At 43.6% G+C, this 57,671-nt stretch carries 50 protein-coding genes and 1 riboswitch (2 of these 51 cut by a window edge); of the genes, 19 read left to right on the forward strand and 31 right to left on the reverse strand.

From position 1 onward, the window contains the following. Both DU508_RS20620 and DU508_RS20625 read right to left on the reverse strand, forming a co-directional pair. On the reverse strand, nt 1–2,741 hold the 5' portion of the coding sequence (locus DU508_RS20620; protein ID WP_056095192.1) for a type ISP restriction/modification enzyme. The gene continues 238 nt to the left of window position 1, outside the view; the window shows 2,741 of its 2,979 coding nt (coding positions 1–2,741); its start codon is at nt 2,739–2,741; the stop codon falls past the left edge of the window. A 438-nt stretch (nt 2,742–3,179) separates the two neighbouring features. Next, nucleotides 3,180–3,590 carry a response regulator gene (locus DU508_RS20625; RefSeq protein ID WP_056095195.1) on the reverse strand — a complete coding sequence of 137 codons (411 nt, stop codon included), beginning with the start codon at nt 3,588–3,590 and terminating at the stop codon, nt 3,180–3,182. Nucleotides 3,591–4,626: 1,036 nt separating this feature from the next. On the opposite strand from DU508_RS20625, the gene DU508_RS20630 reads away from it, so the two are divergent. From DU508_RS20630 to DU508_RS20640, 3 genes are read left to right on the forward strand one after another with little or no spacing between them, the layout of a single operon-like run. Further along, nucleotides 4,627–5,829 carry a di-heme oxidoredictase family protein gene (locus tag DU508_RS20630; protein WP_056095197.1) on the forward strand — a complete coding sequence of 401 codons (1,203 nt, stop codon included), beginning with the start codon at nt 4,627–4,629 and terminating at the stop codon, nt 5,827–5,829. A 2-nt stretch (nt 5,830–5,831) separates the two neighbouring features. Then, the gene (locus tag DU508_RS20635; RefSeq protein WP_056095200.1) at nt 5,832–6,278 is read left to right on the forward strand and encodes a QcrA and Rieske domain-containing protein; all 447 of its coding nucleotides are present in this window, start codon (nt 5,832–5,834) and stop codon (nt 6,276–6,278) included. Continuing rightward, nucleotides 6,275–7,501, forward strand: coding sequence for a hypothetical protein (locus DU508_RS20640; RefSeq protein WP_056095202.1), 1,227 nt, complete (start codon nt 6,275–6,277; stop codon nt 7,499–7,501). Before DU508_RS20635 ends, DU508_RS20640 begins: the two co-directional genes overlap by 4 nt. 66 nt (nt 7,502–7,567) lie before the next feature. Here DU508_RS20640 and DU508_RS20645 read toward each other — a convergent pair whose 3' ends face one another. The 21 genes from DU508_RS20645 to DU508_RS20745 all read right to left on the reverse strand — a co-directional run bounded on the left by DU508_RS20645 (nt 7,568) and on the right by DU508_RS20745 (nt 34,784). Next, nucleotides 7,568–8,269: an HD domain-containing protein gene (locus DU508_RS20645; RefSeq protein WP_115404618.1), complete on the reverse strand. Its 702-nt coding sequence runs from the start codon at nt 8,267–8,269 to the stop codon at nt 7,568–7,570. A gap of 7 nt (nt 8,270–8,276) precedes the next feature. Continuing rightward, nucleotides 8,277–10,226, reverse strand: coding sequence for an LTA synthase family protein (locus DU508_RS20650; RefSeq protein ID WP_056095210.1), 1,950 nt, complete (start codon nt 10,224–10,226; stop codon nt 8,277–8,279). 3 nt (nt 10,227–10,229) lie between these two features. Then, nucleotides 10,230–10,478: a hypothetical protein gene (locus tag DU508_RS20655; RefSeq protein WP_147273669.1), complete on the reverse strand. Its 249-nt coding sequence runs from the start codon at nt 10,476–10,478 to the stop codon at nt 10,230–10,232. 98 nt (nt 10,479–10,576) lie between these two features. Beyond that, nucleotides 10,577–10,753, reverse strand: a complete 177-nt coding sequence (locus DU508_RS24005; RefSeq protein ID WP_167398035.1) for a DUF2188 domain-containing protein — start codon at nt 10,751–10,753, stop codon at nt 10,577–10,579. Nucleotides 10,754–10,775: 22 nt separating this feature from the next. Further along, complete coding sequence (locus DU508_RS20660; RefSeq protein ID WP_056095215.1) at nt 10,776–11,462, reverse strand: DUF1345 domain-containing protein; 687 nt, start codon at nt 11,460–11,462, stop codon at nt 10,776–10,778. Nucleotides 11,463–11,471: 9 nt separating this feature from the next. Next, nucleotides 11,472–12,215, reverse strand: a complete 744-nt coding sequence (locus DU508_RS20665) for a ZIP family metal transporter (RefSeq protein WP_056095217.1) — start codon at nt 12,213–12,215, stop codon at nt 11,472–11,474. Continuing rightward, a complete protein-coding gene (locus DU508_RS20670; RefSeq protein ID WP_197413309.1) occupies nt 12,205–12,738 on the reverse strand; it encodes a divalent metal cation transporter in 534 nt (177 codons plus the stop codon). Before DU508_RS20670 ends, DU508_RS20665 begins: the two co-directional genes overlap by 11 nt. Before the next feature lie 3 nt (nt 12,739–12,741). After that, complete coding sequence (locus DU508_RS20675) at nt 12,742–14,934, reverse strand: heavy metal translocating P-type ATPase (RefSeq protein ID WP_056095221.1); 2,193 nt, start codon at nt 14,932–14,934, stop codon at nt 12,742–12,744. Between the two features lie 148 nt (nt 14,935–15,082). Then, on the reverse strand, nt 15,083–16,315 hold the full coding sequence (locus tag DU508_RS20680; RefSeq protein ID WP_056095224.1) for an efflux RND transporter periplasmic adaptor subunit: 1,233 nt from the start codon (nt 16,313–16,315) through the stop codon (nt 15,083–15,085). Between the two features lie 10 nt (nt 16,316–16,325). Next, a complete protein-coding gene (locus tag DU508_RS20685; RefSeq protein WP_109932806.1) occupies nt 16,326–20,708 on the reverse strand; it encodes a CusA/CzcA family heavy metal efflux RND transporter in 4,383 nt (1,460 codons plus the stop codon). Nucleotides 20,709–20,812: 104 nt separating this feature from the next. After that, complete coding sequence (locus DU508_RS24385) at nt 20,813–21,133, reverse strand: DUF6660 family protein (RefSeq protein WP_146202963.1); 321 nt, start codon at nt 21,131–21,133, stop codon at nt 20,813–20,815. A gap of 419 nt (nt 21,134–21,552) precedes the next feature. Continuing rightward, entirely contained in the window at nt 21,553–23,733 is a 2,181-nt protein-coding gene (locus tag DU508_RS20695; protein ID WP_056095233.1) for a TonB-dependent receptor, read from the reverse strand. Nucleotides 23,734–24,449: 716 nt separating this feature from the next. Further along, entirely contained in the window at nt 24,450–24,773 is a 324-nt protein-coding gene (locus tag DU508_RS20705) for a hypothetical protein (RefSeq protein ID WP_056095240.1), read from the reverse strand. Next, nucleotides 24,757–27,294 (reverse strand): heavy metal translocating P-type ATPase, encoded by a 2,538-nt coding sequence (locus tag DU508_RS20710; protein ID WP_090985884.1) that lies wholly within the window; start codon nt 27,292–27,294, stop codon nt 24,757–24,759. Before DU508_RS20710 ends, DU508_RS20705 begins: the two co-directional genes overlap by 17 nt. 12 nt (nt 27,295–27,306) lie before the next feature. Next, nucleotides 27,307–30,090 (reverse strand): multicopper oxidase domain-containing protein, encoded by a 2,784-nt coding sequence (locus DU508_RS20715; RefSeq protein ID WP_082489585.1) that lies wholly within the window; start codon nt 30,088–30,090, stop codon nt 27,307–27,309. 12 nt (nt 30,091–30,102) lie between these two features. Further along, nucleotides 30,103–30,579: a heme-binding domain-containing protein gene (locus DU508_RS20720; protein ID WP_056095245.1), complete on the reverse strand. Its 477-nt coding sequence runs from the start codon at nt 30,577–30,579 to the stop codon at nt 30,103–30,105. 7 nt (nt 30,580–30,586) lie between these two features. Continuing rightward, the gene (locus DU508_RS20725; RefSeq protein ID WP_056095249.1) at nt 30,587–31,159 is read right to left on the reverse strand and encodes a DUF3347 domain-containing protein; all 573 of its coding nucleotides are present in this window, start codon (nt 31,157–31,159) and stop codon (nt 30,587–30,589) included. Between the two features lie 117 nt (nt 31,160–31,276). Beyond that, complete coding sequence (locus DU508_RS20730; protein WP_056095252.1) at nt 31,277–31,765, reverse strand: DUF3347 domain-containing protein; 489 nt, start codon at nt 31,763–31,765, stop codon at nt 31,277–31,279. A 108-nt stretch (nt 31,766–31,873) separates the two neighbouring features. Then, the gene (locus tag DU508_RS20735; RefSeq protein WP_056095255.1) at nt 31,874–32,311 is read right to left on the reverse strand and encodes a hypothetical protein; all 438 of its coding nucleotides are present in this window, start codon (nt 32,309–32,311) and stop codon (nt 31,874–31,876) included. Between the two features lie 285 nt (nt 32,312–32,596). Beyond that, nucleotides 32,597–33,811 (reverse strand): efflux RND transporter periplasmic adaptor subunit, encoded by a 1,215-nt coding sequence (locus DU508_RS20740; protein ID WP_056095258.1) that lies wholly within the window; start codon nt 33,809–33,811, stop codon nt 32,597–32,599. Beyond that, the gene (locus DU508_RS20745; protein WP_056095261.1) at nt 33,804–34,784 is read right to left on the reverse strand and encodes an efflux RND transporter periplasmic adaptor subunit; all 981 of its coding nucleotides are present in this window, start codon (nt 34,782–34,784) and stop codon (nt 33,804–33,806) included. Before DU508_RS20745 ends, DU508_RS20740 begins: the two co-directional genes overlap by 8 nt. A gap of 505 nt (nt 34,785–35,289) precedes the next feature. On the opposite strand from DU508_RS20745, the gene DU508_RS20750 reads away from it, so the two are divergent. The 12 genes from DU508_RS20750 (at nt 35,290) to DU508_RS20805 (ending at nt 44,623) form a co-directional block, all read left to right on the forward strand. Beyond that, a complete protein-coding gene (locus tag DU508_RS20750) occupies nt 35,290–35,931 on the forward strand; it encodes a Crp/Fnr family transcriptional regulator (RefSeq protein ID WP_090985886.1) in 642 nt (213 codons plus the stop codon). A gap of 124 nt (nt 35,932–36,055) precedes the next feature. Beyond that, complete coding sequence (locus tag DU508_RS20755; protein WP_056095265.1) at nt 36,056–36,853, forward strand: sulfite exporter TauE/SafE family protein; 798 nt, start codon at nt 36,056–36,058, stop codon at nt 36,851–36,853. A gap of 85 nt (nt 36,854–36,938) precedes the next feature. Continuing rightward, nucleotides 36,939–38,357 carry an MBL fold metallo-hydrolase gene (locus tag DU508_RS20760; protein WP_056095268.1) on the forward strand — a complete coding sequence of 473 codons (1,419 nt, stop codon included), beginning with the start codon at nt 36,939–36,941 and terminating at the stop codon, nt 38,355–38,357. Nucleotides 38,358–38,364: 7 nt separating this feature from the next. Next, nucleotides 38,365–38,985, forward strand: a complete 621-nt coding sequence (locus DU508_RS20765) for a class I SAM-dependent methyltransferase (RefSeq protein WP_056095270.1) — start codon at nt 38,365–38,367, stop codon at nt 38,983–38,985. Nucleotides 38,986–39,001: 16 nt separating this feature from the next. Beyond that, nucleotides 39,002–39,340, forward strand: coding sequence for a rhodanese-like domain-containing protein (locus DU508_RS20770; protein WP_199562756.1), 339 nt, complete (start codon nt 39,002–39,004; stop codon nt 39,338–39,340). A gap of 163 nt (nt 39,341–39,503) precedes the next feature. Beyond that, nucleotides 39,504–40,061, forward strand: coding sequence for a YeeE/YedE family protein (locus tag DU508_RS20775; RefSeq protein WP_056095272.1), 558 nt, complete (start codon nt 39,504–39,506; stop codon nt 40,059–40,061). A gap of 11 nt (nt 40,062–40,072) precedes the next feature. Then, nucleotides 40,073–40,486, forward strand: coding sequence for a DUF6691 family protein (locus DU508_RS20780; RefSeq protein WP_056095276.1), 414 nt, complete (start codon nt 40,073–40,075; stop codon nt 40,484–40,486). A gap of 110 nt (nt 40,487–40,596) precedes the next feature. Next, complete coding sequence (locus DU508_RS20785; RefSeq protein WP_146202964.1) at nt 40,597–40,878, forward strand: hypothetical protein; 282 nt, start codon at nt 40,597–40,599, stop codon at nt 40,876–40,878. 122 nt (nt 40,879–41,000) lie between these two features. Continuing rightward, nucleotides 41,001–42,341 (forward strand): MBL fold metallo-hydrolase, encoded by a 1,341-nt coding sequence (locus DU508_RS20790; RefSeq protein WP_056095282.1) that lies wholly within the window; start codon nt 41,001–41,003, stop codon nt 42,339–42,341. Nucleotides 42,342–42,353: 12 nt separating this feature from the next. Continuing rightward, nucleotides 42,354–43,433 carry a c-type cytochrome gene (locus tag DU508_RS20795; RefSeq protein ID WP_199562757.1) on the forward strand — a complete coding sequence of 360 codons (1,080 nt, stop codon included), beginning with the start codon at nt 42,354–42,356 and terminating at the stop codon, nt 43,431–43,433. A 4-nt stretch (nt 43,434–43,437) separates the two neighbouring features. Next, a complete protein-coding gene (locus DU508_RS20800; protein WP_056095285.1) occupies nt 43,438–43,893 on the forward strand; it encodes a DsrE family protein in 456 nt (151 codons plus the stop codon). A gap of 340 nt (nt 43,894–44,233) precedes the next feature. Beyond that, entirely contained in the window at nt 44,234–44,623 is a 390-nt protein-coding gene (locus DU508_RS20805; protein WP_056095288.1) for a YidH family protein, read from the forward strand. A gap of 73 nt (nt 44,624–44,696) precedes the next feature. Here DU508_RS20805 and DU508_RS20810 read toward each other — a convergent pair whose 3' ends face one another. The 8 genes from DU508_RS20810 to DU508_RS20850 all read right to left on the reverse strand — a co-directional run bounded on the left by DU508_RS20810 (nt 44,697) and on the right by DU508_RS20850 (nt 53,710). Next, the gene (locus tag DU508_RS20810; protein WP_056095291.1) at nt 44,697–45,053 is read right to left on the reverse strand and encodes a response regulator; all 357 of its coding nucleotides are present in this window, start codon (nt 45,051–45,053) and stop codon (nt 44,697–44,699) included. Between the two features lie 87 nt (nt 45,054–45,140). Beyond that, nucleotides 45,141–45,323 (reverse strand): hypothetical protein, encoded by a 183-nt coding sequence (locus DU508_RS20815; protein ID WP_056095295.1) that lies wholly within the window; start codon nt 45,321–45,323, stop codon nt 45,141–45,143. Between the two features lie 31 nt (nt 45,324–45,354). Further along, nucleotides 45,355–45,921 (reverse strand): hypothetical protein, encoded by a 567-nt coding sequence (locus DU508_RS20820; protein WP_056095298.1) that lies wholly within the window; start codon nt 45,919–45,921, stop codon nt 45,355–45,357. Then, nucleotides 45,918–46,148 (reverse strand): hypothetical protein, encoded by a 231-nt coding sequence (locus DU508_RS20825; RefSeq protein ID WP_056095301.1) that lies wholly within the window; start codon nt 46,146–46,148, stop codon nt 45,918–45,920. The genes DU508_RS20820 and DU508_RS20825 overlap by 4 nt, the downstream gene beginning before the upstream one ends. Before the next feature lie 68 nt (nt 46,149–46,216). Continuing rightward, nucleotides 46,217–47,296 (reverse strand): efflux RND transporter periplasmic adaptor subunit, encoded by a 1,080-nt coding sequence (locus DU508_RS20830; RefSeq protein ID WP_056095304.1) that lies wholly within the window; start codon nt 47,294–47,296, stop codon nt 46,217–46,219. Between the two features lie 12 nt (nt 47,297–47,308). After that, the gene (locus DU508_RS20835; RefSeq protein ID WP_056095306.1) at nt 47,309–50,530 is read right to left on the reverse strand and encodes an efflux RND transporter permease subunit; all 3,222 of its coding nucleotides are present in this window, start codon (nt 50,528–50,530) and stop codon (nt 47,309–47,311) included. A 7-nt stretch (nt 50,531–50,537) separates the two neighbouring features. Next, nucleotides 50,538–51,929 (reverse strand): TolC family protein, encoded by a 1,392-nt coding sequence (locus tag DU508_RS20840; RefSeq protein ID WP_056095310.1) that lies wholly within the window; start codon nt 51,927–51,929, stop codon nt 50,538–50,540. A gap of 1,544 nt (nt 51,930–53,473) precedes the next feature. Then, the gene (locus DU508_RS20850; protein WP_231459955.1) at nt 53,474–53,710 is read right to left on the reverse strand and encodes a four-helix bundle copper-binding protein; all 237 of its coding nucleotides are present in this window, start codon (nt 53,708–53,710) and stop codon (nt 53,474–53,476) included. Nucleotides 53,711–54,039: 329 nt separating this feature from the next. Then, nucleotides 54,040–54,108, forward strand: a riboswitch (Fluoride riboswitch). A 42-nt stretch (nt 54,109–54,150) separates the two neighbouring features. On the opposite strand from DU508_RS20850, the gene DU508_RS20855 reads away from it, so the two are divergent. The 4 genes in view from DU508_RS20855 to DU508_RS20870 are tightly spaced (at most 58 nt apart) and all read left to right on the forward strand, a layout consistent with a single transcriptional unit that may run on beyond the window. Next, complete coding sequence (locus DU508_RS20855) at nt 54,151–54,705, forward strand: phosphatase PAP2 family protein (protein WP_124910972.1); 555 nt, start codon at nt 54,151–54,153, stop codon at nt 54,703–54,705. Between the two features lie 4 nt (nt 54,706–54,709). Further along, complete coding sequence (locus tag DU508_RS20860; RefSeq protein WP_008245453.1) at nt 54,710–55,123, forward strand: EamA family transporter; 414 nt, start codon at nt 54,710–54,712, stop codon at nt 55,121–55,123. Between the two features lie 58 nt (nt 55,124–55,181). Further along, nucleotides 55,182–56,462: a phosphopyruvate hydratase gene (eno, locus tag DU508_RS20865; protein WP_008245454.1), complete on the forward strand. Its 1,281-nt coding sequence runs from the start codon at nt 55,182–55,184 to the stop codon at nt 56,460–56,462. 18 nt (nt 56,463–56,480) lie between these two features. Next, on the forward strand, nt 56,481–57,671 hold the 5' portion of the coding sequence (locus DU508_RS20870; protein ID WP_008245455.1) for a voltage-gated chloride channel family protein. It continues 102 nt past the right edge of the window; only the first 1,191 of its 1,293 coding nucleotides appear in the window; its start codon is at nt 56,481–56,483; its stop codon lies beyond the right edge, outside the window.

The following is a 57,671-nucleotide window of genomic DNA, read 5'->3' on the forward strand; positions in this document are numbered from 1 at the left end:
TCATCGATTGTTATTATTCCCGATATCTTATCTGCCTTAAGTTTTGTTCTGGGATTAGTTTTATTACCAGTTTGAACCTCCGCTAGCGGATATAATTTGGCATTTTCATAATTTAATTGGATGGATATTAATGTTTTACCCCATGATTGCCACTTATAAAAATCCTCATATAATGGAATCTTAGGAAAGTCACGTTGAAGGTTTAGTTCATATTTAGAGAGATAAATAGGAAAGTGAAGTATCCCATAGATGTATTCAAAGATTTCTTCTTTTGAAATAGATTTCAACTTATAATGAGTAATAAATTTAGTTAATGCCCAATCTGAAATATTATCAATGCGGCCTTTTTCATCATAACGATAAAGCGGAAAACATTTTGTATCTCCAGTGTAGTGAAGATCGGGATAAGTATCAACTATAAGAAATCGAAAGTCAGATCCGTTCCCGTTAATACAAATTGCGATATTATTGTTACTACTAAAGAAATTTTGATTATGGCTTATCACATCATTCAAAACCGAATTTAAAGCCAATATTTTTTTGGTGTAAGGTCTATAGTTACATTTAACAAAAGAAACGGATTTCTCGACAGCAAATATTTTTCGCGTTAATTTATTTTTTAAATCACGACTCCACTTGATTTCTTTTGCATATTTTTCAAAATTGCCTGCGTTAACACAATTGTTATAGATCTTAATAAAATACTTGATTTTAGATTTTAGATTTTTCTCATTGAAATCATAAACCCACTCATCTCTATTAGTAGAAATTCCATTGGAAGCCAAATTAAAAATCGACTTACTACCACCTTTAATGTACATCGGAAGCAATTTATCAAAGTCATTATCTGTGTTGTTCAGCCAGTTGCTATTTTTATCTGGATGAATATGAGTGAATGAGGCCGAGGAAATGGAATTTTCTGTAAACCATTGAAGTTTTTGCTCTTTTTTCCAGTTATCATCGAGTGCGGTATAAAAAATACTGCATTGTGCACCCTTAACTCGGTTTTGTTTTTTGATCAAAAACATAACTGCAACACCAGTCTGAATTCCAAAAACGTTGTGAGTTGTACCAGCGATTTTAGGATTGGCTCTGACATCACTTATGGTATCTATAATATAAGCCTGGTCAAATTCTGTTTGAATAACTTTACGAAAACCATCAAAGGTTTTACTATCAATAAAACTCCGATTTGTAACAAATGCAATAATTCCCTTATCTTGAATTCTATCGAAAGCCCATCTATAAAAGCGGGAATACATATCATAAACTTTTGTTTTTTGAGCTTTACTATATTTTATGAAAGTATCTTTTATCCTTTTATCGATTTCTGGGTATTCCCTATTCTTATTGTTCTCATTCTCATTAACTTGATTTGCATTATATGGAGGATTACCAATTATCACCGAAATCTTTCTAGTATTTTGTTTGATGATACGAAGGCTATTTTCTTGGGAAAATGGAGCAAATAGATTTGTTTGCTTCCCCATAAAAGTAAATCCCAAATTATCAAGAGTATCTACAAAGCATAGATTAGTAAATTCTTCATATTTACCCATTTTTTGGTTATAGGTAAACTCAATATTTAAATTACTAATGTAATAAGGCAATATTGCGACTTCATTTGCGTGTAGCTCATTTTTATATTTAAACTCTAATTTATCTTTAGGAATATAATCTATTATATCGGTAATAAATGTTCCTGTTCCAGTAGCGGGGTCCAGAATTTCAACACCTTGGTCGGATAAAAATTTATTAAAATGCTGATGTAATAAAAAATCTGAACCCTTAATCATAAAATTAACGATTTCGTTTGGAGTATATACTACCCCTAAGCGATCAGCAGCTTTTGGATTATAGCTTTTATAAAAGGTTTCGTAAATTACCTTTAAAAATTTTTGCTTCTCATGATGATCAGCGATTCCAGCCGCGGCAGCATTAATCGCTTGATAATAATGTTGAACGCTTGATAGTGCCGTTTTTCTGACGGTACCGATAAAAAAGGTATGAATTACCTTTTCTAATTCACGGGCAATATTATTTTCTCGATGAAATTGATTCTCATCAAATATTGTATTAAAGACATCCTCAGTTAAAATATGCTGGATAATCATCTCTCGCACATCGTCGGACGTCACATTGGGATTTATACTATCGTGACATATTTTTAAGAATTTTTTGCTGTATTTTTTAAACTCTTTATTAGATTTTTCTGCTTTCTCAATAATTTCTCTAATTGTCGCGGTAACTTTAGGAATATCCAATTTAAAAAGTTCAATTGCTTGACGAAAATGCTTAACCTCTGGCCTTTCATAATTTATAAAATCAGTTAAAAGGTTGTGAAGAGCATTTGCATCTTTCATTGATACGCGACTTGTTTCTAGCCCGTTATGAAAAAGAATTGCCGTCTTGCTATCTTCGAAAAGTATATTTTGAGTAGGGTATCCTTTACTGAACTTTTTCTGTACTTCTTCGTTTATATCGTCACTTTCATCTTTACTTTCCCAATACCCCCAGTCTTGTCGCAACGAGTCTTTTAAAGTACCATCTGGCGTAACCTTTTTATTGCTATTATTCGCCTGAATACTCACTTCCGTTACTACCTTTAGACCCTTTCCTTGTGCGTATTCATTTAATAGATTATGGAAAGCACTCCTTATAGCAGTCTCTTTTTTTGTCCCACCAAAGTGAATGATATCTTCTACTTCTTTTTGATAATTGTGAATAGCGAACAGGCTCATTGAGATTATAAATATGAGTGAAAGATACTTGTTGTCGCTAGCATTTGCAATTTATGTATGTATATTAATTCATTTGCCAGCCCTAAGTTTCACTTTGTATTAAATTAAACTTAAATTGTAATGCGCTATTTTGTTATAGCTTCAAAGCTGATGATAGAATATTTCAATATCCCTATAACATCATCAACATAAACCGTTTTTAATAGACCCTTTCGTGAAAATAGGAATTTCTCTCGAACCCCTTGTAATTAAAACGCTTAAAACTAAGTAAAATTCGTGCAACGGTATCAAATATTAGTTGTGCACATTGGGAACCGAAAAACAACTTGTGCAATTTCTGTGCAAATGTCACCGCAAATTAACCGAATTAGAGTGCATAACTTATTTAGAAAGCCTTCATCCTTAAAACCCTCTGCTTACAGGAAATCGGGCCAGGTATTACAAATTCAGTTTCCCGAAGGTCGTCGCTCCAGTTTGGTGAACCTCCAAGAGGGCGTGTTTGATATTCTTGTAGTCGATAATTTTATGTAAAAAGCATACAGCGCCAGCTTTCTTTGCCTCCTCTATGTAAAAGTTTTCTATCTCTGAAGTTAGGACAATCACTTTCGCGTGGGGCCATTTCTTCAAAATTTCTTTTGTCAACTCAAGACCATTCAATTTGGGCATGCGCAGGTCCGTTAAAAACAAATCAGGCAAAGTCGAGCAATTTTCTGAGAAAGTAAGAAGCTCTCTGCCATCACTAAAAGCGCCAATGACATCAAAGCCACTTTCGACCAACATTTCTACCATTGGTTCCCGAAACCAGCGCTCATCTTCCGCATAGGCGAGAGTTATTTTATTTGCACTCATAACATTATTTTCCTACCACTATATTTCCTCGGAAAGCTTTTCTCAATATACAAAAATAAAATTATAGGGTTGAAAAGAAAGCTTTTATTGGCTCAAGAATATATTTTGGCTAGCGCAAAGCTTCTCTCAGAATATTTTCGTCAAAAGTATTGGTGTTCTCTGCAGTTAAGGAAATACAATTATCGCCTGCGGTCTCTGCGTCTAACCTTTTTACTAAAATCAGGATAAATTATTACCACTTCTGATAAAAATAGCTATTCCAATACCCCCACCTGCCAAGAAAATATTGATGTTACACGCCAATCTTCAACCAGAAGTCTTTAGTTAAGGAAACTTTTAAGAAGCCTGCTTCTAAAGTTTGTAAGTCTCACCTTTTTGATAAGGTTTCGAAGTCGACCAATTAAAAAGTGAGATAACATTGGTGATGAGGATTTTGATTCCATATAATGGAATGCTATCTTAGCCTTGAGAGCGTTAATTTAGATATCGGGGATATGGACACCGTTCAGTCCCCGTGTCTATTTCTAAACTCATTGCACATCTTGCCTTAGTGAACGCTAGTTTCATTTAGTTCAATTACTATTTTTCTGAAAAATGCTAATCCCACGGTATGGCGGCTATCGTGAATTGTTCACAAGAAAATGACTGGAACTTTTTTCCGTTTTGCACCAGTTACCTTTCTCCCAGATTAAATAAAAAGCCCTCGTTTTCGCTTTCAATTACAAATACTATTTTATCTTTTAGAAATGCCTTTCTCGTATAGCGCTTTCACCCAACACGGTCAGATGGAAATCGGTTTCTAATTTCCAAAACGAAACGATTCGAAGCATTCTGCACCAGGCGTAAAAGTACTGCGAAAATATAATGTTCTTTAATCCGGTTCGGTTGAAATGATCATCGCTTAAACACTTAAGCGTGGGACAGTTACAGAACGAAACAAAAAAAAACGGCAGCCCTAAAATATATTTTAGATAAACCTAAATTTATTTTTAGTCTTTTCTGTTTTTATTATTAGATTTACAAAAAATCAGATAACATGCAGAAAAGATTACCCATTGTCCTGCTTTCACTTATGAGCCTAGTTGCTATAATGGTGTCCTGTGAGAAGATAATCCCTTCTTCTCCAAAAGAGGATGAAATTCTTGATGGCCCGGTGGAAGGACTCAGCTATGACCAGCTCAGACGTTTCGCTTTGGGAGATGCGGCCTTTAACAATGAGATATTTACTCCTGCGAATGGCCTTGGTCCTGGCTTTGTTGCAACCAGCTGCGGAAGCTGCCATGCTGGAGACGGCAAAGGCCATCCCTTTACTACGCTGGTCCGTTTCGGGCAGACCGATGAGACAGGCAATAAATTTTTGGACCAGGGAGGCCCACAACTGCAGAACAGGGCTATTCCCGGGTACAAACCTGAGCAAATCCCAGCAGACGCCAGCTTTTCAAAATTTACACCGCCTGCCAATACCGGCCTTGGCTTTCTCGAACTGGTAGCTGATGCAGATATACTAGCTATGGCTGACCCCCAGGATCTGGATAATGACGGCATTTCTGGTGTCCCAAATTACGCAGTGCTTCCGTCATATGTTCAGGCCTTTAACAACGCTATTGCACTGAAGGGAAAATATATCCATCGTTTTGGAAAAAAGGCGGCAGCATATAACCTGCTCCACCAGACTGTTAATGCCTACAACCAGGATATCGGGATAACTTCAAGCTTTGATCCTGTGGATGCCTATACGCGGATGGTGATTGATCCTGAAATTTCCACACTTACAGTGAATAACGTGGTGTTTTATCTACAGACGCTAAAAGCGCCCATACAGCGCGATGCCGGAAATGCCGAAGTTGAAACCGGCAGGAAACTGTTCGAAAAGATCAACTGTTCAGGCTGTCACAAGCCTACCCTAAAAACAGTTTTTTCCCCAGTGGTTGCTCTATCCAACAAAGAATTCCATCCCTATACCGACCTGCTGCTTCACGATATGGGACCTGGGCTGGACGATGGTTATACGGAAGGATCGGCTAAGACCTTCGAATGGAGGACCCCGCCCCTATGGGGACTGGGACTTTCGATGAATTCACAGGGTGGATCTTATCATCTGCTGCATGACGGAAGGGCAAAAAGCATCGAAGAGGCGGTAACCCTTCATGGAGGAGAGGCATCTGCAAGCCGCAACAGGTTCAACCAGCTGTCTGGGGCAGAAAGAAATGCCATGCTGAGATTTTTAGAATCACTATAGAAATGAAAAGAAAAGATTTTATAAAAGGCTGTGGAATGGCCTGCCTTGGAGGCCTTGGGATCACCACGTTGATCAGTGGATGCAGCAGCCTGGTGCCGGCGACGGGCGAGATTGCAGGGGATAACCTGGTCGTAGAAATGAAGGACTTTGAAATCAGACAGGAAAAAAATGTCCAGTTCAAAAGATACATTGTAGTCAGCAATGACCTGCTCCGATATCCCATCTGTATCTACCGGCATGATGAACTGAATTATTCTGCACTATGGATGCAGTGCACCCACCAGGGAACCGAGCTCCAGGCTTTCGGAGACAGGCTTCAATGTCCGGCCCATGGAAGTGAATTTGACAATAAGGGCAGAATGACAAATGGTCCGGCAGAAGCAAACTTAAGAACTTTCCCCATTACCATAGAAAAAACCAGGATCAAAATTTCACTGAAGGCAGTATGAAAAAACTCTTTACGCTTATCATATCTATTGGTATCGGTCAGATGGCTTTTGCCCAGATCGACCCGAAACTTTTAAGGGCCAAACCCAGTGATACAGCAAAAAACTCACTCAACATGGATGCAGTTTATGAACGGCCTTTTATTGCCGTGGGAAAACTTCCGGTATCAGTGGGCGGGTATATGGAAGCCAACTGGCAGTATCAGGGTACAGACGGGATCTCTGAAGGACAGCAGTTCCAGTTCAGAAGGATGACGCTATTTGTAGCCTCAACCATTTCCAAGCGCATCAAGTTCCTTTCCGAGATCGAATTTGAACCTGCTGAAAAAGAAATAGCGGTTGAATTTGCTGCGCTGGATCTGGAACTGCACCCCTTGCTTAATTTAAGGGGTGGAATGATATTAAATCCCATTGGTGCATTCAACCAGAACCATGACGGTCCTAAATGGGAATTCACCGACCGTCCGATCGCCATGACACAGATGCTGCCTGCAACCTGGAGCAGTGCAGGATTCGGGATTTATGGCAAGAACTATAGCGGTGACTGGATGCTGGGCTACGAGTTATATGCCACAAGCAGCTTTGACGATTCCATTATTGCAAACCCTGAAAACAGAACCTCTCTGGCTGCCTCAAAAAGGAATCCGGAAAGGTTTGAAGAAATTGCAAGCGGGCAGCCGCTTCTAACGGGAAAGGTTGCGGTACGCAGGAACAATATAGGCGAACTCGGCGTATCCTATATGGGAGGTGTTTACAATAAATGGCAGTCGGACGGAATTGTTATCGATGACAAACGCAGGTTAAATGTTTTCGCCATAGACTTTAACACTACACTTCCCAAACTTAAGACCTTCATCACCGCTGAGTGGGCATGGATCAGGGTAGATGTTCCCGACACCTATTCCCAGCAGTTCGGGAGCCGTCAGATGGGCGGATATATAGATATTGTTCAACCTGTGATCAAAAAAACGATTCTGGGCTGGCAGCATTCTGTTGTAAGTTTAGCCTGCAGGGTAGAGTATGTGGACTGGAATGTAGGGAAGTTCAGGGAGACCGGCGGGAATATTGGTGATGAACTTTTCAGCGTAATGCCCGGCATCAGTTTCAGGCCAAGGCAACAAACCGTGCTGAGGTTTTCCTACCGAAAACAGTGGCAGAAGGATATCCTTGGAAACCCGCCTGCCAGAACCGGAGCGGTGCAGTTCGGGGTGTCAACCTATTTTTAATGATACCAGCCAGGATAAAAGCGACAAGAAGCCTAAGAGTATATCCCATTCATTGTCCAAATCCATTTAGGGTGTTTGGCCTGATTTATTTTTTATGCGTTCCCGCACCAAATGGATATTATTTTGCTTTCCCTGCGAGAGCATAGACTTGCAATAAGGCGTAAAAAAACGGTGGGCTGATAGAAATGCAAGTGTTTCTTTATCCCAATGGCTTAGGTCCACATCTGCCCTTTTCTGCATTTCGCGCGCAACCTTTGCATCGGTGATGAGAAATTCCTCATTGCCCAGGTTATAGGTATCCGCATCACAGATAATTTCTTCAAGGATATTGCTAGGGCTATGTGGAATGGAGGTGGAGAGTATGCAGCGGCCGATGGCGGAAATGATATCCGGTGCAATCCCTTTATCTGAAAGAAACTCTTCCATCAGCCGCACGCTTCGATGCTCATGGCCGGCAGGAGGCCCAGTTAGCTGCCCGGTGTCATGAAACCATGCGGCAGAGAAAAGTATGAATTCCTGAAGGTCATCCAGGCGAAAATTGGAAGCGATTTCCTGGGTCCTTTTGACCACAAGTCTGGTATGATCCAGATCGTGGTATGCCAGGTCAGCCTGCCAGTGCTCCTCAAAAAGATAGCTTACATAAGCTTGAACATCTCCTATAAGCATACTGAAGATGTTTCTGCGCCTGCGCTTAAAAAAGTATTTACCTGTTAGCAGGATCACAGACCCCGCTAGCACACAGATCAATAATAACTGATAATCATTCATAATATTCTTATTTTTTTAATCCGCCTGTCCTAAAGAGATAATAGGCACTCTGATAATAAGAAATGGCTTCCCTTCCAAGTGTTTCAGAAGATTTCGCCGAGGTCTGTGTATTGGTTTTGAAATCATAATGATAGCTCTGCGGAGGCTTCCTTGGACTGAGTACCACAAGGGTGTCGCTACGGAGATAACCGAGCTTTTGATAGGTTCCTAGCAAGATCCTTGGGCGGTACCCGGCTGATCTAACATCCATACCGAAGTTATTGCTCTCAAAGTCCCATTTCAACAGGCCGAACAAGGTTGGATAGAGATCTATCTGTGAGCAAAGGCTGGGAATTATTGAAGGGGGCTGTCCATTGAGGTTGTATATCATCGCCGGGATATGGTAACGGGAGATATCAATCTCGTTCTTTCCTGCGCTTTCCGCGCAGTGATCGGCAACGAATATAAACACGGTATTGCTGAACCATGGCTTTTTCCGGACCTGTCTTAAAAATTCCCCAATGGCATAATCGGTATATTTTACTGCGCCCTCTCTTCCCGTGCCTGGTGGGATATCTATCTTTCCTTTGGGATAGGTAAAGGGCCGATGGTTGGAAGTGGTCATGACAAAATCGTAGAAAGGTTTCTTTAACGAGTGCCTTTTATCCGCATCACGGATTACCGCAGCGAAAAGATCCCCGTCCGAAACGCCCCAGGCATTTTCAAAGCTCACTTCGCTATCGCTCAGGATGGTCCGCTTTCCCAGATAGGCATCACCCATTGTAAGCTTCCTCCCCCTATCTGTTATGTCATAGCCATTGCTTCCGAAGAACTGGTTCATATTGTCAAAGTAACCGTCCCCGCCATAAAAAAAGCCTGTGGAATACCCACGTTTGGAAAAAATACTGCCTATTGTGCTCAGGTTTGCATTATTGCTCCTCCTTACAATACTATTCCCCGGTGTTGGCGGAACGGCGAGGGAAAGCGCCTCCATCCCTCGCACGGTACGGGTGCCTGTTGCATACATGCGCTCAAATAGGATGCTCTCTTTGGCCAGCGAATCCAGAACAGGTGTCAGTTTTTGTGTATTGCCAAAAGTGCCCATATAATCAGCGCTGAAACTCTCCATGACCACCATGATGACATTGGGTTCCGTCTGGCCATTACCGGCCAGAACCGATCTACGTACCGAAGGACCTTTGAAAATAAACCTGCTAGAGGAAGAGGAGAGTTCTTTTCTTACCAAATTGAAGGCAAGCTGATTTGTGAGCATCGGATAAAACTGATCGTAGCTAAGTTCATTCGCCTTGAAGGCCGCTACGAAAGAATATATCCCTGCTTTGGAAATTTCTGCCGCATAACGGTTACCGCTTTTATCCCCCCAGGAGTTATCTATCTCGATCGTATAGAATATTGCTGTCAGAATGATCAGGGCTGTATTTACCGATCGACGGGCAAAAGGTGTAGCAGACTCGAAGCTCTTCCTGAACGCCCCCTTCATAAGATAGTTCCATAAAAAGGAGATTATGACAACAGCTGAAATCAAAAGCGGCAGCGGATAGGACTCGTTGATGTTGTGCACAACCTCATAAGTATAGACCAGATAATCTACTGCTATAAAGTTAAAACGGCTCTCAAATTCCCGCCAAAAAGTAAATTCTGCGAAAAAAGAAAATACCGAAATCAAGACCATCAGAAAAAGAAGGATATGGGTAAACACCTTGTTAAATCCAGTCCTGTTCCATTTTTGGGGAAGGATGAGCAGATAAAAGGCATAAATTACACTGAAATATGTGGCCACCCCAAGATCGAAGACGAATCCTTTAGCAAAGGCGGTGAGGATTTCTCCAAATCCCAGCCCCGCCTTTCCGAGCGAAATCGCAGTAAAACTGATCCTCAGCATGGTCGAGACACAGATGAAGAAAAAGATAAAGAAATATAGTACACTATATCGGCTTTTCATAAAAATCTGCTTCATGGTTTATTTTTTAGATCCGGGGGTGTTGATAACAGAATCGTTGTTTTTTTCGTTGGTATCCTTGTCCCAATGTGAATTATAGAAATGTTTGGCTTTAAAATAAATGGCGAGTGCCAGCAGCAGCGCCAGTATCCAATAAAATACCATCAGGAAAACCGATTTCTTTGGCCCCTTGGCCTTTTTCTTTTTTGGAGCTGTTCCCCCACCCCTGGCAGCAGCAGGCCTGGGCCTGTTGTTTCTTTTGATCTGCATTTTATTCAATGTTTTAAGATCGGTCAGGAGCCTTGTGGATACCTTTCCGCGGTTTGGATTATATTTTGTGTGATCAGGGGATAGTCTTTGCACTGCCATTATCCCTCCAGGCTGATAAACCATTGCTGGGCCCTGTTGATGGCGACCTCAACAATATTGAGCTCGCTTACCTCTTTGGTAATTCTAAGCTCGTTGGCGATCTCGATCGCTTTTTCCCTTACCCTTGGGTCAAGGTCCTTCATCTCAAGTGGAAAATTTTCTGGTGTCCAGTCCATAGGTTTTTAGTTTTAAATTAAATTATTTTTGGATCATGCCCGAGAGCACATTGATTGTCAGGGCAACTATTACTGTATTAAAGGCAAATGAAAGAACACCGTGCATCCATGCAAGCCTTCGGATCCGTTTGGAGGAGATTTCTACGTCAGATACCTGAAAAGTCATTCCAACCACGAAAGCGAAATAGACAAAATCCATATAATCGGGATCTTCTCCTCCCGGAAAGATCAGTCCTCCGGGTTTTTCTATTTTTCCTTTCTTCTCATGCTCGATGTCACAGTAATAGAAATGTGCATATCGCATGGTAAAGACCGTATGAACCAACCACCATGAGCTAACCACGCAGAGCAACGGAATAACGATAGTCATAAAAAGGCCCTGATCGGTCTTTTCCGAATTTTCACGCAAAAGGATAATAATGGAAAAAAGACTGGCGAATGCAGCAGCTATGGCAAAAAGAAAAATGAGCGTCCTGCTTGAATCCTGCGCATGGGCATCGTGTTTTATCTGACTGGGATGCGAGGAGCTAATGGTTGTCCATGCAAGCGCTATGCTGGTTGTTGCATAGCTTAGCCATACAACCATCAACCTGACAGAGGCTTCCAGTTCCGTAGCATAGCAAATACCAAGGACGGCAAGAGCAACACCCAGGGAGAGGTAAAGTTTATGGTGCGCATCGAACTGACTGATTTTAGCGATAATATTCATCGGTTTAGATTAAATAATGAGCCCCAGAACCATAAACAGAAGAAATCCTAAGAAAAAAGCCGCGGTAAAAAATGGAGAATCCTTTTCTTCATGGGCTTCGACAAGAAGTTCCTCGGTAACTAAAAACAGTAATGCTGCGCTACCAAATGAGAGCACAAGTTCCAGTACTTTTTCTCCTGTAAAATGCAGCATAAAAAAACCTCCCCCTGTTCCCAATAGAAAAACCAGGCCAAATAGCGAGAGCACCCTGATCAGCCTCCTTTTGGAACTTCCAAGCTTGGTCAGCCTGGTACCTACTGCAAGTCCCAGCGAAAGGCATTCCATCGCAAGTGCCAGTGCAAGCAGGGTTCCTTCTTTTGATCCCGCTGCAAATCCTATCCCTAAAAGAAGACCGTCCAAGAGCAGGTCAATGCCTACCGCGATAAGCATTCCCCAAGGCAACAGCTTGCTGTCGTTTGTTCCGCCCATTTTGAGCTCAAGCCTGGCGGTATACCATTTGATCAGAAGCATGGCCGAAATACCCAAGGTAAAACCTATAATTATCGCGGTTGTATCATGGATCCTGATCATATCTGGCAAAAGCTCGACTGCCACGACTGAAAAAACTACCCCTGCAGCAAAGTGGAGGATCGTACTCTGCACAGCAGCCGTGGGCTTTTTCCAGGTTACGATCATTCCACCGACTATAAGTAAGACGACCGGAAACGCTGCAAACAGCAGTATGTTTAATGAAATAAGTTGTTTAGCCTGCATAATTCTTTCTTAAATAAAATCTATAGGCACCAAAGGAAAGGTACCCTAGATTGAGGTCGAGGCATGTGCCGATAAGAATCTCCATGGGGGTCAGGAACAGATATTTCAGCACTGAGCCAAGTGTCGAGTAAGGCAGATAGATGATGAAGAATAGAGGTACTCCGGTAAAGAGCACACTAAAAACAATTGCATGAACGGCAGGAAATATGAGATGCTCCACAGCGTCCATATCAGCGATATCGGCACCAATGTTCAGGACGATTGCCGGCACGCTGAATATGATCAACAGGTACAATACCCATTTTGGATAGTGTTTCCTAAGCGTTTTGGTCAGCCTGATACGGTCGCAATCCTGGATTGCAGCCATCAGGGGGAATGTATTGATCATTGCCCAAAGCGTTGCCAGACCATATTTTGCACCGCCCCGTGAATAGGTGGAAATACCTGATGGGTCATCGTCACTCGCACCGGTAACGATGCCCGGCCCCAGGGCTTTCAGGAATTTTTTAACCTTTTTGAACATGCCTTATTTTTTCCTCTTTTTCGGTGCTTTTTTATTATGTCCGTTGTCGTAAGCAAGTAAGCGCAGCGCATTAAACACTACGACCAACGTCGATCCCTCGTGGGCGATTACTGCCGGTCCGATCGAAGCGACACCCAGTATGGTCAGTGGAATAAGTGCGGCGACAACACCAAGGGAAATCCAGAGGTTCTGTTTAATGATGCCCCGGGCTTTACGGCTAAGCCCGATGGCAAAGGGAAGACTTTCCAGCTTATCGCCCATCAGGGCAATATCTGCTGTTTCCAAAGCAACATCAGATCCCGCAGCGCCCATAGCGATACCTACGGTACTTTTGGCCATGGCCGGGGCATCATTCACGCCGTCTCCCACCATCGCAACCATTTTTTCTGATTTGGCGAGTTTCTGTACTGCCTTGACTTTGTCTTCCGGCATAAGGTTGCCCCATGCCTCGGTTACACCGATCTGTTTAGCTACCGCTTCTGCAACCTGTTGGTTGTCCCCGGTTAGCATAATCATTTTTTTGATCCCCAGCTCTTCGAGTTCTTTAAGCACATGTTTTGCCTCTTCACGGGGAACATCCATAAGGGAAAGAATGCCGATGAAATCTTTATCGACCCTGACAAGCATTGAAGTATGTCCGCCCTTTTCCAGCTCTTCAACCTGTTTGAGAATATCTTCGGGTATTCCATCCTTTTCAAAAAGGGCCTTGTTTCCAATGAATACTTTTTTACCGTTGACCTCAGCCTGAACACCTCTTCCGGTAATGCCTTTCACGTTATGTGCCTCAGGAACGGATTTTTTCTTCATCTTTTCGAGTGCGCCTTTTACAATTGCTTCGGCCAGCGGGTGGTCGCTGAGTTTTTCAACTGCAACAGCAATACCCATTAGTTCCTCTTCTGACATGTCGTTCAGTGGAATCACGTTTGTGAGCTGGGGCTTGCCTTCGGTAAGTGTTCCGGTCTTGTCGAACGCGATGGCGTTGAGTTCGCCCAGATCTTCCAGTGGCCGCCCTCCCTTTATAAGGACTCCGCCACGTGCAGCCCTTGCAATACCGCTAAGTACTGCGCTTGGGGTAGAAATCGCCAAAGCGCACGGGCTGGCAGCAACCAGTACGGACATCGCGCGGTAGAAACTTTTGCTAAAAGGCTCATCGATAACCAGGAATGCAAAACATAGTGCGGTCACAAGAACCAGTACAACTGGAACGAAATACTTTTCGAACCTGTCGGTAAATAGCTGCGTTGGGGATTTTTGTTTTTCCGCCTCATTTACCATTTTGATCAGGCGTGAGATGGTAGAATCCTTGGCTTCCCTGATTACCTTAACCTCCAGAACCGATGCTCCGTTGATTGTTCCGGCAAATACACGGAACTGGGGCTTGATGGTTTTTTCGGCAGAATAGTCCTTTGATGCGTCCGGTACGGGTGATTTGTCCACTGGCACACTCTCTCCTGTTATAGGGGCCTGATTGACACTGCCCTCACCCTTTACAACCACTCCGTCTGCCGGAATCTTGCTGTTGGGCTTGATGATAATGACATCTCCAAGCTGAAGCTCTTCGATGCGCACTTCAGATTCCTTGCCATCCCGGACAACCAGGGCTGTCGGGGGAGCCAGACTGGTAAGGGCAGCTATGGATTTTCTTGCCTTGCCCATCGCATAGTGTTCCATCGCATGTCCCAGACTGAACAGGAAGAGCAATAATGCGCCTTCGGCCCAGGAGCCCAGGATCGCTGCGCCGATTGCGGCGACCAGCATCAGAAAGTCGATCTCAAAGCCACCTTTCAATATAGTTTCAACTGCTTCCTTGGCCGTAAAGAAACCGCCAAAGAAATAGGCTGTTATGTAGAGTGCAAGGCTTGCCCATTCGGGAACACCGTCTATGAAAGAAATTCCAAATCCTATCCCCAGCGCCGCGCCACAGATAAAGGCGAAGATCATTTCCGTGTTCTTCCCGAAAATCCCGCCATGTTCATGATCATGGCCTTCCTCTTCAGCATGGTCAAGATGAGCCTCTTTCTCCTTTTCAGCTTCTTTTCCCTTCCTGGATGGTTTTTCAGAAATAGGCTGTGAAGAAGTTTTGGTTTCTTCCTTTACCGGCTTCGCTTTTGTTTCTTTGGAATCTGAGCCTTCCTTCCGGACTACAGGCTTTTTGGCAGATGATTTGGTGTCGGATTTTTTCTTCTTGTTTTCCATATCGGGGTAAATTGATTTTTGTTGAATATTCAGGGCAACCGCTTTATCTGTATTCTCTGCCCGTGTGGGTTCACTTTTTTTAAAAAGATGCCTCCCTAACGAGGCACCTTTTATTCAATGTGTGTACTAAAAATTCTTTGTGGGGACTTTACTCTTCTTCGCTGTTCTTCATTTTTGACAGCAGATCATATGTACCTTTAAGTACAACCTTGCCTGTAAAATCCCGTCCCGAAGGCATAGTTACCTCTATATAACCGCCATCGGATATACCCGTTGTAACCTCTACCATTTCGAAATGATGGCCGGCCTCAGTGGCGCTTTCTTTGTTTCCCGACTCGTTTTTTGCTGGTTCCTTTGCCTTTTTTTCCGCCGAGTTCTGGACGAAAATGTATTTTTTGCCCTCAAAGTCTACAACCGCTGCAGAAGGCAAAGCCATTACCTGCACGGCACCTGTTTCGATGAAAGCCTTAAGGTAAGTACCAGGGATAAACCCGGCGCTTCCCTGGGCAATAGCATGAACGGTCACGGTCTTATCGGCATTGATCTCACCGCCTACCAGCTGTACGACAGCAGTACGCTGGGTTGAATCATTGGTGAGTGAAAAAAGCACCTTCTGTCCTTTTTTTACCTTTTGTGCATCTTTCTCGAAAACGTTGAGCTCAACGTGGAGATTCGAACTGTTTACGATTTCGAACATTGCATCATTGGGGGCCACAAATTTGCCCGTATTTACGTTAACCTTGGTTACATAGCCATTGATCGGCGAGTAGATATTTATCTGGCTACGGATATTGCCGGCGTTTAGCGAGGACGGATTGATATTGATCAGTTGAAGACGTTGCTTTAATGCATTTTCCCTTGCAAGATTTCCCAGATAAGCTGCTTTGGCCTGTTGGAGTGTTTTTTGAGCATTAACGTTTTGCTGGGCAAGGGTCTGTTGTCTTTTGTATTCAGAATCCGAAAGTTCAAGCTGGCTTTTGCTCTCCAGGTAATCCTGTTGCATCTGCACATATTCCTGATTCTGGAGTATGGCAATAACCTGACCTTTGCTCACCTTTGTCCCCTGTAAAAGCGGAGTGGATTTTACAATACCGCCCATCTGAGTGGTAATGCTCACCAGGTTCTGTGGTGGCACGTCAATAAAGCCATTTACTTTCAGCATACCGCTGAGTGCACGGAGCTCGGGACTTCCCAGCTCTATCCCTACAGACTTGAACTGTGACTGGCTGAGCTCTACTGAGTTGCTTTCCTCGGTGGCCGTGCTGTCTGCAGAGGCTTCTGTTCCAGCGCCATCTTTTTCCTTGCTGCCGCAGGAAGAAAGCACTACTGCCAGTGCCCCAATGTAAGATAATCGGCTGAGGGCTTTTAATATTTTTTTCATTTTTATATTGTTATTGACCTTTTAGGTACTGTAATGTGTATACTGATTGATTGTATTGGTTGATGGCCTCCAGATAGCTGAAGCGGATATCAGAGTAGGTACGCAGGGCCTGCAGATACTCTACATAGCCGATCTCCCCTGCCTGAAATGCAATCTGGGACTGCTTTAGGATCAGGTTGGCATTCGGCAGGGCACTGTTCTTATAATAGGCGATACTTCTGGAATTTTTCTGAAGGTCCTGGAAGGCCTGCTCATACCTTCCACGAAGATCTGTCTGGGAAAGGATAAAATCGCTTTCGGCTACCTGCTTATCTATCTTTGCGGCTTTTATCCTTGAGGAGAAAGGCTTAAAGAAAAGCGGTATGGAGATCCCGGCGGAAACTCCCTGAAAACGTTTGCCTCCATTAAAATAAAGATCCTGACCGCCAACATTCTGTGCTCCGATAATGGACTGGTTGAAATAGCCGATACTGAAATCGGGGCCGGAGCGTGAGCGCTCGAGCCTTACCGTCTTGTCGGCAATATCTATCTGCTGGGCCTGCAGCGCAAGAATTGGATTTTCTGATGTAATGGTATCAGCCTGGCTAACATTCCAGACTACCTGGCCAAAGTCCGCGTTCATGATACTGATCTGTTCCCTGGTATTGAGCAAACGCTTAAGTTCGGCGGTATAGGCAAGGATATCAGCTTCGTTCTTGCTCATCTGGTTGCGAACCTCATTATACTGAGTTTCGGCGGTAGTTTTTTCAAGCAGATTGGTCTCTCCTGCCTGGTACCTCAATGAGGCGGCCTTCAGAAAGTTACTGTAAACACTGTCCTGGCTTTTGTAAAGCTTTTGAAGGGCAATGAAATAGCCCAACTGGGCGTAAACGCTTTTCACCTGATAGGAAAGTTCTCTTTGTGTTACCTGAAGGCCGATTTCGGCTCCCCTGATCTGCGCATCATACAAGTTGCGCTGACTTTTGAACAGCCCCGGATAGGGTATGTTCTGAGAGGCCGAAAAGTTATTGTCGCGTTTGATGGTATTCATCTGTCCGTACTGCACCTCAAAGCTGGTCTTTCCAAGATCTGTTGAGGATCCCCTTAGCGCCTGTTGCCTGCCAATCTGCAGGGTTGAGGATTTCAAAGCCTGGTTATTACTCAATGCTGTGCTCAAAGCCTGCTCAAGGCTCATACCCTTGGTGGGAACCGTCTGCGCCTGCGCCTGTCCCGATAAAATGAAAAGTCCAAAAAACACCGCTAGGGTAACTACAGTTGTTGGAAGGGCAGTTTTTTTGCTTTTCCAACCTTCAAAATAAGTATATAGCACTGGAAGTACGATTAAGGTTAATATGGTGGAAGTAATCAGTCCCCCGATTACTACGGTTGCTAACGGTTTCTGCACCTCAGCGCCTGCTGCACTGGATATTGCCATTGGAAGGAACCCAAGAGAGGCTACAGTTGCGGTCATCAGTACAGGTCTCAGACGGATAGCAGTTCCCTTGAGGACAATGTCCCTTATACTATATTTATCCATTTTTTTCAATCTGTTGAATTCGGTAATCAGTACGATTCCGTTGAGCACGGCTACCCCGAATAATGCAATAAATCCAACACCGGCGGAAATGCTGAAAGGCATTCCCCTCAGGATTAATGCAAATATTCCCCCGATTGCGGCCATCGGAATAGCAGAAAAAATCAGTATCGACTGTTTTACAGATCCAAATGAGAAATACAGTAATAGCAATATCAGTAAAAGTGCAACCGGAACGGCAATAGAAAGCCTTTGTGTCGCCTCTTTTAAGTTTTCGAACTGCCCTCCATAGGTAATGTAATATCCTGCGGGCATTTTGATCTGTTCGTTTATTTTCTGCTCAATCTCTGTTACCACACTCTGGATATCACGGCCACGGACATTCAGCCCCACTATGATGCGCCGTTTGGTATCCTCACGTTGAATCTGGTTAGGGCCGATCTTAAACTCTATGTCAGCAAGTTGGTCAAGGGGAACCTGATTGCCGTTCGGGGCAGTCACATAGACATTTTTAACATCATCAATACCCTGGCGGTTCTGTTGGGAAAGGCGAACAATGATATCGTAACGCTGCTCTCCCTCGTATACCAGCCCCGCAGACTGTCCTGCAAAAGCAGTATTGAGTGCCTGGTTAACCGTTCCTATGCTCAATCCATATTGTGCAATCCTATCACGGTTGATCTTTACCACTATCTGCGGCAGACCGGTTGCCTGTTCCAGATAGAGATCTTTTGCGCCCTCTACACCCGAAACAATTTTCCCGATCTTTTGGGATATACTGGTGAGGGATTCGAGGTCATCTCCGAAAACTTTGATCCCAATATCCTGTCTAACTCCCGAGATAAGTTCATTTGAGCGTAATTGGATTGGTTGTGAAAAACCGAAGCTCACGCCGGGAACTTCTTCAAGTGCCTTACTCATCATCTCTGCCAGTTCTTCCCTGTCATGGGTAGTGGTCCAGTCTTTTTTATCTTTGAGTATTATGGTCAGATCACATGCTTCCATTGGCATGGGATCGGTAGGAATCTCGGCAGCACCAACCTTACCAATTACTTCTTTCACCTCTGGAAATTTTTCTACAAGGATTTTTGAAGCCTGATTTACTTTATCAATAGTCTGGGAAAGGGAACTGCCGGTAAGTAGCCTGGTTTCTACCGCAAAATCACCTTCCTCCAACGTGGGAATGAATTCTCCCCCCATCCGGGTAAAGATAAAAATACTGATGACCAGAAGAACAACCGATGATGCCACAACAATTATTCTTTTATTGAGTGCAGCCTTGATCATTGGAGTGTAACGGCGCTGAAAAAAATCCATCATCCGATCTGAAAAATTCTTTTTGTGGGCAACTTTTTTGCTTAAGAACAGCGAGGAAACCATAGGAACATAGGTAAGGGACAAAATAAAGGCTCCCAATATGGCAAAGGAAACGGTTTGTGCCATAGGACCGAACATCTTGCCTTCAATACCTACAAGGGCAAGGATGGGAAGATAAACGATCAGAATAATGATCTGTCCAAATGCCGCAGCGCTCATCATCCGCACGGCAGATTTTTCAACCTGCTCATCCATTTCGGCCTGTGTATAAGCGCGGCCAAGCTTATTCCCAGAGAGGATGTGCATTGTGGCTTCCACAATAATTACGGCCCCATCGACGATAAGTCCGAAATCTATCGCGCCAAGACTCATCAGGTTTCCCGATACGCCAAAAAGGTTCATCAGGGAAATCGCAAATAGCATGGCAAGCGGAATCACTGAGGCAACAACCAGCCCGGCCCTAAAATTTCCAAGAAAAAGAACCAGGACAAAAATAACAATCAGGGCGCCCTCGATGAGGTTTTTGGCTACTGTGCCCATGGCACGATCAACAAGCGCACTTCTATCTAAGAACGGCTCAATGGTTACCCCCTTCGGTAGAGTTTTACTGATTCTGTCTATCTTAGCCTTCACCTGTTTTACCACGTTATTGGCATTTGCGCCTTTCAGCATCATTACTATACCGCCAACAGCCTCACCTTCACCATCCTTTGTTGCACGGGTAAGTGCGCCATAACGGATGGAACTACCGATCTGTACGGTGGCGATATCGTGGATAAGCACCGGGATTCCGTTCGCATTGTTTTTGACAACGATCTTATTGATGTCATCAAGATTGCCGACCAGGCCTTCGCTCCTAATAAAATAGGCATTTGGCTTTTTGTCTATATAGGCGCCCCCCGTGTTCTGGTTGTTCTGTTCAAGGGCTGCGAAAACATCGCTGATGCTCAGGTTAAGGCTCCGCAGCTTATCGGGATCAAGCGCAATCTCATACTGTTTCAAAAGGCCACCGAAACTGTTGACCTCTGCAATGCCCGGCGTACCAAGGAGCTGTCTCCTTACAATCCAGTCCTGGATGGTGCGCAGCTCGCGCGCGTTGAATTTCTTTTCGAATCCAGGCTTTGCATGGATCACGTATTGGTATATCTCCCCAAGACCTGTTGATATGGGTGATATTTCTGGATTACCAAGTCCTGATGGGATGTTATTCTTGGCCTCGGCAAGCTTTTCGTTTACCTGTTGCCGGGCCCAGTAGATGTCAACATCATCATGGAATACGATAGTTACAACCGAAAGTCCGAACCTTGAAATGGAGCGTACCTGCTCTATTTCAGGTATGGTGGACATGGTCTGTTCTACGGGATAGGAAATAAGCCTTTCTACCTCCTGGGTAGCAAGGGATGGGCTAAGGGTTATGACCTGAACCTGATTATTGGTGATATCAGGAACGGCATCAATGGGAAGTTGTCTCAGGGAATATACGCCCCATGCGATCAGCCCCAAAGTGAACAGGGCTATTACAAGCTTATTCGCTATTGAAAACTGAATAATTTTTTTCAGCATTATTTGTTTAATTAAGTAAAAAATAAAAAAACCAGATCAATGCACAGCGTAGCCTCGTATGGATTATACGGGCAAAAACATAGCATCGAAATGAAGATCGATTTTTAACTTAATTTAGGCGGCTGCCAAACAGATAATGGTAAAGAGATAACCTCACCCATGTAAGCTTCATTATATTCTGAGCTTATTGGTTTTGAGATTACCACAAGAGGTGTTGAAGAAATAACTTCAGAAGTGGTATTACAGCAGGAACAAACGCAGAACGGTGAACAGAAATCACTGCGTTCTTTTTCTGTAGAATGGGTTGTTATGCTTTTTTCAGTTAATGGTCCACCATGCAACTTACCCATAGCCAATACGTCAGCGCATGGAATGCAGCTGAGTATTACGATAATGAAGCAGAGAAACAAACTGGATATTTTCACTTTCAAAATTTTACCAAATATATAAATTTATTTAGGAACATTTTTTTTTAGTCCTGGTTTGAAAAAATTTAATACTTTTTTATTAAAATAATCATAGCCTATAGGTTTTCACCCATCATTCAAAAGTTCCACCACTTGAACAACCAAACGGAAACCTTCTTTGCCCAAATCAAAAAACTTCATATAATCTGGGTAAAAAGGGAAGGAAGTTTTCATTTATTGATGAGATAAGTCCAGAGGTAAGCCTGAATCTTCCACTAACAGACCTTATCGGCCAGCATAGACTCTTCTGATGGGAAATGTCTTTTAACCGCACCGAAAGCTTCAATTATTCAGCCAGCCAGGGATTTTTTGGCCATCAAATCCCTGGCCCGGCTAAAATGTGAATCCACTACCCAGAAAAGTCGATTACTACAGGTTTAAAGTTTGAATTTTATCCCTCCGTTTACTACAAACCCATCTACAGGCGCATAGATGTCCCTGAAAACAGGGCTAGTAATGCTACCTGTATAGATCGAATCAAAGCTGGTCTGCCTGGTGTCCGTTAAATTCTCAAAATTCACAAAAATTGAAAACCGTTCCCAAAGCTTTTCTGCCATCAGACCAGCTGTCCAATAGCTTTTACCAGTGGCACCATCGTTTAACTTCTGTTTGCTGAAATAGTATGCTTCGGCACCGATCTTCCATTTATCTTCAAGCTCATACATCAATACATTATTTACCCTGTGCTTTGAAACCAGCGGATAATTTGTGCTGGTGCCTCCTGTATGCTGGTTCACATCCGCTAATGTATAACCGATGAAAAGTTTAAAATCACCGTAGGTTACTTTGGCATTTGTTTCCATTCCCCTGGTATCTAAATTACCTTTAGGCTGAACATAGGTCAGGTTGGCTCCATTAGCAGCAGTCAGCAATATCGGGTTATTGATACGGGTATAAAAAAACATCTGATTGATGCTGAATCCAACCGCTCCGTCAAACAATGAGGTGCGATAGTTAACATCATAGTTGGCGCCATAAGAGCGTTCCGCCTTTGTATTGGCCACATCTAAAGGCGCTACATTTCTGAACTGGATCCGCTCAGCATCTTCGGTAAATACAGTTGGTGCCTTATAACCCAGACCACCGCCTAATCGGGTAGAAAAATGTTCATTGATCTTCCACAATCCGGAAATTCTTGGTAAGAAGAAAAATCCGTATTCATTGTGGTAATCTCCCCTTACTCCTGATTCAAGACTAATTTTTTTAGATATGTTCCAGGTGTTCTGTGCAAATGCCCCAATGGTATTATAATTGTAACTTCTGAGTGCATTGTCACTGTTCTGGTCTTCCTTAAAATTGTCGGTCAAAAAGTTCACCCCCAACACCCAGTCTGCTTTTTCTCCGTTACGGCTATAATTGGCCTCACTGTAGGTTGACACTTGAACGCCTGAAAAAAGGTAATTTGGCAACCCAATACTCCGGTCGTAATAGCTCACCGAATTGCGGATAACAAGCTTTTCCTTTTCGCTCAGTCTATGATCCAACTCAACCTGAGAGCTGTAACGCCCGGTTTTATTCTCCTCAAAATAAGAATGGGCAGCACTGCCATTTCCCTTCACATATTCCAGGTCGCCGCCAATCCGTTTTTCAGTTGTGGCGTTGATTCCGGCCAAAAGCGTAGTCGCATCATTGAAATAAAAATATAGTTTGGGGTTCAGGGTGAAACGGTCAAACTTGGGGATAGCGGTTAAGCCAATATCAGAAGGATCATAGGCAGTCCCTTTGTTGTATGCACCATAAACCGTGATACCTATTTTATCAAATTTCTGTCCATAAAAACCACTGGCATCCAGTCCCAAAGCAGAAGTACCGTTTAAAAGGAAATTAAGCTGACGCGCTTCAGTCGGTTTTTTAGAAACCAGGTTCACCAGTCCAGCAATTGCTCCACCTCCGTAAAGGGTGGACGATGAACCTTTGATCACCTCTACCTGCTGCAAATCCAATGGGGCAATCTGAAGCAGGCCCAATCCACCCGAGAAACCAGAGTATAATGGAAAACCGTCCCTAATGATCTGGGTATATTTTCCGTCCAGTCCCTGTATGCGGATACTGGAATTTCCGCTGGTCGCAGAAGTCTGCTGGGTCTGGATGCCTGTGCTTTCTGCCAGCATCATGCGGATGTCGCCAGGTTTCATATTACCTTTTTCGTCCAGTTCTTCCCCGGCGATGACCTCAACCCGTGTAGGAATATTATCAATGGTACGGCTGCTCCTTGTAGCTGAGATCACTACATCCTCTAGTTCCTGGTCTTCTTCAGCTGCAGTAAGTAAAATAGTCAAAACGTTAGTTTCAGCAAGGGGAAAGGTCAGCGTATCAGTTTTGGTCTGATAGCCTACATAACTAAACTGAATGATCTGTTTACCTGAGGGTATACCATTAATACTTGCATTACCTGCACTATCTGATTTAGCGCCAATGGTCGTTCCAAGAACTTTTAACGTAGCTCCTGGAAGTACTTGGTTTGTCTTTGCGTCTTTGATGACGGCTTTATATCTATTTTGGGCAAAGGCGGTAACTGTAAACAACAGTATAGCCAAAACCACAATCGTTCTTTTCATAATGATCTTTAAATAATGATTTCGATAAATATGTCCGGTTAGGACGAGGGAAAAATAAACTACGAAAGTTTGGGCGGCTGCCAGATAGAAATTGAAATGGCCTGTAGCTGAAGTGGGATGTAAGCCGTATTATGCTGTACAGGTAAAAGCTGGGCCGCAAAAACGATCGTTGTCCGTGTAGTGATGGTAAAGCCGATACAGGTACCACAGACATAAAACGGTGAACAGCCTTTGCAACAATTATCGTTATGTTCACTGCAAGCATGTTTTTCCGCTTTATCGGTTTTCAGTACATGGCTATCTTCTCGCGCTAAAGCGCAGCATGGTACCGCGGTTAGCGTATATACGATGAGAGATAAAACCAGGGCAATGAATTTCACGGTGTAAAAGTATAAAATTTACTAATACTCTGTGTTGTTGTTATGTGATATAATAGATTGCAAGATCTGTAAATGAAGAATAAGAGCCTGGCACCCTCAAATTTGACTGTCCAATTGATTGGGGTTATTTCGCAAGCTTCAAGGCATCAGCAAACTCACCGGACAGGGGGACTGTTTATGATAGCTGTGGGGGATGCTTCCACGTCGTGCTCGACACGCTTGAATTCAATTTCAATACTATTTGCATCGGTTGTAGAACAGCCTGCATTTAAGTGAACATAAGGTAACAACCCCTTGGGTCACCGTCGTTAGGCTTTCCGAGGGATCCCAGGTTGATCACATGTTTGAACTTTCAATATGGGGTTTCCAAATTCTGTGATACGGCTTGTGGAAGTGCACCACAAAAAGCAGATCTGCATCAGCTTCTTTAAGCATTTCCAAAACATAGTCTGCATCTGTGTCTATCAGTATGTATTCATCTATACTACTGGTACTGCCGTGCGCGAAAACAAGATTTAGTTTTTCACCGCTCAGTTTATATTCTAACCTGATATGCGCCGGAAGCGTTTTCAAATATCCCCTGTTATCCTCACGCAACGGCCATCGGTAACAGCATCTGCCTTTTTCCTCTACTAAAAAAATATCAGTCGATTTTGGCATTTCTCAATCTCAGGGAATTCAAAATAACGGAAACCGAGCTAAAACTCATCGCGAGTGCAGCTATCATGGGAGAAAGTAAAACTCCAAAAAACGGATATAAAATACCAGCCGCTATCGGAATCCCCAATACATTGTATCCCAGGGCAAAAAACAGGTTTCCTTTGATATTGCCCATTACTTTATGGCTCAACAACCTTGCTTTTGCGATCCCGTTTAAATCCCCCTTCACCAATGTAATCGAGGCACTCTGGATAGCAACGTCTGTTCCCGTGCCCATGGCAATCCCGATATCAGCCTGGGAAAGTGCAGGGGCATCATTGATGCCGTCACCTGCCATGGCTACCTTTTTGCCTTCGGCCTGTAGTTTTTTTATTTCATTCAGCTTATCTTCAGGCAACATCTGAGCTTTGAACCCATCCAGATTTAAAGTTGCGCTTACTGCCCTCGCTGTATCCTCATTGTCTCCGGTAAACATGATTACCTTGATGCCTTCCTGCTGGAGCTTTAGAATAGCAGCTGTGCTGGAATGCTTGATCTTATCCGAAATCACAACAAACCCCACTGCTTTATTTCCAACGGCCAAATAAGAAACCGTCTTGCCCTGCCTTTGAGCGGCACTAACCTGCTCGGACAGACTAGGATCAATCGCCGCTTTAACATGCTCCATCAGTTTTTGGTTCCCCAAAGCCAGTCTTTCCCCATTCAGACTGCCTGTTACGCCCTTCCCGGTAACGGCCTCAAAGTCGGATATAGCCTTAACGGATATTTCGTTTTCCTCCCCATAACGCAAAGTTGCCTGTGCCAATGGATGTTCGCTGCTGCTGTTCAAAGCCACAATTTTCTCCAGGATCTGTTTTTCGGTAAAGCCCTTATCTACGCTAACCACACTTTCAACCGAGGGCTTTCCCTCTGTAACCGTACCAGTTTTATCGATGACCACTACATCAATAGCATTCATTTTCTCAAGAGATTCCGCATTTTTGATCAGTATACCAGACTGAGCGCCCTTCCCTACTCCCACCATTACCGACATTGGGGTAGCCAGGCCTAGCGCACATGGGCATGCAATAATCAATACCGCGATTGCATTTACAAAAGCATAAACATAGGCCGGATCGGGGCCGTATACTGCCCATACCACGAACGTTACAATAGAAATCAATACCACAACAGGCACGAAATAACCTGAAATTTTATCGGCCATCTTTTGGATGGGCGCTTTTGAGCGGCTGGCGGAATTGACCATTTCGATGATCTGGGAAAGCAGTGTTTCTGAGCCTACCTTTTCGGCAAGCATGACAAAGGTCTTTTTACCATTGATGGTTCCTGAACTGATTTTATCCCCTATCTTTTTCTCAACAGGAAGGGGTTCTCCTGTGATCATGGATTCATCAATTACAGCTTCCCCGTTCTTAATACTACCATCCACCGGAATTTTTTCACCAGGCTTTACCCTCAGCAGATCTCCTTTCTGAATATCATCAATAGATACTGATATTTCCTTATCCCCGACCACTTTTGTTGCTGAATTAGGTGCCAGCTTCAACAGCTCCTTAATGGCGCTGTTGGTTTTGCCATGCGCCCGGGCTTCCAAAAGCTGACCGAGCAGTACCAGCGTAAGAATCACGGTTGCCGCCTCAAAATAAACGAAAACGGTGCCGTGATGTGTTTTAAACTGATCAGGAAAAACTCCGGGGAATAGAAGGGCGACAATACTGAAGCCCCAGGATACCCCGGCACCAATCCCAATCAGTGTAAACATGTTCAGTTTCCAGGTAATGATGGATTGCCATGCACGCTGAAAGAACATCCAGGTTGCATAAAAGACCACCGGAATAGAAAGAAAAAACTGAACCCAGTTCCAGTATTTAAGTTCCATTAGATCAAACAAAGGATTGCTGGGAATCATTTCCGTCATGGCAATAACAAAAATGGGTATGGTAAAACCTGCTGCAATCTTGAACTTTTTGAGCAGGGTTTCATAAGTTTTATCTTCTTCTTCAAGGTTTGTCCCTGTAGGTACCAGGTCCATTCCGCAGAGCGGACATGATCCTGGTTTGTCCCTGATAATCTCGGGATGCATGGGGCAGGTAAATTGAGATGCCTGTTTCTTGGCAGGCTGTTTTACCAGGTCCATCCCGCATACAGGGCAATGACTTGGCTTATCATAAGTCTTCTGACCTTGACAGTGCATAGGACAATAAAACAGGCCTCCCGCTTCATTTTTATCATCATTTTCAACCTTGGGACTTTGCTCATGGGTTGAATGATCATGATTAGGATGTTCTGAAGATTTTAGAACATGTTTTCCCTGAACTGCCATTTCAATACCGTAATGTCCGGCGGCAGAAAGAGCCTCCTGCAGCTTTTCCGTCGGGATATGTTCTTGCATAGTTATGACGGCTTCAGCAGGTTCAAGGGTCACCTGTGCAGAAACGCCATCAATCGCATTCAGCACATTTTCGACTTTGCTCCGGCAGCCCTGACAGCTCATTCCGGTTATTTTATAGGTGTGTTCCATGTTTTTGATTTGTTAATAGCTTAATGTCAATCCGGCGCCATAGCCCATATCACTGTCATAATGTGTTGAAAGCCCAAAATACTTAGTAACGATGTACCTGAATCCGGCCATATATTCCTTATCGGTATTGACCATAAACTGGAAGCGCAGTCTTTTGGAAACGGGGATATCTTCCCTCATCAGCTGAAACCTGACATTCCCCTTGTGATCGAGGGAAGCATCTGCAACGATCAGCAGTGGTAGGGTATATTGAACTCCCAAATGAAATACCTGCCTGAAATTTTTGGTATTTCCCTGCCCGAAAAGGTTGTTTCCCGGCGAAAGTGATTGCCCGAAAACATTCTTGTCCAAGGGATCAACCGTTCTTTTTCTAAAATCCCATCCGATATAGGGCAATAGCCATTGGTTTCTCCCGATATATCTTCCAAAATGACTTTCACTTTCATAGCCCATTTCCTTGTCAAACCCAATCCGCCATTCAGTGGTAAAGCGGTAACGGGTATTGGCGAGCATAATCTCTCCGTCGCTGCCATTGGTTTCGATTCCGATGCGTGCCATTGGATGAAATGCCCTGTCATCACTGAAAAGTTTTCGCTGTGCCAGCTTGGGGTCCGGGATTTCGGGATTAGGCGGAGAATTCTCATAACTGAATACCCTTCCCATACCGCTCATCATGTGATAGAGAATATGGCAGTGGAAGAACCAGTCGCCTCCTGGCTCTGTTGCTGCAAATTCAAGGGTATCCCGCTCCATGGGCATGATGTCGATAATGTTCTTCATCGGGGCATATTCTCCCTGCCGGTTAATTACCCTGAAGTCATGGCCATGAAGGTGCATAGGATGGCGCATCATACTGTTGTTGTAAAGGATTATCCTAACATTTTCGCCCTTTTTTATCAGTATCTTATCGCTTTCAGAAACGGTTTTGTTATCCAGCGTCCAGACGTAACGGTTCATATTTCCTGTAAGGTCAAACTTAAGTTCCTTCCATGGGCCTTTTGGCAGGGTTGTTTTCTTTGGATCTCGAAGCATATTATAGTTCAGAGTAACGATATCGGCGGTTTCTGCCTCCATATTCATCCCTGCCATGCTCTTGTCACCAGACATCTGCATACCAGGCATCCCCTTCATTTTTTTCTCTGTTTTTGAATTTTCTTCACCGGTTACCTCCGGGTACATCACCGTATTCATATCCATGATCTGGTTCTGCATCTTCATGCCTTCCATCTGTACCATATTGCCGCTCATATCCATCATATCGTTCATCATTTTCATTCCGGCAAAATACTTCAGTTTGGGCATTTTCTCTGCATGGACCTTTTCTCCCTTGCCCAGCCATAGTGATGCTGATCCCGTACGGTCTTCAGGAGTGACCAAAAATTCATAGCTCTTATTTTCCGGAATCGTGACCACTACATCATAGGTTTCGGAAACCGCTATAATCAGCCTGTCGACCTCTACAGGCTCCACATCATTTCCATCGGTAGCGACAACGGTAATCTTGCCCCCTGCATATTTAAGCCAGAAATAATCTGAGGCTCCACCGTTTGCAATACGCAGCCTTACCTTGTCCCCAGCCTTGAACTGCGGCTGTTCGTTCTGATTTTTCCCATTGATGAGAAAGGCTTCATAATAAACATCGCTCACATCCATGGCATTCATGCGCTTCCATTCATTGGCTACCTTTGTTTTAAAATGTCCGGTCCTGATCGCTTCTGCATAACTCTGGGTAGTCCCTTTTTTGATGGCAAACCAGTCGTTGGCATTTTTCAGGCTTCTATGAACCTCCTCGGGCTTCATATCTGTCCATTCGCTAATGACTACTGGAAGGGTTGGAATATCCCACTCCGTACGTTTGTTCATGATAAATGCCCCATACATACCTATCTGTTCCTGAAGGCCGCTGTGGCTGTGGTACCAGTGCGTTCCATGTTGGACGATGGGAAACTTATAGATGTAGGTAGTGTGCGGTTTGATCGGCATTTGGGTCAGAAAAGGAACACCATCCATCTTGTTCGGAAGAAAAAGTCCGTGCCAGTGCAGCGCGGTTTCCTCGTCGAGATTATTGTGCACGTAGATCAGGGCGGTATCGCCCTGCGTAAAGGTCAGTGTGGGCATGGGGATCTGACCGTTTACCGCAATTGCCCGCTTTGATTTTCTCCCATAATTTACCGTTGTATCGGCTATGTAAAGATCATAACGCACGGTACGTGGTGGAAATTTATTCGCAACGGTCTTAATCGGGCCCAAATTGGCCTTTGCAGTTTTGATATTTTCCATGTCAGAACTGTTATCATCCATTGCCATGCCCGCCATATCCCCCATATCCTCACTCTTTTTGGAACTTTCCTTTGTTCCCCCATTCTGTTCAGGCGCTGACCTGGGCTTTTCCCTGATTAGCTTCATCCCGCATTTGGGACAGTTGCCAGGTTTGGAGTCATGGATCTCAGGGTGCATTGGGCAGGTATAGGTTACTGATTCCTCTTTTGGCTTACTTTCCAATTTTTCTGCCAGCATTTTCATGCCTTCCATAGCTCCCTTTTTTGTACCTTGCTTCTTTTTGCCCGGATCAGCTGTCTTTGCCTTATCCACTTTACCTTTCTGCAGGATAAGCTTCATTCCGCACTTTGGACAGTTACCGGGTTTTTCCGATTGTATTTCCGGGTGCATCACACAGGTATAGATTACCCTGGACTGACCAGCACTGCCGTTCTTGTCCGTTTTCATTCCCTTCATATCCTGGGCGGAAACCACAGAATAAATTATCAATAAAAAGACTGTTAATATATTTTTCATTTCTTTGTTAATTTAAAGAGCAGTGAGATTCTTTCTGTTCAAACTATCCCTTGAATTCTGTACCCACTTTATGAGTATCGACTTTTCCCTTGGATCTAATATTGCATTTCTGTGGATCAGGCTATAAGAGGAAAGCGGCATTGTACCATCTTTTAAGCTATTTTCTATGGCCCGCAGTTTGTTCTGACGCCTCCGCAAGGTATAGCCGGCAAATTCATTAAAGTTCAGCTCCTCTTTTCCCGATCGTATGTGACTGTTAAGGTACCAGTGAAGCGGCTGAACATAGGCATACCATGGATATTCCGTGTTGTTGCTGTGACAGTCATAACATGATTTTTTAAGTATCCCCTGCACATCATCAGGCATAGGAACAAGTGTGGATATATCCTGAGGCATAGCCTGCGCGCTTTTATTGCGTGCAGGCTGTAAGATCTGCATAAGCATGAAGATAACTAATAGCCCAAGAAAGGTTTTTTTTATGCCCGTCATTTTTGTGCTATTTCAGTTCTTCTTTGACAGTGCCACAGGTGGGCATCGTTTTTCCAAGGTAAGGGTTTTTGATCTCCTTTATCTCACTCACCCAGATTGCACCCTTGTTATTGTTGTACATGGGACAACGGTCCACATACAGGGGCTTGTCAGTGCCAAGGAGCTTGATCATATCGTACATGTCTTTGCTCAGCATATCGAAATGCTCACGTTGATGGGCAATATTGCCTGCATTGGAACCGATATGCTCTGCGTGCTCTTTGGCATCATCCCGAATATCGCTATATGCCCTGGCCTGCTCCGAAGTCAATGATTTTTCATCAAAACTGGCGAACGCTGCGACCATTTCACTGCCTGCGGCGGCAGCTTGTTTATCATCGTCCGTGGTCAGGGCATTTTTCAGTTTCAGATAGCCGGATAAAAGCGCAGCCGTTTGGGATTTTTTTACATTATTGGTTTCCCTAGAAACATTTTTGGTCGTGGAATCCGCAACAGCGGAATCTTGCTTTTCATTTTTGCCATTTGTACAGGCGGCAAGGAAAAATAGTGGGCCCAGAAGGCTATATATTAATGTTTTCATTGTTTTTGATATATCTTGAATAAATTATTTCGAGCTGTATGTAGAATATATGCATACAGCTATATTGAACGGACCAAAACATCACAATGCTAAATGTCCGCTCAATAACAATATGAATTATTTGATAGTCTCCTTTACTGCACCACAGGTCAGCATCTGCTTACCGAAATAAGGGTTTTTGATACCAGCGTTATCAGAAAGCCAATAGCTCTTTTTCAATGGACAATAGGTATAATAAACAGGCGCTTTGGTGAGTTTAACGGCTTTTGCCAGTTTAAAAAGATTGGCAGAAAAAGTTGCGAAATATTCTCTCTGATGGGCAATATCCTTACTCTCCGATATGTGCTTGGCATCAAAGGCAAGCTTATCCTGTAAACCTATAAATATATTCATATCGGCTTCTGGCATTGACTTCATGTCCATGCTGCCCAGCGCTCTGGAAAACTCAGTGGCTTTTGAGGCGGCGACTGTCGCATCTGCATTTATCAATGCATTTTTGATATCGTAATAAGAAGTTAAAAGTGACTGTGTCTGGCTATTTTGCGCAAGGACGCGGCCAGTGAAAACGATTGCCAATAGGGCAACCAGAAAAAATATTTTTTTCATGATTTTAAGATTAAATGTTTACACTCTTTCCGCAGGAGTTTTGGCCGCGCGAAAGCCAGGCACCATGTCAATGTAACACGGGCTCTATTGGTAATTCTTGGTGAAATCTTATATCTGAAAGCTATTGATGGAAATCCGGATGTCCCTGTTGGGTGGCCGCTCCCGCTGTCCGGCGTAAACGCTCTTTTTGAGAGCCAGTTTGACAGAAGGAATTAAAAAGTTGTAATTATAATCTGGAAGCAATAGAACAGGTAGGATAACCTGGTTTTTAACGCTTTGGGGAACAAGCTTCCCCTGAACCACAAGGTCGTTGACCAGAGTCTTGCAACAGGGATCTTCTTTTGAAAGATTCGGTCCATTTGAAGCACTGTGTTTATGCACATGTGCACCTTTATGCTGATGATCATGTTTGTGATTATTCTTTTTAGAGGAAACATGTACATCACTTTCTCCATGATTATCTCTTTCCATTCCAACTGCACAGGCAAGGCCAACAACAGTGTTGAGCAGAAAAATCACTAAAAGAAAGATGGCTTTGGTTTTCATCAGACTACAAATCTATATAAAGATGCAAAATTAAATTTATATAATTTCCCATATCTTTTATATAATTATATTAGAAAATCACCTCAAATTTCTGACATTGAACTTGTTTCAATATTTTTCGGCCCCTCGAAAAGTAATTTCGTTTCGCAGACTCCGACCTGTCAAATGCTGGATTTGCTTTTCACCAAGGTCCAGACAGTATTAGCGCAATCAAGCTACATACTATGCCAAATTTTACTTACCATGGGTATTTATCCATAAGATATGACGCACCAAATCATAACCTTACCCTCCATTTTTGAATATCGATTCACTCTCCAAGAGGTAGGCTCTACTGGTGACCACTATTTCACCTAGTGAAATGCCAGACAATACCTGCACATAGCCCCCGTTCCCTGCTCCGGTATTGACCTTTCTTCCAGAAAAACTTCCATCACGATTTTTGATCCATACCTTATTGCCTTTACCTCCTGCTAGTATTGAAGATGTGGGCACAGCAACAGCATTCTGTTTTCCATTACCAATGGAAATGTATGCCAACATCCCCGGCCTGATCAGCCCCTGCGTATTTGGAACTGCGATCCGGATGAGCACAACCTTAGATTCATCTGATAGTTCAGGATTTACAAATTCCACCTTGCCTTTAACAACCTGTCCGTTCAGATCTGGAAAAGAGACATTCACCATGTCATTTTCCTTATAGTTTCCGCTTTCGCCGGCATATAACTGCGCCTCTATCCATAGATTGGCTAACCCTTGCGTTTTTAATATAGCCATCCCTTCAGTTACGTAATCACCCTCGTGGATGGCTATGTCGCTTACCGTTCCGTTAACCTTGCTGTATATGGTAACAGTGGCCGAAGTTTTGGACAAAGAAGAAAGATTTATGATCTGGGCGGAGTTCAGGCCCCATAACAATAACTTGTGCTCTACTGTCTTGATCATGGCCTCATAATCGACGTCAGGATTATTTAATACCTTCTGCTGCTGCCTGGCCAAAAGGTATTCTTTTTCGGCTGATAACAGGTCTTCGCTATAAATGGAATACACTGCCTGACCTATTGTTATTTTTTCTCCAACGGACCTAACAAATAAACGCTGTATGCGTCCGGCCACTCTTGCACTGATCTCTTCCGCCTTACTTTCGTCCGTGGCAACTGTTCCGGTCAGAAGTTTTTCGCCCCCTGTATTTTCTTCCCTTACCGTATCAACTGTTATGCCTGCCAACTGAATCTGGCTTGCTGTCAATGTTATTTTTTCCGTGGCAGAATTTCCTGATCCAGTAAGTTCGACCTTGATCAGTTTCATGCCACAGATCGGACAGTTGCCGGGATGGTCTTCATGTATCTGTGGATGCATGGAACAGGTATAGTAAAATTTGCTTTTTGCTTTTGCCGCCGGCTCTGCTTTTTGTTTGCAGCTGTTAAATATACTTACTGAAAGCACAATAATCAGTAAGGCACAGATCCTTTTCAGGTTAATTCTTTTTATGTTATTCATGACCCTTTGTTTTGATGAAACTCTCACTGTCTGTTAAATACCCTGCATCTACTGCCAGGGTATCGGTTGCGGAAAGGCCTCTTGTTATCTGTATTTCGTTCCCTTTGAAAGTCCCAATATTTACACTATGTGCATAGTATAAGCTGCCTTTTTTTAGCCAGATTATTTTTGTCTGCCCAAGATCCTGCAGAGCAGACCTCGGTATCCAAAGCCCTTTGGATTTTCCCGTCTCTATTGAGGCATTGATTAGACTGTTTACCTTCAGCTGATGTTCCATATTGTCCAGATAAACCCTTGCGCTAACCGTTTTGTCACCTTGCTGAAGGGTAGGTTCAATAAAATCTACTTTCCCATATAACGTTTTACCTGGCAGATCCGGCAGGGTAATCTTAACCGGTTGATTTAACTCTAAGCTGGCCAGTGAATTTCTGTCGATCTTGATAATGGCCTGGAACAGGGCAGCCCAGGTGATCAGCTCAGGCATAATCTGGTAAGGGTGCCTTAAAATATGAACCGGCCTATGGTCCGACAGAGAAAGCCTGCGTTTTTTAAGGTAGACGGTAAAAAGAAGAATTGCGCAAAGCAGCAACCCTCCCGGTAAGCTTCCCCTTGGAGAGAGGATGATTTGTCCGGGTTCAGCAGCAAAAGCAGCATAGTTCCCTGCAGCATAAACCAGTTTATACCCGATAAGAAAACCTAAAAATCCATTGGTTATCCATTCCCATAACAAAATCTCCTTCTTAGGCTGTATAATAATCTCAACAGGTGCTATATGTCCTGCAGCCTCCTTTCTTTTAAGCTCAGCAGAAAACAGCAGGTAACCAGAAATAAATGCCAGGGCCACAAAGAAACCGAAAGTCTGAACGGGAAGCGGAATATATATTCCAAATAGGTATTCAATAAGATGGGTCAGGGTTGGGAACATAGGCAGAAACTGAAAAACCGCAACGTAAAAAAATATATTAGCCGCCATCAGGAAATTGCCCCAAGTAGTCCATAAAGTGGGGACCCTTTAAAAAGCAGATCCCCACTGATCCTATTTGGATAACAATAAGTCTTAAGCCAGCAAGCGTTTGAGCCACTTTAATTCAATATATAAAATTAAATGCCCAAAGACTAGTAAGCCACGCCTCAGAAGCTAATTATGACCTCATTGTTACGATTCATAGTTATGGTGGTACCTTTAAAAAGTCGCACTGATCGGGCTATTTCTTTCCGGGTCGATCAAAAAACATAAAGATTAACAAGGGATAAAAAATAAAAAACAATATGTGATTTTTGTCAGCTTTATCCCTGGACGAAGTGTTAGGTTTACTTTGGAAAAAACGCGCTGCATGTTTTAATTAGGGAACCATAGAGAGTTTCTTTGTAAATTTATTATACCCTTTATTCTATATCCAAAAAATGTATTCCAATATTTTAAAGAATTTTGGCGCAGGCCTGCAGTATAGTTATCTTTAAAATCCAAAACAGCTAAAATGAAAGATATGACCATTGCGGAATACATCGAAAGACTTTTTCCCCAGTTTGAACCTGCCCTTAAGACCATCCTTATCGAGAATGCGACGCTTAGGGATTTTCAGGGAGGTGATATGCTCATGCAAACTGGGCAGAATATGCGCTCCACGGTGCTTATCGTAGAAGGCATGGTAAAGCTCTACAGGGAGGGAGAAGATGGACAGGAATTCTTTATGTATTATCTCCAGCCAGGAAATGCGTGTGCACTTTCCATGATATGCGCAACCAAACAGGAAACCAGTCAGGTAATGGCAAAGGCCATTGAACAGACCAAGGTACTCATGATTCCGATTGCCCTGATGGATAAGCTGATGCGGGATTACAGAACATGGTATTACTTTGTCATTGAAACATACCGTATGCGCTTTGAAGAACTCCTCTTTGTCATCGATAATATCGCCTTTAAGGCAATGGATGAGCGGCTGGCCTTTTACCTGAAAAAGCAAGCTGGAGATTTAAACACAAAAGAACTGCACCTTACCCACAGTGAAATTGCATCTGATTTGAACACCTCCCGGGAAGTAATTTCAAGGCTGCTTAAGAAAATGGAGCAGGCAGGAGAAATTAAGATGTACCGTAATTACATCGAATATTTAGCCTAAGCCCATAAAAAGAATAAAGTTATTTTTACTGCGAAAGGCATCACTTCTTGAAAATATAATGAGTGTGACAAAAGTCACCAACATTGGTAGATGATAACTCGATTTTTGTTAAAAAATAACAGAAATGGAAATCATTGCATACGTTGCATCTGCCTTAATTGGAATTTCGCTTGGATTGATCGGCGGTGGCGGTTCTATCCTCACCATGCCGGTACTGGTTTACCTATTTGGGGTTAATCCGCTATTGGCTACTTCTTATTCATTGTTCATCGTTGGCTCTACAAGTTTAGCAGGTACAGTCGGGAATTTTAAGCGTGGGCTGGTGAATATTAAAACAGCTTTGCTGTTTGGTAGTGCATCCATCTCAACTGTATTCTTAACCCGCAAATTCATTATCCCCCTTATACCCAAGATAATAATAAAAATCGGCGATTTTGAGTTAACAGAAAACATGCTCATGATGGTACTCTTTGCAGTTTTGATGGTAGCGGCTGCAACAGCGATGATTAAAGGTGCAAGAGCAGAAAGCAGCACCCGAATAGAAAAACCCCCACTTCACATCGGTAAACTGTTTTTATACGGCATTGCCATCGGCCTCGCTACTGGTTTTTTGGGTGCTGGTGGTGGCTTTCTACTTATTCCTACACTTGTTATTTTAGTGGGCTTACCCATGAAAGAGGCCGTAGGTACTTCACTTTTCATCATAGCGCTTAATTCGCTCATCGGTTTCACCGGCGATCTTGGACATTTCCATATCGACTGGATCTTTCTCGCCAAAATTACTACCGTTGCCATTGCCGGTATCGTGGTAGGTGGAATGATAAACAAAAAAATAGATGGAGGAAAACTGAAGAAAGGTTTCGGGTGGTTTGTACTGGTTATGGGTTGCTACATCATTCTAAAAGAGGTAATATTTAAGTAACCTTCAGAAACAAACTCCTTGTGTGACAAAAGTCACCAACGACCATATCGTTAAGGATTAATTTTGACATACTAATTTAATCATCATGATTATAGAACAAATTTACACCGGATGTCTGGCACAAGGTGCCTATTATATAGAAAGCAACGGAGAGGCGGCCATTATCGATCCGCTTCGAGAGGTTAGTCCGTATATGGAACGTGCACGGAAGAACAACGCAAAAATAAAATACGTGCTCGAAACACATTTCCATGCCGATTTTGTATCCGGACACATTGATCTGGCTAAAGAAAGCGGCGCAGAAATCGTTTACGGGCCGAATGCAAAACCCGACTTTGATTTTTACGGTGCGAAAGACGGAGAAGTGTTGCGACTTGGTGGGGCAAAGATTAAAGTGTTGCACACCCCAGGACATACCATGGAAAGCACCTGTTTCCTGGTTAGCGATGAGCAAGGAAAGGAAATAGCACTGTTCTCCGGCGATACGCTTTTTATAGGCGATGTGGGAAGACCCGATCTGGCACAGAAACCGGTCAGTGAGCTTACAAGTGAGATGCTAGCAGGTTATCTCTTTGATTCTTTACGCAATAAGATCATGCCTTTAAGCGATGATATTATGGTTTATCCTGCACATGGTGCGGGTAGCGCATGCGGAAAAAATATGAGCAAAGAGACCACCGATCTTTTGGGAAATCAAAAGAAGACCAATTATGCGCTAAGGGCAGGCATGTCCAAAGACGAATTCATTAAAGAGGTTACTGATGGTCTTTTACCGCCTCCTGCATATTTTCCTGAAAACGTCATGATGAACATCCATGGATATGATAGTTTTAACAAAGTGATAGAACGAGGCATGCAAGCCCTTAACCCCGATGCTTTTGAGCGGGTTGCAAATGAAACAGGAGCGGTAATTCTCGACACAAGAGCTCCAGAGGATTTTATAAAAGGCTTTCTCCCAAACTCGGTAAATATTGGCATCGATGGAAATTTCGCCCCCTGGGTAGGAACTTTAATCCCGGACATTAAACATCCTATTTTACTTATTACAGATGAGGGTAGAATTGAAGAAGTGCTCACCCGTTTATCAAGAGTAGGATTTGATGGTGCAGTAGGTTACCTAGATGGCGGCGTCGTTGCCTGGAAAAAAGCTGGTCAGGAAACCGACGAGATAAAATCGGTTTGTGTAGCCCGGCTGGCCGAAATCGGCAAAAAAGCGGAGGTAAATATTCTGGACGTCAGAAAAACAAAGGAATACTTAAGCGAGCATGTCGAGGGTGCTGTCAACCTTCCACTGGATTATATCAACGAAAACCTCGGCACCGTCGATAAAACCAAGACCTACTTTGTTCACTGTGCAGGTGGTTACCGTTCTGTTATTTTCAATTCCATCATGCGCTCACGCGGGTACCACAACCTCATCGATGTGGCTGGTGGTTTTAAGGCCATACAGGAAAACGGATGTATTCCGACTACAGCATTTGTATGTCCAAGTACCTTAATATAAAAGGGATATGAAAAATGAGAAAAAATCGCACTGGGAAAAGGTGTATTTAGAAAAAAGTCCTGACCAGGTCAGCTGGACGCAGGTCTACCCCACAGTTTCAATGGAGATGATAACGGGGTTCAATCTGGATAAATCTGCTCCGATAATCGATATTGGCGGGGGAGACAGTCTGCTTGTGGATTTTTTGCTTCAGGAAGGCTACAGCGATATTACCGTAGTGGATATATCTTCCCGGGCATTGGAAAAGGCAAAGGCAAGGCTTGGAGAACTGTCTGGCAGGATACACTGGATCGAGACAGACATCAGGGATTTTGTGCCGCAAAGAAGTTATGCAGTCTGGCATGACCGGGCCACTTTTCATTTCCTTCATTCATCAGAGGAAATCCATAGTTATGCAAACACGGCAGGTCAGTTTACCGGAGAATACTTGGTCATGGCGACTTTTTCGCTCACCGGACCAGAAAAATGCAGTGGCCTGCCCGTTTCAAGATACAGTGAAAGAACGCTGCGCGAGATATTTAGAGAAGGGTTTACCGAAATAGAGTGCAGGCCGCAAGAGCACACTACCCCAATGCAAAGCACGCAGGATTTTCTGTTCTGCAGCTTTAAAAAAAATACAGAGCAATAAGAAACGAATAAATACAATGAATAAACTACTTCAAATGATCAGCAGTTTTTTTTCAAAAGGTGCGTACAACCTCGATGGCTACCACTTCAAAAACGAATTTACAAAAAGCAGTGACGCAGTCCTCTTAGATGTAAGGACAAAGCCTGAATATGCCCCAGGCGCGCTTCCTTCAGCCATATATATCGATTTCCTGGGTTCTGCCTTTTCTTTAGAACTTGCAAAGCTGGATAAGTCCAAGCGGTATTTCCTCTATTGCAGAAGTGGAAAGCGTTCCTCCTCAGCGGTATCGGAGATGAGAAAACTTGGGGTGGAAGCATTCAACCTGGTTGGAGGTATCGGTACCTGGCCAAAATGAAGAAATATATTCAAGAAATATTGATCTATTCAACGCTGCCGGCCGGATTTCTTCGGGATGGCAGTTTGCTAAAATGATTCAGCACTTACTTGCTCAAACCGCCACAGGCATTACCTTTTAACAACAACAAAAACACCCATATTAACATTTCATTTAAAAAAACATGATTGATTTTATTAAACAACCCTGGCCTTGGTATTTCTCGGGCAGCATGATCGTACTCATTATGCTCATCCTACTTTTTTTCGGAAAGTCCTTTGGCTTTTCATCAAACCTGCGAACGATGTGCAGCATAGCCGGAGCAGGCAGGAAAGTAAAATTTTTTGATTTTAAATGGAAAGACCAGACCTGGAACCTCATGTTCCTTATCGGCTCGGTAATAGGTGGATTTGTTGCTACAAATTACCTTAGCAGTCCATCTCCCGTAAAATTATCATCCGCCACAATCTCCGATTTAAATCAATTGGGCATTAAGTTCGATGGTGGGTTAAATCCAACCGGCCTGTTTTCACTGGAAGCAATGAAAGATTTAAAAACGCTGGCTATTTTACTCATCGGTGGTTTATTAGTCGGTTTTGGATCTCGTTATGCAGGCGGTTGTACTTCTGGTCACGCCATATCCGGGCTTTCGAATCTGCAAGTACCATCACTAGTAGCCGTAATCGGTTTCTTTGTTGGTGGCCTGATCATGACTTTCCTCATCATGCCTTTTATCTTTTAAATCTAAAAAAAATGAAATTCATAAAATATATTCTTGCAGGAACACTTTTCGGAATCATCATGACCAAGTCTGAGGCTGTTTCCTGGTACAGGATCCAGGAAATGTTCCGTTTCCAGTCTTTCCATATGTATGGAATTATTGGTACGGCCGTTGTACTTGGCGTAATTGCAGTATGGCTGATCAAAAAATTCAAAGCCAAGGATCTGGCCGGAAATCCGATTGTCTTCCACGATAAGGACAAGGCCTATATAAAATACCTACTAGGCGGCACCATTTTCGGCCTGGGCTGGGCACTCACCGGCGCCTGTCCCGGCCCCATGTTCGTCAACCTTGGGAGCGGATATGCCGGTATGGCGGTGGTCATCCTTGGTGCGCTCCTGGGCACCTATCTATACGGAGCGATGAAAAGCAAGCTCCCTCATTAATAAAATAGAATCTGATGAGCAAACTAAGGGCTATAATAGACCATAGATGTCCCAGGTGCCGAAAGGGAAAATTATATACCCATTCCATGTTCCATTGGAAATATGATCAGATGAATAAAAAATTTGCCTGCTGCAACCTGAACTATGAGATAGAGCCGGGCTTCTTTATCGGAGCGATGTATGTGAGCTATGTTTTCATTGTCGCAGAACTTGTCAATGCGGGCATTCCGGCATTCATGATCTTTGGCGAAGAAGAGCAGTGGGCAATCATCGCAACCACTATTTCGCCGGTCATCCTACTGTTCACCTTCAACTACCGCTATGCCAGAACCCTTTTGCTCCATGTCCTCTCTCCGATCAAATATGATGAAAGTGCAGGCAGAAACTGCTGAGAAGATTTTGGGGCGCTGTGACAAAAGTTACAGTGCGAAGAACCGCTAAAGGGTAAATTTGATGTAAACCTGGCAAAGGCAGGAATCATACCGTTAAACACATTAATCAAAAATAAAAACACATGAAAATAGAACAATTTGAAGACAAGCACCTCTCCCATTACAGCTATGCGGTACTGAGCGAATGCCGGAATGAAATCATATTGATCGATCCCTCCAGGGATCCGTCTGCATATTACCATTTTGCCGAAAAACACCAGGCCAAAATAGTTGGTGTTATCGAGACGCACCCGCATGCGGATTTTGTGAGTGCTCATCTTGAAATCCATCATAAGACCGGCGCAACAATATATTGCAGCAAACTCAATACGCCGTCCTACCTGTTTTCCCCATTTGATGAAGACCAGACGATAACCCTGGGAAAGATCACCTTAAGGGCAATCAACACCCCGGGGCACTCTCCGGATAGTATCAGTATTTTGCTCGAACACGATGGGAAACAAAAAGCGCTATTTTCCGGAGATACCCTTTTTATCGGTGACTGCGGAAGGCCGGATTTAAGGGAAAGCGGAGGTGATTCAATGGCGGAACGCAATTTCCTTGCCGCCCAAATGTACCATTCATTAAGGGACAAACTGATGAAACTCTCAGATGAAGTGATTCTGTATCCGGCACACGGGGCAGGTACGCTCTGCGGAAAAGCGTTGAGCGAGGCCAATAGCAGTACCATTGGTGCTGAAAAAAGAAGTAACTGGTCACTGCAGGAAATGACTGAGGCCGATTTTGTGAGCGCATTAAATGAAAACCAGCCATTCATTCCATTTTACTTCCCTTTTGATGTGGCCTTGAACAAGAAAGGCGCAGCACCGTTTGAAGATTCGGTAAGTGCGGTTCAGATCATGGAATCCGGTGAAAACTTAAAACCAAATGCCCTAATTATCGATACGCGAAGGGAAGATGTTTTTAAGAAGGGACATATAGAAGGCGCTGTAAATATCATGGATGGAAACAAATTTGAAACCTGGCTGGGCAGCATTGTGAAGCCTGAAGAGCCTTATTATCTTATGGCAGAAAATCTTGCTACATTGCATAGTCTTATCGCGAGGACCGCATCCATCGGGTATGAAACGCAGCTTGCCGGCGGTTTTATAAACGCAGTAGAAACTGTCCCGGATGAGATTATCGATATCCAAAATTTTAAAGAGAACCAAAATGGATATACCATTGTGGATGTGAGGAACAAGACAGAGCGTATGGAAAACAGTATTTTTGAGAACAGCATAAATATTCCACTGGGAAATTTAAGGGAAAGGGTAAACGAAATTCCGCTGGAGCAACCCGTAGCAGTACACTGCGCCGGTGGATACAGAAGTGCGGCTGCAAGCTCACTGATTGCATCCGTTATTGATGGCAAGCAAAAGGTGCTTGATATTGGTGAGGCCATTAAGGATTTTCAGAATTAATATTTTAAAAGTGTGAAAACAGAAAGAAACAACGAGGATAAACTGCAGGTATTTGCCCGGTTTGGAAAATATCTCGTATGGACGTCATTTCTATTCGTTGTGATCATGTTTTCTCTTGTTTTAGCACTCAGCGGATTTCATCTTCCAAAAAGTTTCTATGCGGATAAGCCTAATCCATCCATTCAAAAGAATCAAATAAAACCTTTAGAGCGCCGTGTTGCTAAACCCGAATATTGGAAGGCGCCTGATACGATGCAGCTTCAGGGCAAAGCTGATGCGGATCTGATCAGGTATGGCCGGGATTTGATTGTCCGTACGGCATACTATTTAGGGCCGCAGGGTATCGTAGGAAAGCTGACTAATGGTATGAATTGTCAGAACTGCCACTTGGATGCAGGAACCAGGCCCTTTGCGAATAATTTCTCCATCTTTTATGCAGGTTTTCCAAAAATGAGCGCAAGAAGCGGTAGAAAGGAAGAAGCCTTTGAACGGATTAATGAGTGCTTCGAGCGAAGCATGAACGGCAAAGCTCCGGGAAGAAATTCCAGGGAAATGGTCGCCATGTTGGCCTATTTAAAATGGGTTGGAAAAAAACAGGATGCCGCACATTCCATTGCGGATAATTCGGTAAAAAAAATCCCATATCTGGATGTGCCTGCAGATCCCCTGAAGGGGAAAATGGTATATGCCTCCAAATGCAGCAGCTGTCATGGAGAAACGGGCAAAGGCGTTGCCTCACCTGATGGAAAAGGATATATGTACCCTCCCCTTTGGGGCAGGGACAGCTATAACGATGGTGCAGGAATGTTCAGGCTTGGAAATTTTGCAGGATTTGTCAAAAACAACATGCCTTATGGCGCCACCTACAAAGATCCGAACTTAACGGATGCGGAAGCCTGGGACGTAGCTGCATTTGTGAATGCGCAGCCCAGACCGCACCTGGATTCCAAAAACGACTATAAAAACCTGTACACAAAGCCAATAGATTATCCCTTCGGGCCATATGCAGATCACTTTAGCGAAAAGCAGCATAAATATGGTCCCTTTATTGACATGGCTGAACAGCACGCACCTATAAAACAGAAAAAATAGAAACATGAAAAAATTACTGATCTTACTCCAGCTTGTCATCATGATGGTCATCACCACCAATGTATCTGCACAGGAGACAAAAAAACCGTTTACGGGTGCTGTTGCAAAAAAGAAATCATATAAAGCGCTATATGTACTTAACAGTGCCGAGGAAAAACATATTTCGGGAACACTCAGGAACATCAACAATGCTTTGGAGGATCCAAGATTGAAGGGAAAACTGGAGGTTGAGCTTATCGCCTTCGGGGATGGCGTGGCGGTTTATCGCAAGGATGGAAAGTTCCTTGAGCAGCTTAATTTGCTAAAGTCAAAGGGCGTAATTCTTGCGCAGTGCGAGAATACCGTTCGCGAGCGGAAAATCGATAAGTCAGATCTCTTCGATTTCATCAGCTATGTGCCAAGCGGCAACGGAGAGATCATCATCCGTTCGGCGGAAGGATGGGTAATCGTTCATCCCTAATGTAAAAACCAAAACGGCAGTGAATCTTTAAAAGGTGCAAATTGGTATTTCGATACGATGCAAAGATTAGGATCAGTTGTGCCGGATCCATTTCACCCGGGGCCGCAAACGCCGAAAATTATTGTCATGTTTAAATATCAATGGCTTATGCCGGCAACACTAAAATTCAAAAGGTTCGACAAAATTGTCTATCATCGTATGTGCTGTGCGGAGTAACGCATTTAAAAATGCTAGGGAATTTATCGAAAAGCTACATAATTAAAACAGTACTCGCCCAAACAGCATTGATAAAATTTTGTTAATCAGGCATGCGGTGATCCGTCAACCAATATTATCAATAATGGAAAAAGAAGAACAAGCCATTCCTAAATCAAACACTGGTGACCATCTGGCCAACGAACGGACTTTTCTTGCCTGGATAAGAACTAGCATAGGAATTATGGGCTTTGGTTTTGTGGTGGTAAAGTTTTCACTTTTTATCAAGCAGATCACTCTCGCTCTTGGGGCCAAAGCCGTCGTACACCAAACCGGCAACTCACAGAGGATAGGAATACTTCTTGTCGGGGTAGGCGCACTGACCATCATCCTGGCATTTATGCGCTATCAAAAAACTCATACACTTATTAATCAAGGCAGTTATTACCATTCCTCTACACTCATCAAAGTCCTTACCGTGGTTATTTTCATTTCAAGCATGCTTTTGTTGATATATCTTGTAAGAACGACTTAGCGGATCTCTGACATGGAAACACTGATTGTGAGCACGAATACCAAACTTGAGAGAACCCGTACTTTATCACCGGTCAAATATGTTTCGCTACCAAACGCAGCAGGTCGTGAATATCGAAAGGCTTTTTAATAAAATTCTCTGCAGCGCAGCCCCTTCTAATGTCATAACGGTCCGCATGAGCACTCATCATGATAATCGGAACATTCCGGGTTTTCTCTAAGGACTTCAGGTAACTGCAGACTTCAATGCCGTTTCCATCGGGGAGCATAACATCCAGCAGAAAAAGATCTGCAACATGATCACTTAGCCCTGCCATAAACGAGCTTACCGAAGAAAACGCGGAAACCCCGTACCCCTCACTGTTAAAAAGAAGCTGTAATACTTCGGTTATACCCTCATCATTTTCCAAAAGATATATCATCTTTTCCATTTGTCATGCATATTGTGGGTTGCCCCTGGTTATAATAAATCTGATTTGCCATTCCTACGAATGTTTTTTAAAGGTCTAAAAAGGCCCCTACTTCCTCAATTTTCGCTTCTCATTGAGATGGCCGGTTTCCAGGTTCAACCGCTCCAGCAGGTAACGCAATAAAACCTCTCTATCTTGGTTTGCGGGGTGATATGCGTTATCTCCACCCTTTGCTGAGGATTTATTATGGTCAAAAGTTTCAAATGGTTGTGAAATATTTTTCTCTGTCATAATTTAAATTTTAGGTTAAATATTTTGCCTATTATTTTTTAGTTCCTGAAATTGCCAGAGCCAAACGAAGTCCAAAAAAGGAAACCTGCCCTCCGCTGCTTTTCCAACCCTCATAACGAAGGCCGAGATCTGCACTATAATGCTTCGAAATTGGAATGCTGGCACCCAAAGTCGGTCCGTAGGCAAAAGAGGTATTCAGCCGGTCTCCAAGAGTATTTGCTGCACCAAGCTCAAGGGCAGCGTAATAGATACCTTCAAAGTAATATTTTGCTCCGACTTTAATTGGAACAACACCATTCATGCTTGTTGGCTCTCCTAAATAATCGAGACGTTTTTTTACCTCATCCCTGTAGCGGAAAGTCATATAGCCCGCAGATCCGGTTAGGTTGAGGTGCTCCGAAACCTTGAATTCCACCTTTGTTGATGCCCCATATCCGTTGACATAAGTTTTAGCCGTCTTACCGGTCGGAAAGCCCATGACAAAGCCTACCGATATCTTGGGGACGGCAGTTTGATCTTGCGCCTTTACCTTTACAGTCATTAATAACAGGAAACAGATCAGAAAAGGTTGAAATGTCCATCCGGCATAGGCACTCATAGGGAGGTCCTGTAAAAAATGTTTAACTCGGCCGCAATGCTTTCCAGGTAAGGGGCAAGCTTAAAATCTCTTGATACAAAGGATATTACCCCTTGTTTTTTACATTCCCAAACCGTCCCAACCAGCTCTCCCTCGATGTAGACCTGGTTGCATCTTTTCTTTGGGACATCTATGCAAATGTGTTTTCCCCCGATTTCAAACTCATGGTTAAATTCTAAATCTTTCATATTTTCCTTTTTTCTTATCTGACTAATAAAAAGATTTGCCGGGCGGCTAATATCCGCCCGGCAATGTTTTATAGCGTCTGACCGCTTTTGATCTCATCGTTCGCGGGCGAAATAATCTCTGTCCCGGCTTTGATGGAACCAAAAATCTCGGTCATCTCTGTTCCCTTCATCCCTTCCTTAATGTCAACGAGCTTGGCTTTACCATTTGCAATTTCCACTACGTACTTCCGTTCTGTAGAACGCACGATAGCAGAATTAGGCACAAGAAGCGAAGTCGCACCGGATTTAAGCGGGATTTCAACCTCGGCATACATGCCGGCCTTCAACCTGTTATCTTTATTGGCCACGTCAACCTCGACGATTTCCTGGCGCATGTTGCCCAGTGAATTTGCAGACCGGCTGATCTTGGCCTGGCGCTGTTCCCCCGGCAGCGCATTGAAGCGGAACTTGACCATCTGGCTTAGGTCCACTTTGTCTACATAATCCTCAGGTATAGAAACTTCAAGCCTCATGTGGGTCAGGTCCTGCAATACCAGCATGGGTAGGTCCGAAGATTTGCCCGCCGACACCAGTGCTCCCGGTGATACATTCCTGTCAACGATCACCCCGTCAAAAGGCGCATATACTTTCAAGTAGTCCTGCATGGTACGTACGGAGGATACATTTGACCGCTCAGCCTCAGCTATGGCCTTATCTCCTTTCATCCTGGAAAGCGCATTATCAAGTTCTAGCGGAGATACCGAACCTTCCTCTTTTGCTGCTTCTTTCAGACGTCTGTATTTCTCACTGCTCGCCGATGCGGTCTCCCGTGCCTGCAGGTAACGGGAATTTGCCGATTGCAATTGTGATTCGAGTTCCGGTGCTTCCAGGGTCATCAGCAGCTGGCCTTTGGTCACCTTAGAACCCAAATCGACCAGTATTGCTTTCACAAAACCATTGGCCTTGGGAAAAATGTTCACCTGGTTGAAAGGCTTGAGCACCCCGGGAATGCGGGTAAAACTGGAAAGGGCCTCTTCTTCGACCTTTGTGGTTTCATATTTGGCTTCCTTGCCGTTTTTTTCGGGACTGATGTTCACGGGCTTCTGGTTTCCGCCACACGCGGCCAGAGTACTTATAATTATTATGATGGGAATGAATCTGGTTTTCATGTTGTTTATCTTTTAAATTCTTGTTTTTCTAGGCATTAGGTTTGGTTCTTTTAAGCTGCTTTTTTTCTGTACCCAAGCGAAAACCTGCGGAAGGATGAAGAGCGCGGCAAGGGTTGAAAAGAATAGCCCACCAATAACAGCCCTGCCGAGCGGCGCGGTCTGTTCACCGGATTCGCCCAACCCAGAGGCCATCGGGATCATCCCGGCTATCATCGCAAAACTGGTCATCAGGATCGGCCTTAAACGAATCCCGGCACTCACCACTGCCGCCCGGGTAGAATCCTTGTAATCCAGCCTGAGTTTTTCGGCGTTGGTCACGATAAGTATCGCATTGGCCACTGACACCCCGGTGGACATGATCATCCCCATGTAGCTCTGCAGGTTAAGCGTAGAACCTGTAAGCAATAATGCGGTAAGCGACCCAAGGATTACAGCAGGAACGGTCGAAAGAACCGTCAGCGAAAGCTTGAAAGACTGGTAATTGGCCGCAAGCAGCAGGAAGATCACCAATATCGCAAAAGCAAGTCCGCCCTGAAGAGAAGATAGTGTTTCAGTCAACAGGCTCGACATACCTTTCACTTCAGCAGTTAGTCCCTTAGGAGGCGTGCCTACGGACTTTAGTGCCTTTTCTACATCAGCAGTTGCCGTTCCAAGATCCTTTTTATAAATGTTTGCGCTCACGGTCAGAAAGCGTCTTGGCCCGGAGCGGTCATATTCTCCTGGAAGGTAACTGGTATTGAAAGTAGCGATGTCGCCCAGTACCGGACTGCTCTGCCCTTTAACCAAAGGAATTTCTTTGAGCTCATCCATTGTATTCATGACATACTCTGGAACCTGTACCTGTACCTGGTAGGTATAGGCGGTTTTTTCATCGAGCCATTGGTTCTTCTCAGTAAATCGGCTGGATGAGGTACTTGCAGTAACTGACCTTGCGATATCAACCACGTTCAGCCCAAACTGCGCCGCCTTTAATCTATCAAGGGTAATAGAAACCACGGGAATGTGCAGGGGTTGAGCAATCTGGATATCACGGAGGTAATCTATTTTTTTAAGTTTAGAGAGCACCTTATTAGCGTAAGACTCGATCTGGTCCATATCTTTTCCTGCTACTCTGATCTCAATAGGAGTTGCAGCGCCTTGGCTCATAATCTTTTCGGTCATGTCAATCGGCTCAAAGGTGATACGTAGGTCAGGAAGTTTATAAGCGATGTTCTTTCTCAGCGCATCTTTCAGCTCATCCATATTTACCTTATAATCTTCATCAAGGTTCACCTGAAGCACAGCCTCATGGGTACCGGTATTGAAGATATATAAGTTACTTGTTCCGTAACTACTCGGAATAAGCCCAACGTATCCCGAACTAACTGCGATATGGTTATCTACTGTCTGATTGATAATGGAAAGTACCTGCTTAAATTTCTCCTCGGTGCGCTCTAATCTGGTACCGTCCGGCGCTTTGATGCGTATCTGGAACTGTCCGTTGTTGAGCTTTGGCATCATATCCTTTCCAATAAAAACAAATCCCAGTCCTGCAAGAGAAATGACCAGAACTAAATAAATCCCGACAATACCTTTTTTCATCGGCATCCACCGCTGGATGATTGCCATAAACCGCACCTTCACCCTTTCAAAGAAATCATTTTTTTCCGGTTCATCCTTTTCATTTTGCAGATGCTTTTCTACCTGCTCTCCTTGCCTCTCGTCCAGGGCCTCTCCTGCATGAGCATGGATCTTACCATGGTCATAGTGCTGGTAACGTTCTTCGTTTATCATCCAGTTGGATAGAATGGGAACTAAGGTCTGGGCCACGATGAAAGAGACAACCATGGTGAAGCCAATCGAAAGGGATAGTGGCAAAAACATCGCCTTTGGTATACCGTTCATCATAAAAGATGGTGCAAATACGGCCAGAATACACAGCAGGATGAGCAGCAGCGGGAATGCGATTTCTTCACAGGCATCGTAAATGGCTTCGCGTTTGGGCTTGCCCATTTCCAGGTGCTGATGGATATTTTCGATCGTCACCGTTGCCTGATCGACCAGGATCCCTATTGCAAGTGCCAGACCGCTCAAGGTCATGATATTTATGGTCTGACCGAACATGCCTAGTAAAAGCACCCCAATTAAAATCGATACCGGAATGGTGATCACCACGATAAGACTGCTTCGCAGATCACGCAGGAATAGCAACACCATTAGGCCCGTTAATAGTGCACCAAGACCACCTTCAGTGATCAGGCTTTTTACCGAGTTGATAACGGCAACAGACTGGTCAAATTCATAAGAGATGTGGACATCGTCCGGCAAGAGGCTCTGCATTTCGGGGATTTTGGCCTTTAAGGACTTTACCACTGACCAAGTCGAGGCGTCTGCTGTTTTGACCACAGGAATATACACAGACCGTTTCCCGTTGATCAATGCATAATCCACGGTAACATCCGCTGCATCGGCAACCCTTGCCACATCCCTTACCAATATTGAAACGCCGTTTTTTGTAGCTATTGGAATGTTGTTGAATTCATCGACCGTTTTAACCAGGGAGTTCATAGAGGTCACCATCATGGTATTGTCCAACCTTAGATTTCCCGAAGGAGACATGACATTGAACTTGGATAAAGCCCCTACCACCTCGTCCGGAGTCAGATTATAACTCCTTAATTTGCTCGGATCTACACTAATGGTAATCGAGCGGGAATTGGCACCGAATGGCGGTGGCGCTGAAAGCCCTGCGACAGAGGAAAACATGGGCCTGATACGCGTTGCCGCCATATCATAGATTTCTTTCAGACTGCGGGATTTGGCCGAGAGTACAAGCTGGCCTACTGGCAGTGAAGAGGCATCAAAGCGGACCACCTGCGGAGGCAAAGCGCCTGGAGGGAAGAACTTCATGGCCCGGTTAACCTGCAAGGCAACTTGGGCAGAAGCCTCTGCCATATTGGTGCTTTCATAAAAACTCAGCTTTAGCATCGTCAAACCCTGAATGTTTTTGGCGGTAATATTCTTAACGCCATTAACATAAAGAAACTGATCCTGTAGACGAGTGGAGAAGAAGCCCTCCATCTGTTGTGGAGACATACCTCCGTAGGATTCAATAACATATATTGTCGGCGAATTAAGCTGGGGGAAAATATCTATTGGGATCTTCAGCGCACTGAGAACTGCAAAGAGCAGTAAACTCGCGGTGATCACCACTGTTGTAATCGGCTTTTTCAGGGCCGAGGTAACCATTGACATATCTTTATTATTTTAATGTGTTTAACAGTGAATCTACTTGGTTGGTGGCGATAGCCTTTTGAAAAAGCGCCCGGATGTACAGATATTTTGCGTTGACAAAATCGGTTTCTGCACGGTAAAGGATGGTCAGGGCTGCATTGAGCTCAATGATGTCGGTCAGCCCGTTCTTATAAAGCGAGAGCTTCTGGCGATACCCTGCGGCCGCTGCCTTTAGCTGGTTTGGTATTTCATCGAGTCTTTTATGCGCGGTACTGATCTCAAGTCCTGCTTGAAGGGCGGCATTTGATAACATTAACCTTTCCTGCTGTAGTTCCTTTAAGTAAAAATTGCTACTGGCCTTTTGGGTCCTAAGCTTCAACTGACGCCTGCGCAGATCAAATAAGTTATAACTGATCCCTACGCCCACGAGGTAATTTTCCCGTTGCCATTCCAAGCCATTCGAGAGACTGTTGAAATTATCATTGGCATCAATGCTTGATCCCCTTGACCAGGCAGCAGCTTGCAGGCTTACCTTTGGATTATAGGCTTTTTTGACCAGGTTTTCCTTCTCAACGCTGCTTAGATAATTGCTTTTGTAGAAATCAAGCAGCGGATGGCTTGAACTGTCGGTCAACTTTACCGATAGGTTTACCTCAAGCGATTTTAGCCGATCCAGGATCGTACTGTCAGCGACAATACTTTCCGGATTTAGCCCGCTGATTGCTGCAATGTCGAGCTGAACCTGTCTGTAGGTATTGTCCATTTCAATATAGTTCAATCTTGATTTGGAGAGTTCGGCCCCTGCGATACTGGTATCCACACCCGGACGCACACCGCTTCTGGCAAGGGATAAAATCGAACGGTTGATCTGCTCATTGCGACTGATATTGCTTGCTTGAATGGATAGCATGTCCTGAAGCTTTAGTAGACTCAGGTAATCATCAATAGCGATGGCCCTTGTCTGGTATCGGCGCTGGGCAAACTTGGATCGTTCAACGACAAGTTCTGATTTGGCGACTGCATTCTGAGCTTTATAGGCACCAAAATTATAGACCTCCCAATCAAGGGAGACAATACCAAGATTAGTAAGTGTAGCCTTGGTAGTGCTTTCAGTCCTAACACCTCTGGAATTGGAGGGAACTATACCAAAGGCCATATAAGGTCCTGCCACGTTATTGTTTGAGCCCAGATCTGCCTGATAATTAAGCTTCAGATTTGGAAGGGCATTCGCCGCGGTCTCTCTTAACTGGGCGGCACGTATATCAACTGTTGCTGAATCAGCGGCCAGTGAAGGTGAAAAAGCGGTCACGTGATCGATCAGATCAACGATCCCGATGGGCTTTGGGGAGGTTTGGGCATGGCTTTCCAGCCCCATATATAAAAGTGGGAACAAACAGAAAATCTGTTTAATACGGATCATGTCTTTAAATTAAAATTTAAGGAAAAAGATTTGACGGACGTCTTGGACAGGAAACACGGTGATTAACCGGCCGTCGTCACTTCATCATTTGAAGGACCTGTCAATAAAAGAAAATTGAGATAAATCTCAGATCCGAAAGACCTGGTTGGAAATATAAATTGGGACTGATCCGGCAATCCTGTATCTGATCTCAAGAAAATACCTGTTTAGGTTAGAGGCTAAAAGCGAAAGCCCCAAAAATAAGATGACGCCGATAAGAAAAGCTTCCAAAACAGGAAGCACGGTTTTCTTGCGTTCATCAAGGATACACTTAAATTGTCTGGTAATTTTTGAATCCTTTCCAAGCGGAGAAAAGCTACCTTTGTACTGCGCAGCTGATTTTATTCCCCGGGCGGACTCTAAAAGGGAGAGGTTGGATAAAAAAAAGATATTGCCCAAAGAGATAATCAGGTACAGCAAGACGACTCCAATTATAGAGCAATTTGGTACCTGCTTAACTTTCAAACCCTTCAAATTTAACAACCTAAATATATAGGCGCTAAAATCTGCATTAATCTAAAAAGATGAGAGGATAAACCGCAACAAAACCGTTACAAAATATCAACAAATATTAGGTTACGATATTTCTCACCCTACTTTCGATTGTCATCGAATAATTTCTTTTTCCTATACTGTCCCTCCATCTTGTTGTTCAAAACTTTATCAAAATTAACCACAGCTTCACAATGCTCAAAAAGGGTCGAACTTCCGCGGGTTGACCCTACTAAGTGGCAATATGAGGCATCTAAAAAGTATGCCTCTTATTTTTTAAACATTAAGAACTTGAAAATAAGTCACTTACAATAGATTAAATTGAATTTTTCGGTTCGAACTTTTTAGAATTTTCCCTAAAATTAAGATATACCGCAACTATTTATAAAACACCAATTGTCTAGACATCAGTGTTGAACTCCATAAACTGCTATCTAATTAGCCAAATAAGCATGTGGATTAGTTTCAATTGCGAACATCGATCAGCTTGAATATTATTCAATTATAGGATAAACGGGGGGAAATCCGTTTGGTCTAAATTTTTTTACAATTATGCGCAATTGCCATGTAGCTTGCATTTAATTTAGAAGGTACATACCCTCGGTTTAACAACGTGATTGATTTAACACCGCCATTGAAATGAAATTTGTATTTTTTGTTTTTTGAAATAATTTGATGAAGCGGGAATTGAAAGTTCATGCATTATTTAATGCATTCCTCAACTCGCATCTAGCCTTCATTTTCATAGAATTCGAATTATCAAGTACTCATCATCAAAAACTGAAATTCTTATTTGAATAATGGAATGAGTTTATGAGAATCATATCCTAAAAAACCCATTTTTTTAAGGCTAGAGAAAGGACATACCAAGAACAACCTCAAACCTTGGTAAATATCAAATAATGAGGGAATAATGAAAATAAAATGAATGGAATAAATTTGCCTATTTATAAAAATGAAAGGGCAACTAGAATGCTGCCCTTAATCAATTAATGCTCACGGTGATTGGCATCTTAAGCAGCTACTCCTGTCATTCTTCTGCATTCTTCCGCACAAGCCTTACAAGCATCTGCACATTCCTGACAATGCTGGGTATGATGATTACTACACTCATCTCCGCATTGCTGGCAAATATCTGCGCAAATACGGCAAATGTCTTGAGCAAAAGAGCTACCCATACTCATCAATTGAGCGGCAGAGTAGCAGATGGCTGCACATTGCATATCAAGCTCAATACACCGCGCCATCATTTTCACGTCTTCTTCCTGAGTGCATGAACTTGCACAATGATTGCAAATTGAAGCACACTTTAAGCATGCATCAATACAGTTTTTCCATTCATGGTATCCCATAACTTTAATTTTTTAGGGTTATAAAAAAAATTCCTATATAGATAACATGGTTATTTCCAGGCGGTTTCATTTTGTTTAAGAAAAGCTTTAATCCCGTGATATGATGCTTGTTTAAACGGTAGAAGAATAAGAAACTGGTTCTCGTATTCAAATAAGGAGGAATAGTGATAAATTAAATTCTCAACACCTACTTTAAGATTTTGCACATCATTTTATTAGTATTATATTTGCAATACGGAAATGGTGTCCTTCCGATTCAACCGCTTTTTTCAAAAGCTGATGGCGCCTACAATAGAAATTCCAGCAGGTAATAAAATCTGCCGGTCAAAGTATTGTAGGTGAAAAAATTAAAAATAAATTCTCAACTCTTATTGCTGGCAGCTATCTTAATTGCGCTTGTCTTACTTTGTCTGTCTGCCAAAGTGAGATCAGTGTTAGCAATGGTCCTGCCGGTTGAAACTGAATGGTTCTTGTGGATAAATCAGCACCATAATGCATTCTGGGATACGATCATGTACTGGGCCAGTGATAAGCGTTTTTGGCTTCCTTTTTATGCCTTCATTATTTATTGCCTCTTCCAGAATTTCTGCAAAAAAATTTGGCAGGTTCTTATTACCATTGCGCTACTAGTTGCTAGTGCAGATCAGATTGCTTCAGGACTGATTAAAAACACCGTTAAGCGTCTACGCCCTTCCCATGAACCGAATCTAACTACGATCATTCATTTAAGTAAAGCAGGTGCGGGTGGGATGTATGGATGGCCATCCGCTCTTTCATCACCTATCTTCAAAAGCATTCTTTCCGCTGGTTCGGCATTTACCGGATCATTGCCGGAGCAACGGTTCTTGTACTCATTTACTTTGGAATTATTCAATAACGGAAAATTAACATAAAACTATGTGGTGGATCTACGCGCTATTATCAGCTTTCTTTGCTTCCCTTACGGCCATCTTTGCAAAAGTCGGCGTAACCAATGTCAATTCTGATTTGGCTACTGCCATACGAACGGTGGTAATACTGATTGTAGCCTGGGGGATCGTAATGGCCAGAGGCGAACTTAAAGGAATTACGGAACTGTCAAAGCATAACCTGCTATTTCTTTTTTTATCTGGCCTTGCCACCGGCTTGTCCTGGATATTCTACTACAAGGCTTTGCAGATCGGGAAAGTGTCCCAGGTCGCCCCTGTTGATAAGTTGAGTGTTGCCCTAACTATTATACTTGCAATGGTGTTCCTGAAAGAAGCTCTTACCCTGAAAGTATTCTTTGGTGCCCTGCTGATCATTGGGGGAACACTGGTTTTGATCTTTTGAGAAACTCAATTATTTGTAAGCAACCGAAATACTAAAAATCAATATAAAACAAAAAACTATGAAATTAACTAAAATTCATGCCCGTGAAATTTTGGATTCCAGGGGCAATCCGACAGTAGAAGTAGAAGTCACTCTTAACGGAACAACAGCAAGGGGTATTTCTCCATCCGGGGCAAGTACGGGTGAAAAAGAAGCCGTAGAGCTTAGAGATGGTGATCCAGAGCGCTATAATGGTAAAGGCGTGGAAAAAGCAGTAAAAGGGATTAACGTCGAAGTCGGCAAATCAGTCACCGGCTTATCCTTTGAGGGTCAGCAGGCCTTCGATGATCATATAATTGGTCTGGATGGAACCGAGAATAAATCAAGGCTCGGCGCAAATGCGATGCTTGCGGCCTCAATCGCCTTCGCCCGGGCTTCGGCCGTTGCAAAAGGGATTCCCTTGTATAGGCAGCTAGTGGAAAGGGAAGGTTACGTAATGCCCGTACCGTGCATGAATGTCATTAATGGGGGAAGGCATTCTGATAACAACATCGATTTTCAGGAATTTATGATTGCCCCTCATAACGCCCCCTCGTTTAAGGAAAGTATCCGTATGGGCGAAGCTGTTTTTCATTCCCTGAGAAGTCTGCTAAAAGCGAAAGGCTATTATACCGGAGTTGGTGACGAAGGTGGGTTTGCGCCAAATCTGAGTTCTAATGAGGAAGCCGTCCAAATCATCATGGAAGCGATACATATTGCCGGTTTTGCTCCAGGCAAGGATATTTCCCTTTGTCTTGACCCAGCGACCAGCGAAATGTGGAATAATGGAAAATATGAATTTTATAAAAGTTCTAAAGAACGGATCACAACAGATGAAATGATTGGCTTTTGGGAAGGATGGTTAAAAGAGTACCCAATTATCCTGTTGGAAGACGGGTTGGGCGAAAACGATTGGGAGGGATGGAAAAAGCTGACCAGCCTTTTGGGAGACAAAGTGGAATTGGTTGGAGATGATATATTCTGCACCAACCCGAGTATTATCCAGCAGGGAATCGACCAGGGCATTGCAAACAGCGTACTGATTAAATTGAACCAGATCGGTACAGTTTCCGAAACGCTAAAGGCCGTAGAACTAGCCCAAAAAAACGGTTACAATTGCTTTATTTCTCACCGCAGTGGTGAAACTGAAGACACGACAATTGCGGATCTGGTTGTCGCTACCGGTGCGGGGCACATCAAAACAGGAAGTGGCTGCCGCTCTGAAAGGGTATCTAAATTTAACCAGTTGCTTCGGATAGAAGAAGAACTTGGTGATAGGGCATCATTTGCAGGAATCAATACTTTTTATAAAAAATTATAAATCAGCCGCTAACCTACAATGAAACATAATAAATTTTTATTTGAACACCTTTCGGTTTTTAAATATGCGGTTCGATGGACGCTGCTTATACTTCCTGTTGCCATTGCAATAGGAAGTATGGTTGCCTTGTTCCTTTGGCTGCTAGGCTGGGCCATTCACTTTCGCTTTCAGCATACCTGTCTCATTTTTCTGCTACCTTTAGCAGGTATTGTGATCCACCTGATTTATCAGTCAGTTGGTAGGTCCTCAGAAAAAGGAAATAACCTGATCATGGATGAAATCCATAGGCCGGGTGGTGGAGTGCCCAGGCAGATGGCGCCAGTAATCTTAATAACTACAGTGATTACCCATTTGTTTGGCGGATCGGCTGGAAGAGAGGGAACCGCGGTACAAATCGGAGGAAGCATCGCAGGAATGTTTAGCCGCTGGTTTAAGCTAAATGAGGTAGACACCAAGATGCTCCTTACCGCGGGAATTGCAGCCGGGTTTGGGGCGGTGTTCGGAACACCGCTCACCGGTGCCATATTTGCAATGGAAGTTCTGGCCATTGGAAGAATAGAGTACAAGGCTTTACTTCCCGCATTAATTGCCAGCGTGCTTGGTGATCTTACTGTCTCTGCCTGGGGCATCCATCATACCGCTTATCACATCGATCTCATAGAGAAAAGTGCCTACTTTCTATCTGAATACCTGCCGGTAAACCTACTCCTGCTTAGTAAGGTTATTCTAGCATCCACATTGTTTGGTCTGGCCAGCTACCTGTTTGCTGTAATGGTGCATGAGATCAAGGCCTTTTTTTCTAAAGTATGTAAGATCCAGTGGCTTATTCCTGTTATCGGTGGTCTGATTATTATAGGCTTGACTTACGCCATCGGGAAACCGGATTACTTAAGTTTGGGCGTGGATAGCGAATACCAAGGAGCCGTTACAATTCCCTCTGCTTTTCAGCCTGGTGGAGCAGATACTTGGAGCTGGTTATGGAAGACCATTTACACAACTTTAACATTAGGAACTGGATTTAAAGGTGGTGAGGTAACGCCTTTGTTTTATATTGGCGCAACATTAGGCAATGCACTTTCGACCTTATTAAATGCTCCAGTTAGTTTGTTTGCTGCCCTTGGATTTATTGCTGTTTTTGCTGGTGCAACGAATACACCCCTTGCCTGTACGATTATGGGTATAGAACTTTTTGGTAGTGAATACACCATG

Source organism: Pedobacter chinensis, from assembly GCF_003339865.1.
In the GTDB taxonomy this organism is placed as follows: Bacteria; Bacteroidota; Bacteroidia; order Sphingobacteriales; family Sphingobacteriaceae; genus Pedobacter; species Pedobacter chinensis.

What these genes read in the sequence shown, in the direction of transcription:
- DU508_RS20830 (WP_056095304.1), bottom strand. Translation starts at nt 47,296, where the DNA reads ATGAAAACCAGATTCATTCCCATCATAATAATTATAAGTACTCTGGCC.
- DU508_RS20805 (WP_056095288.1), top strand. Translation starts at nt 44,234, where the DNA reads ATGGAAAAAGAAGAACAAGCCATTCCTAAATCAAACACTGGTGACCAT.
- DU508_RS20710 (WP_090985884.1), bottom strand. Translation starts at nt 27,294, where the DNA reads ATGGAACACACCTATAAAATAACCGGAATGAGCTGTCAGGGCTGCCGG.
- DU508_RS20680 (WP_056095224.1), bottom strand. Translation starts at nt 16,315, where the DNA reads ATGAAAAAAATATTAAAAGCCCTCAGCCGATTATCTTACATTGGGGCA.
- DU508_RS20825 (WP_056095301.1), bottom strand. Translation starts at nt 46,148, where the DNA reads ATGAAAGATTTAGAATTTAACCATGAGTTTGAAATCGGGGGAAAACAC.
- DU508_RS20815 (WP_056095295.1), bottom strand. Translation starts at nt 45,323, where the DNA reads ATGACAGAGAAAAATATTTCACAACCATTTGAAACTTTTGACCATAAT.
- DU508_RS20650 (WP_056095210.1), bottom strand. Translation starts at nt 10,226, where the DNA reads ATGAAGCAGATTTTTATGAAAAGCCGATATAGTGTACTATATTTCTTT.
- DU508_RS20730 (WP_056095252.1), bottom strand. Translation starts at nt 31,765, where the DNA reads ATGAAAAAAATATTTTTTCTGGTTGCCCTATTGGCAATCGTTTTCACT.
- DU508_RS20840 (WP_056095310.1), bottom strand. Translation starts at nt 51,929, where the DNA reads ATGATCCGTATTAAACAGATTTTCTGTTTGTTCCCACTTTTATATATG.
- DU508_RS20790 (WP_056095282.1), top strand. Translation starts at nt 41,001, where the DNA reads ATGAAAATAGAACAATTTGAAGACAAGCACCTCTCCCATTACAGCTAT.
- DU508_RS20860 (WP_008245453.1), top strand. Translation starts at nt 54,710, where the DNA reads ATGTGGTGGATCTACGCGCTATTATCAGCTTTCTTTGCTTCCCTTACG.
- DU508_RS20625 (WP_056095195.1), bottom strand. Translation starts at nt 3,590, where the DNA reads ATGAGTGCAAATAAAATAACTCTCGCCTATGCGGAAGATGAGCGCTGG.
- DU508_RS20750 (WP_090985886.1), top strand. Translation starts at nt 35,290, where the DNA reads ATGAAAGATATGACCATTGCGGAATACATCGAAAGACTTTTTCCCCAG.
- DU508_RS20755 (WP_056095265.1), top strand. Translation starts at nt 36,056, where the DNA reads ATGGAAATCATTGCATACGTTGCATCTGCCTTAATTGGAATTTCGCTT.
- eno (WP_008245454.1), top strand. Translation starts at nt 55,182, where the DNA reads ATGAAATTAACTAAAATTCATGCCCGTGAAATTTTGGATTCCAGGGGC.
- DU508_RS20835 (WP_056095306.1), bottom strand. Translation starts at nt 50,530, where the DNA reads ATGTCAATGGTTACCTCGGCCCTGAAAAAGCCGATTACAACAGTGGTG.
- DU508_RS20850 (WP_231459955.1), bottom strand. Translation starts at nt 53,710, where the DNA reads ATGATGGCGCGGTGTATTGAGCTTGATATGCAATGTGCAGCCATCTGC.
- DU508_RS20760 (WP_056095268.1), top strand. Translation starts at nt 36,939, where the DNA reads ATGATTATAGAACAAATTTACACCGGATGTCTGGCACAAGGTGCCTAT.
- DU508_RS24005 (WP_167398035.1), bottom strand. Translation starts at nt 10,753, where the DNA reads ATGGACTGGACACCAGAAAATTTTCCACTTGAGATGAAGGACCTTGAC.
- DU508_RS20820 (WP_056095298.1), bottom strand. Translation starts at nt 45,921, where the DNA reads ATGAGTGCCTATGCCGGATGGACATTTCAACCTTTTCTGATCTGTTTC.
- DU508_RS20745 (WP_056095261.1), bottom strand. Translation starts at nt 34,784, where the DNA reads ATGGCGGCTAATATATTTTTTTACGTTGCGGTTTTTCAGTTTCTGCCT.
- DU508_RS20770 (WP_199562756.1), top strand. Translation starts at nt 39,002, where the DNA reads ATGAATAAACTACTTCAAATGATCAGCAGTTTTTTTTCAAAAGGTGCG.
- DU508_RS20640 (WP_056095202.1), top strand. Translation starts at nt 6,275, where the DNA reads ATGAAAAAACTCTTTACGCTTATCATATCTATTGGTATCGGTCAGATG.
- DU508_RS20675 (WP_056095221.1), bottom strand. Translation starts at nt 14,934, where the DNA reads ATGGAAAACAAGAAGAAAAAATCCGACACCAAATCATCTGCCAAAAAG.
- DU508_RS20695 (WP_056095233.1), bottom strand. Translation starts at nt 23,733, where the DNA reads ATGAAAAGAACGATTGTGGTTTTGGCTATACTGTTGTTTACAGTTACC.
- DU508_RS20670 (WP_197413309.1), bottom strand. Translation starts at nt 12,738, where the DNA reads ATGTTCAAAAAGGTTAAAAAATTCCTGAAAGCCCTGGGGCCGGGCATC.
- DU508_RS20765 (WP_056095270.1), top strand. Translation starts at nt 38,365, where the DNA reads ATGAAAAATGAGAAAAAATCGCACTGGGAAAAGGTGTATTTAGAAAAA.
- DU508_RS20740 (WP_056095258.1), bottom strand. Translation starts at nt 33,811, where the DNA reads ATGAATAACATAAAAAGAATTAACCTGAAAAGGATCTGTGCCTTACTG.
- DU508_RS20780 (WP_056095276.1), top strand. Translation starts at nt 40,073, where the DNA reads ATGAAATTCATAAAATATATTCTTGCAGGAACACTTTTCGGAATCATC.
- DU508_RS20705 (WP_056095240.1), bottom strand. Translation starts at nt 24,773, where the DNA reads ATGCCAAAATCGACTGATATTTTTTTAGTAGAGGAAAAAGGCAGATGC.
- DU508_RS20725 (WP_056095249.1), bottom strand. Translation starts at nt 31,159, where the DNA reads ATGAAAACATTAATATATAGCCTTCTGGGCCCACTATTTTTCCTTGCC.
- DU508_RS20685 (WP_109932806.1), bottom strand. Translation starts at nt 20,708, where the DNA reads ATGCTGAAAAAAATTATTCAGTTTTCAATAGCGAATAAGCTTGTAATA.
- DU508_RS20810 (WP_056095291.1), bottom strand. Translation starts at nt 45,053, where the DNA reads ATGGAAAAGATGATATATCTTTTGGAAAATGATGAGGGTATAACCGAA.
- DU508_RS20785 (WP_146202964.1), top strand. Translation starts at nt 40,597, where the DNA reads ATGAATAAAAAATTTGCCTGCTGCAACCTGAACTATGAGATAGAGCCG.
- DU508_RS20630 (WP_056095197.1), top strand. Translation starts at nt 4,627, where the DNA reads ATGCAGAAAAGATTACCCATTGTCCTGCTTTCACTTATGAGCCTAGTT.
- DU508_RS20735 (WP_056095255.1), bottom strand. Translation starts at nt 32,311, where the DNA reads ATGAAAACCAAAGCCATCTTTCTTTTAGTGATTTTTCTGCTCAACACT.
- DU508_RS20720 (WP_056095245.1), bottom strand. Translation starts at nt 30,579, where the DNA reads ATGACGGGCATAAAAAAAACCTTTCTTGGGCTATTAGTTATCTTCATG.
- DU508_RS20660 (WP_056095215.1), bottom strand. Translation starts at nt 11,462, where the DNA reads ATGAATATTATCGCTAAAATCAGTCAGTTCGATGCGCACCATAAACTT.
- DU508_RS20775 (WP_056095272.1), top strand. Translation starts at nt 39,504, where the DNA reads ATGATTGATTTTATTAAACAACCCTGGCCTTGGTATTTCTCGGGCAGC.
- DU508_RS20645 (WP_115404618.1), bottom strand. Translation starts at nt 8,269, where the DNA reads ATGAATGATTATCAGTTATTATTGATCTGTGTGCTAGCGGGGTCTGTG.
- DU508_RS20665 (WP_056095217.1), bottom strand. Translation starts at nt 12,215, where the DNA reads ATGCAGGCTAAACAACTTATTTCATTAAACATACTGCTGTTTGCAGCG.
- DU508_RS20655 (WP_147273669.1), bottom strand. Translation starts at nt 10,478, where the DNA reads ATGCAGATCAAAAGAAACAACAGGCCCAGGCCTGCTGCTGCCAGGGGT.
- DU508_RS20715 (WP_082489585.1), bottom strand. Translation starts at nt 30,090, where the DNA reads ATGAAAAATATATTAACAGTCTTTTTATTGATAATTTATTCTGTGGTT.
- DU508_RS20800 (WP_056095285.1), top strand. Translation starts at nt 43,438, where the DNA reads ATGAAAAAATTACTGATCTTACTCCAGCTTGTCATCATGATGGTCATC.
- DU508_RS20635 (WP_056095200.1), top strand. Translation starts at nt 5,832, where the DNA reads ATGAAAAGAAAAGATTTTATAAAAGGCTGTGGAATGGCCTGCCTTGGA.